The 49374-nt window shown below is 64.9% G+C and carries 52 protein-coding genes; 29 read left to right on the top strand and 23 right to left on the bottom strand.

The features are described from left to right. The first annotated feature begins 269 nt into the window (after positions 1–269). Both NLR35_RS32550 and NLR35_RS32555 read left to right on the top strand, forming a co-directional pair. Complete coding sequence (locus NLR35_RS32550; protein ID WP_257170642.1) at positions 270–680, top strand: response regulator; 411 nt, start codon at positions 270–272, stop codon at positions 678–680. Positions 681–708: 28 nt separating this feature from the next. Continuing rightward, positions 709–1167 carry a SufE family protein gene (locus NLR35_RS32555; protein WP_257170643.1) on the top strand — a complete coding sequence of 153 codons (459 nt, stop codon included), beginning with the start codon at positions 709–711 and terminating at the stop codon, positions 1165–1167. A gap of 264 nt (positions 1168–1431) precedes the next feature. Here the strand turns inward: NLR35_RS32555 and NLR35_RS32560 are convergent, their stop codons facing one another. From NLR35_RS32560 to NLR35_RS32590, 7 genes are all read right to left on the bottom strand, one after another. Then, entirely contained in the window at positions 1432–2673 is a 1242-nt protein-coding gene (locus NLR35_RS32560; protein ID WP_257170644.1) for a cysteine desulfurase, read from the bottom strand. 3 nt (positions 2674–2676) lie between these two features. Beyond that, a complete protein-coding gene (sufD, locus tag NLR35_RS32565) occupies positions 2677–4002 on the bottom strand; it encodes a Fe-S cluster assembly protein SufD (RefSeq protein ID WP_257170645.1) in 1326 nt (441 codons plus the stop codon). A gap of 14 nt (positions 4003–4016) precedes the next feature. After that, entirely contained in the window at positions 4017–4778 is a 762-nt protein-coding gene (gene sufC, locus NLR35_RS32570; protein WP_257170646.1) for a Fe-S cluster assembly ATPase SufC, read from the bottom strand. Positions 4779–4815: 37 nt separating this feature from the next. Next, positions 4816–6333 carry a Fe-S cluster assembly protein SufB gene (gene sufB / locus NLR35_RS32575; protein WP_257170647.1) on the bottom strand — a complete coding sequence of 506 codons (1518 nt, stop codon included), beginning with the start codon at positions 6331–6333 and terminating at the stop codon, positions 4816–4818. Positions 6334–6369: 36 nt separating this feature from the next. Continuing rightward, a complete protein-coding gene (locus NLR35_RS32580; protein WP_006609648.1) occupies positions 6370–6564 on the bottom strand; it encodes a 4Fe-4S dicluster domain-containing protein in 195 nt (64 codons plus the stop codon). A gap of 559 nt (positions 6565–7123) precedes the next feature. Next, the gene (gene nifA, locus NLR35_RS32585; protein WP_257170682.1) at positions 7124–8863 is read right to left on the bottom strand and encodes a nif-specific transcriptional activator NifA; all 1740 of its coding nucleotides are present in this window, start codon (positions 8861–8863) and stop codon (positions 7124–7126) included. A gap of 415 nt (positions 8864–9278) precedes the next feature. Next, a complete protein-coding gene (locus NLR35_RS32590; RefSeq protein WP_006609646.1) occupies positions 9279–10124 on the bottom strand; it encodes an SDR family NAD(P)-dependent oxidoreductase in 846 nt (281 codons plus the stop codon). Between the two features lie 340 nt (positions 10125–10464). Here NLR35_RS32590 and NLR35_RS32595 point away from each other — a divergent pair, with 340 nt between their 5' ends. Both NLR35_RS32595 and NLR35_RS32600 read left to right on the top strand, forming a co-directional pair. Then, positions 10465–11292 carry a xanthine dehydrogenase gene (locus NLR35_RS32595; protein WP_257170648.1) on the top strand — a complete coding sequence of 276 codons (828 nt, stop codon included), beginning with the start codon at positions 10465–10467 and terminating at the stop codon, positions 11290–11292. Between the two features lie 121 nt (positions 11293–11413). Next, complete coding sequence (locus NLR35_RS32600; RefSeq protein WP_257170649.1) at positions 11414–11656, top strand: bacterioferritin-associated ferredoxin; 243 nt, start codon at positions 11414–11416, stop codon at positions 11654–11656. A 372-nt stretch (positions 11657–12028) separates the two neighbouring features. Here the strand turns inward: NLR35_RS32600 and NLR35_RS32605 are convergent, their stop codons facing one another. Further along, positions 12029–12889 (bottom strand): SDR family oxidoreductase, encoded by an 861-nt coding sequence (locus NLR35_RS32605; RefSeq protein ID WP_257170650.1) that lies wholly within the window; start codon positions 12887–12889, stop codon positions 12029–12031. A gap of 152 nt (positions 12890–13041) precedes the next feature. On the opposite strand from NLR35_RS32605, the gene NLR35_RS32610 reads away from it, so the two are divergent. Continuing rightward, a complete protein-coding gene (locus tag NLR35_RS32610; RefSeq protein ID WP_257170651.1) occupies positions 13042–13212 on the top strand; it encodes a hypothetical protein in 171 nt (56 codons plus the stop codon). A gap of 391 nt (positions 13213–13603) precedes the next feature. On the opposite strand, the gene NLR35_RS32615 is transcribed toward NLR35_RS32610, so the two are convergent. From NLR35_RS32615 to NLR35_RS32630, 4 genes are all read right to left on the bottom strand, one after another. Continuing rightward, on the bottom strand, positions 13604–13759 hold the full coding sequence (locus tag NLR35_RS32615) for a hypothetical protein (protein WP_257170652.1): 156 nt from the start codon (positions 13757–13759) through the stop codon (positions 13604–13606). Between the two features lie 22 nt (positions 13760–13781). Further along, positions 13782–13970 carry a DUF2934 domain-containing protein gene (locus NLR35_RS32620; RefSeq protein ID WP_257170653.1) on the bottom strand — a complete coding sequence of 63 codons (189 nt, stop codon included), beginning with the start codon at positions 13968–13970 and terminating at the stop codon, positions 13782–13784. 127 nt (positions 13971–14097) lie between these two features. Further along, entirely contained in the window at positions 14098–14454 is a 357-nt protein-coding gene (locus tag NLR35_RS32625) for a hypothetical protein (RefSeq protein WP_257170654.1), read from the bottom strand. A 129-nt stretch (positions 14455–14583) separates the two neighbouring features. Then, positions 14584–15948, bottom strand: coding sequence for an ATP-binding protein (locus NLR35_RS32630; protein ID WP_257170683.1), 1365 nt, complete (start codon positions 15946–15948; stop codon positions 14584–14586). A gap of 180 nt (positions 15949–16128) precedes the next feature. Between NLR35_RS32630 and NLR35_RS32635 the strand changes: the two genes are divergently transcribed. Next, entirely contained in the window at positions 16129–16749 is a 621-nt protein-coding gene (locus tag NLR35_RS32635; RefSeq protein WP_257170655.1) for a response regulator transcription factor, read from the top strand. Between the two features lie 78 nt (positions 16750–16827). Next, positions 16828–17673 (top strand): S-formylglutathione hydrolase, encoded by an 846-nt coding sequence (fghA, locus tag NLR35_RS32640; protein ID WP_257170656.1) that lies wholly within the window; start codon positions 16828–16830, stop codon positions 17671–17673. A gap of 632 nt (positions 17674–18305) precedes the next feature. Here fghA and NLR35_RS32645 read toward each other — a convergent pair. Further along, positions 18306–18785 (bottom strand): DUF3280 domain-containing protein, encoded by a 480-nt coding sequence (locus NLR35_RS32645; RefSeq protein ID WP_257170684.1) that lies wholly within the window; start codon positions 18783–18785, stop codon positions 18306–18308. A gap of 141 nt (positions 18786–18926) precedes the next feature. Here NLR35_RS32645 and NLR35_RS32650 point away from each other — a divergent pair, with 141 nt between their 5' ends. From NLR35_RS32650 to NLR35_RS32670, 5 genes are all read left to right on the top strand, one after another. Further along, the gene (locus tag NLR35_RS32650) at positions 18927–20135 is read left to right on the top strand and encodes an ABC transporter substrate-binding protein (protein WP_257170657.1); all 1209 of its coding nucleotides are present in this window, start codon (positions 18927–18929) and stop codon (positions 20133–20135) included. Positions 20136–20875: 740 nt separating this feature from the next. Further along, positions 20876–21841: a YVTN family beta-propeller repeat protein gene (locus NLR35_RS32655; RefSeq protein ID WP_257170685.1), complete on the top strand. Its 966-nt coding sequence runs from the start codon at positions 20876–20878 to the stop codon at positions 21839–21841. Then, positions 21838–22653, top strand: coding sequence for an ABC transporter ATP-binding protein (locus NLR35_RS32660; protein ID WP_306577843.1), 816 nt, complete (start codon positions 21838–21840; stop codon positions 22651–22653). Before NLR35_RS32655 ends, NLR35_RS32660 begins: the two co-directional genes overlap by 4 nt. Next, the gene (locus NLR35_RS32665; protein WP_257170658.1) at positions 22650–23504 is read left to right on the top strand and encodes an ABC transporter permease; all 855 of its coding nucleotides are present in this window, start codon (positions 22650–22652) and stop codon (positions 23502–23504) included. Before NLR35_RS32660 ends, NLR35_RS32665 begins: the two co-directional genes overlap by 4 nt. Further along, positions 23501–24112, top strand: coding sequence for a hypothetical protein (locus tag NLR35_RS32670; protein ID WP_257170659.1), 612 nt, complete (start codon positions 23501–23503; stop codon positions 24110–24112). The genes NLR35_RS32665 and NLR35_RS32670 overlap by 4 nt, the downstream gene beginning before the upstream one ends. A 191-nt stretch (positions 24113–24303) precedes the next feature. On the opposite strand, the gene NLR35_RS32675 is transcribed toward NLR35_RS32670, so the two are convergent. Both NLR35_RS32675 and NLR35_RS32680 read right to left on the bottom strand, forming a co-directional pair. Further along, entirely contained in the window at positions 24304–24864 is a 561-nt protein-coding gene (locus tag NLR35_RS32675) for a PQQ-dependent catabolism-associated CXXCW motif protein (protein ID WP_257170661.1), read from the bottom strand. Then, a complete protein-coding gene (locus NLR35_RS32680; protein WP_257170662.1) occupies positions 24861–25736 on the bottom strand; it encodes a substrate-binding domain-containing protein in 876 nt (291 codons plus the stop codon). Before NLR35_RS32680 ends, NLR35_RS32675 begins: the two co-directional genes overlap by 4 nt. 161 nt (positions 25737–25897) lie before the next feature. On the opposite strand from NLR35_RS32680, the gene NLR35_RS32685 reads away from it, so the two are divergent. Then, a complete protein-coding gene (locus NLR35_RS32685; protein ID WP_257170663.1) occupies positions 25898–26824 on the top strand; it encodes a quinoprotein relay system zinc metallohydrolase 2 in 927 nt (308 codons plus the stop codon). 56 nt (positions 26825–26880) lie between these two features. Continuing rightward, on the top strand, positions 26881–27702 hold the full coding sequence (locus NLR35_RS32690; protein WP_257170664.1) for a quinoprotein dehydrogenase-associated SoxYZ-like carrier: 822 nt from the start codon (positions 26881–26883) through the stop codon (positions 27700–27702). A 23-nt stretch (positions 27703–27725) separates the two neighbouring features. Here the strand turns inward: NLR35_RS32690 and NLR35_RS32695 are convergent, their stop codons facing one another. Next, positions 27726–28085 (bottom strand): hypothetical protein, encoded by a 360-nt coding sequence (locus NLR35_RS32695; protein ID WP_257170665.1) that lies wholly within the window; start codon positions 28083–28085, stop codon positions 27726–27728. 86 nt (positions 28086–28171) lie between these two features. Between NLR35_RS32695 and NLR35_RS32700 the strand changes: the two genes are divergently transcribed. The 4 genes from NLR35_RS32700 to NLR35_RS32715 are packed head-to-tail and all read left to right on the top strand — an operon-like array spanning position 28172 to position 30972. Beyond that, complete coding sequence (locus tag NLR35_RS32700; RefSeq protein ID WP_257170666.1) at positions 28172–29152, top strand: ABC transporter substrate-binding protein; 981 nt, start codon at positions 28172–28174, stop codon at positions 29150–29152. Continuing rightward, positions 29152–29889 (top strand): ABC transporter permease, encoded by a 738-nt coding sequence (locus NLR35_RS32705; RefSeq protein WP_009031071.1) that lies wholly within the window; start codon positions 29152–29154, stop codon positions 29887–29889. The genes NLR35_RS32700 and NLR35_RS32705 overlap by 1 nt, the downstream gene beginning before the upstream one ends. After that, on the top strand, positions 29879–30589 hold the full coding sequence (locus NLR35_RS32710) for an ABC transporter ATP-binding protein (protein WP_257170667.1): 711 nt from the start codon (positions 29879–29881) through the stop codon (positions 30587–30589). Before NLR35_RS32705 ends, NLR35_RS32710 begins: the two co-directional genes overlap by 11 nt. 35 nt (positions 30590–30624) lie before the next feature. Beyond that, positions 30625–30972 carry a hypothetical protein gene (locus NLR35_RS32715; RefSeq protein ID WP_257170668.1) on the top strand — a complete coding sequence of 116 codons (348 nt, stop codon included), beginning with the start codon at positions 30625–30627 and terminating at the stop codon, positions 30970–30972. Between the two features lie 26 nt (positions 30973–30998). Here NLR35_RS32715 and NLR35_RS32720 read toward each other — a convergent pair whose 3' ends face one another. Next, positions 30999–31211, bottom strand: a complete 213-nt coding sequence (locus NLR35_RS32720; RefSeq protein WP_012029066.1) for a hypothetical protein — start codon at positions 31209–31211, stop codon at positions 30999–31001. 193 nt (positions 31212–31404) lie between these two features. Here NLR35_RS32720 and NLR35_RS32725 point away from each other — a divergent pair, with 193 nt between their 5' ends. Then, positions 31405–31713 carry an EthD family reductase gene (locus NLR35_RS32725; RefSeq protein ID WP_257170669.1) on the top strand — a complete coding sequence of 103 codons (309 nt, stop codon included), beginning with the start codon at positions 31405–31407 and terminating at the stop codon, positions 31711–31713. 108 nt (positions 31714–31821) lie between these two features. On the opposite strand, the gene pqqA is transcribed toward NLR35_RS32725, so the two are convergent. Continuing rightward, the gene (gene pqqA / locus NLR35_RS32730; protein WP_009031067.1) at positions 31822–31902 is read right to left on the bottom strand and encodes a pyrroloquinoline quinone precursor peptide PqqA; all 81 of its coding nucleotides are present in this window, start codon (positions 31900–31902) and stop codon (positions 31822–31824) included. A 202-nt stretch (positions 31903–32104) separates the two neighbouring features. After that, the gene (locus tag NLR35_RS32735; RefSeq protein ID WP_257170670.1) at positions 32105–32497 is read right to left on the bottom strand and encodes a hypothetical protein; all 393 of its coding nucleotides are present in this window, start codon (positions 32495–32497) and stop codon (positions 32105–32107) included. Positions 32498–32762: 265 nt separating this feature from the next. On the opposite strand from NLR35_RS32735, the gene NLR35_RS32740 reads away from it, so the two are divergent. Genes NLR35_RS32740 through NLR35_RS32750 form a run of 3 tightly spaced genes read left to right on the top strand, consistent with a single transcriptional unit; the run spans position 32763 to position 35726 of the window. Next, positions 32763–34427, top strand: a complete 1665-nt coding sequence (locus NLR35_RS32740) for a methanol/ethanol family PQQ-dependent dehydrogenase (RefSeq protein ID WP_257170671.1) — start codon at positions 32763–32765, stop codon at positions 34425–34427. 25 nt (positions 34428–34452) lie between these two features. Then, the gene (locus NLR35_RS32745; protein WP_257170688.1) at positions 34453–34794 is read left to right on the top strand and encodes a cytochrome c; all 342 of its coding nucleotides are present in this window, start codon (positions 34453–34455) and stop codon (positions 34792–34794) included. Next, positions 34794–35726 (top strand): ABC transporter substrate-binding protein, encoded by a 933-nt coding sequence (locus NLR35_RS32750; protein ID WP_257170689.1) that lies wholly within the window; start codon positions 34794–34796, stop codon positions 35724–35726. Before NLR35_RS32745 ends, NLR35_RS32750 begins: the two co-directional genes overlap by 1 nt. 27 nt (positions 35727–35753) lie before the next feature. Here NLR35_RS32750 and NLR35_RS32755 read toward each other — a convergent pair whose 3' ends face one another. Beyond that, on the bottom strand, positions 35754–36710 hold the full coding sequence (locus tag NLR35_RS32755; protein ID WP_257170672.1) for a helix-turn-helix domain-containing protein: 957 nt from the start codon (positions 36708–36710) through the stop codon (positions 35754–35756). A 405-nt stretch (positions 36711–37115) separates the two neighbouring features. On the opposite strand from NLR35_RS32755, the gene xoxF5 reads away from it, so the two are divergent. The 6 genes from xoxF5 to NLR35_RS32785 all read left to right on the top strand — a co-directional run bounded on the left by xoxF5 (position 37116) and on the right by NLR35_RS32785 (position 44479). Next, on the top strand, positions 37116–38921 hold the full coding sequence (gene xoxF5 / locus NLR35_RS32760) for a lanthanide-dependent methanol dehydrogenase XoxF5 (RefSeq protein ID WP_257170673.1): 1806 nt from the start codon (positions 37116–37118) through the stop codon (positions 38919–38921). Between the two features lie 132 nt (positions 38922–39053). Beyond that, positions 39054–39533, top strand: a complete 480-nt coding sequence (locus tag NLR35_RS32765) for a c-type cytochrome, methanol metabolism-related (RefSeq protein ID WP_257170690.1) — start codon at positions 39054–39056, stop codon at positions 39531–39533. Between the two features lie 75 nt (positions 39534–39608). Next, positions 39609–40718 (top strand): S-(hydroxymethyl)glutathione dehydrogenase/class III alcohol dehydrogenase, encoded by a 1110-nt coding sequence (locus tag NLR35_RS32770; RefSeq protein WP_257170674.1) that lies wholly within the window; start codon positions 39609–39611, stop codon positions 40716–40718. Between the two features lie 33 nt (positions 40719–40751). Next, positions 40752–41315, top strand: coding sequence for an S-(hydroxymethyl)glutathione synthase (gene gfa / locus NLR35_RS32775; RefSeq protein ID WP_257170675.1), 564 nt, complete (start codon positions 40752–40754; stop codon positions 41313–41315). Between the two features lie 375 nt (positions 41316–41690). Continuing rightward, positions 41691–42143, top strand: coding sequence for a (2Fe-2S)-binding protein (locus NLR35_RS32780; protein WP_257170676.1), 453 nt, complete (start codon positions 41691–41693; stop codon positions 42141–42143). Between the two features lie 2 nt (positions 42144–42145). After that, positions 42146–44479, top strand: coding sequence for a xanthine dehydrogenase family protein molybdopterin-binding subunit (locus tag NLR35_RS32785; protein ID WP_257170677.1), 2334 nt, complete (start codon positions 42146–42148; stop codon positions 44477–44479). Positions 44480–44550: 71 nt separating this feature from the next. Here the strand turns inward: NLR35_RS32785 and NLR35_RS32790 are convergent, their stop codons facing one another. Next, on the bottom strand, positions 44551–44925 hold the full coding sequence (locus NLR35_RS32790) for a transposase (RefSeq protein WP_257170678.1): 375 nt from the start codon (positions 44923–44925) through the stop codon (positions 44551–44553). 307 nt (positions 44926–45232) lie between these two features. Between NLR35_RS32790 and NLR35_RS32795 the strand changes: the two genes are divergently transcribed. Beyond that, positions 45233–46171 (top strand): acetamidase/formamidase family protein, encoded by a 939-nt coding sequence (locus NLR35_RS32795; RefSeq protein ID WP_257170679.1) that lies wholly within the window; start codon positions 45233–45235, stop codon positions 46169–46171. Between the two features lie 8 nt (positions 46172–46179). Here the strand turns inward: NLR35_RS32795 and ccoG are convergent, their stop codons facing one another. Further along, on the bottom strand, positions 46180–47673 hold the full coding sequence (gene ccoG / locus NLR35_RS32800) for a cytochrome c oxidase accessory protein CcoG (protein WP_257170680.1): 1494 nt from the start codon (positions 47671–47673) through the stop codon (positions 46180–46182). A gap of 633 nt (positions 47674–48306) precedes the next feature. Next, positions 48307–49101 carry a fumarylacetoacetate hydrolase family protein gene (locus NLR35_RS32805; protein ID WP_257170681.1) on the bottom strand — a complete coding sequence of 265 codons (795 nt, stop codon included), beginning with the start codon at positions 49099–49101 and terminating at the stop codon, positions 48307–48309. Positions 49102–49374: the final 273 nt, after the last annotated feature.

A 49374-nucleotide genomic window follows, 5' to 3' on the forward strand; every position in this document is an offset into this window, starting at 1 on the left:
AGCTTTGGAATCGTTAAAAAGGCCATGTTTTGAAAGAGATGCGGTCAAGCTCGGCGCTAGGATGTACTTGTTGCAAACCCGACATCGGGGTTTTTCACCCGACGCTGCCACGACGTGCTGTCCGAAACGACACATGTCGTCGCAGGCTCGACGCAAGCGCTCGACGAAGAGCCGTCACGGCGCATGTGCGGAGCCTACAGAGGGCGCGGTACGGAGTTTGCTTGATGTAGATCAAACCCGCTCTACGAACGGGCAGAAGGAGTATTTCGATGTCGAGCAAGACGCGCGTGTTTGTCATTGAAGCCGATCAGGTGATCCGCTCGGCGCTCGGCTATATCCTCAGCGAGCGTCATGAGACCTTCACCTTCGCGGAGACCGCGGATGCGCTGAGCAAGGCGGCCCGGGCCACGCCTGACGCCGTGCTGGTCGGCAGCAGCATCCTGGAGGACGGCGGCGCCGAGACCGTCGGCATGCTCGCCCGCAAGCTGCACCAGGCGGGCATCATCGTCGTCGCCGGCTCGACCAAGTCGCCGCTCGCACTCGCGGGTCTGCGCCAGGGCGCGGAGGCGATCATTGCCAAGCCGATCACCTTCGACGGCGTGACCCACGCGGTGGATGCCGTGCTGGCGCGGCGCGGGGCCGAGCCTGGCCTTGCGGCGCCGTCGCCCTGCAGCGGATAGAGATCAGCAGATAACCAGGAGAGGATCAATGTTGAAGATGACCCAGACCGCGACGCCGGCCAATCCGGAGATCGAGGACATCGTCGAGAACTTCGCTCTGCTCGACGACTGGGACGACCGCTACCGCTACGTTATCGAGCTCGGCCGCGGCCTCACGCCCCTACCCGACGCGGACCGCAACGACAGCAACAAGGTGCAGGGCTGCACCAGCCAGGTCTGGGTGGCCACCTCGGTGCGGCACGACGCAGCGCCGGTGCTGGATTTCGTCGGCGACAGCGACGCGCACATCGTCCGCGGGCTGGTCGCGATCCTGCTCGCGATGGTCTCCGGCCGCACCGCGCCGGAGATCCTGGCCGCCGATCCGATCGCGCTGTTCGAGAAGCTCGGTTTGCGCGAGCATCTGACGCCCCAGCGCTCCAACGGTTTCCGGTCCATGGTCAGCCGCATCAAGGCGGATGCGCAGGCGGCGATGGCCGCGGCGGCTTAGGTTTTACTAGTTGGTTTGCTTGTTTGATTGAGCCAGCATGGCGCGCCAGATACGGTGCACCCTCGCCCCTTGTGGGAGAGGGTGGCAGCCGAAGGCTGCCGGGTGAGGGGGTCTCTCGGCACACTCGGACGTCAGTGAATTGCGGAGACAACCCCTCACCCGAGTGAGTCTGGAGCCGGCAGCGGCGTAGCCCTCTCCCACAAGGGGAGAGGGCGCAGCAATTGGCACCGCTTCTTTCCGGCAAGAGCGCGTGGCGAACCCGCCTTAAGAGAAAAACTCCTGCGCCTTCCTCAGCGCGCGGACCAGCACGTCGACCTCGTCCCGCGTGTTGTACATCGCGAACGACGCCCGGCAGGTCGCGGTCACGCCGAAGCGCTCCAAGAGCGGCATGGCGCAATGGGTGCCGGCGCGCACGGCGACGCCGGAGCGGTCGATGACGGTGGCGAAGTCGTGGGCGTGGGCGCCCTGCATCTCAAACGAGACGATGGCGCCCTTGTCGGCGGCGTTGCCGATGATGCGCAGCGAATTGATCTCGCGCAGCTGCTCGGTGGCATAGGTGACGAGATCGTGCTCATGCGCGGCTATCAGCTGCTTGCCGATCGAGGAGACGTAGTCGATGGCGGCGCCGAGACCTGCGGCCTCGACGATCGGCGGCGTGCCGGCCTCGAAGCGATGCGGCGGGTCGCCATAGGTCACCCAGTCGCGCGACACCTCGCGGATCATCTCGCCGCCGCCGTTGAACGGCGGCATCGAAGCCAAGAGCTCGCGCTTGCCGTAGAGCGCGCCGATGCCCGTGGGCCCATAGATCTTGTGCCCGGTGATGCAGTAGAAATCGGCGTCGAGATCGCGGACGTCGACCTCCATGTGCACCGCCGCCTGCGAGCCGTCGATCAGCACCGGAATGCCGCGCGCATGCGCTATGCGGATGACCTCCTTCACGGGAACGATCGTCCCGAGCACGTTCGACATCTGCGTCATCGCCACCATCTTGGTACGCGGGCTCAGCAGTTTCTCGAACTCGTCGAGCAGAAAATTGCCGTCATCGTCGACGGGAGCCCATTTGATCACCGCGCCCTGGCGCTCCCTGAGGAAATGCCAAGGGATGATGTTGGCGTGGTGCTCCATGATCGAGAGCACGATCTCGTCGCCCGGCCCGATCCGCTCGCGGCCGAAAGTCTGGGCTACCAGGTTCACCGCCTCGGTGGCGCCGCGGGTGAAGATGATCTGCTCGGGGCTCTCGGCATTGAGGAACGTCGCCACCTTGGCGCGGGCGCCCTCATAGGCCTCGGTGGCGGCGTTGGCGAGATAATGCAGTCCACGATGCACGTTGGCGTATTCGGACGTGTAGACCTGGTTCATCCGGTCGAGCACCGCCTGCGGCTTCTGCGCCGAGGCGGCGTTGTCGAGATAGACCAACGGCTTGCCGTGGACCTGCATGCCGAGAATGGGAAAGTCCGCCCGGACGCGGCCGACGTCGTAGCCGCTCCCGTTCACCGCTGCATGCATCATCTACTCCCGTCGTCCGAGCCAGCCCAGCATCGCCCCGGTCAGTGCGTCGCGCACAGCCTCGTTGGCCGCGCCCTCGATGATCTCGCCGATGAAGGCTTGGATCAGCAGCGCCTTCGCTTCTGCCGGCGGAATGCCGCGCGCCATCAGATAGAACAGCAGCTCGTCGTCGATCGCACCGGTCGTCGTGCCGTGGCCGCACTGAACATCGTCAGCGAAGATCTCGAGCTCCGGCTTCGAGTCCGCCTCGGCCTCGTCCGACAGCAGCAGCGCCCGCGACATCATCTTGGCGTCGGTCTTCTGCGCACCGGGGGCAACCGTGATCTTGCCCTGGAACACGGCGCGGGCGGTATCGCCGACCACGGCCTTGAAGGTCTCGCGGCTTTGGCCGTTCTCTGCGGCATGCTCGATCGAAAGCGTGGTGTCGGCATGCTGCGTGCCCGACAGCAGCGCGCCGCCGCGGATGTCGGCGACGGTGCCCTCACCCGCCAGGCGGACGAACAGCTGGTTGCGGACCAGGCTGCCGCCGGCGACGAAGCCGAGCTGGTTGAAGGTCGCGCGGGCGCCGATATTGGCGAGCAGCGAGCCGATGTGCAGCGCGCTGCTGCCCTCGCTGACGACCTTGATGTGGTCAATGCGCGCCTCGTCGCCGACGATGAGCTGCATCGCGGTGTTGACCTGGTACTCGCTGCCGTCGGGCCCCTGATGCGACTCGACGATGGTGGCGCTGGCGCCGGCGCCGATATTGACCAGCGAGCGGGTGAACATCGAGGTCGCGACCCAGTTGGTCGTGACGAAGGCGACGTGGATCGGCCGGCTCAGCGCGGTACCTGGCGCGACCAGGATGACCACGCCATTGGCCGCCAGCGCGGTGTTGAGCGCCAGCGCCGGATCGTCGTCCGGCACGATCGCGCCGAGGCGCTGCGACAGCAGCGGCTTGTCGGCGGCGAGGGCATCGGCCATCGGCTGGATGGTCAGGCCGGGCTCGAGCCCGGCGAGATCCGACAGCTCCGGCACGAACGCGCCGTCGACAATGACGAGCTTGCGGAAGCCCGCGCCGGCGAACAGGTCACGCGCCTCGCGGGCTTTTGCCTTGGCCGCATCGTCCGGCAGCGAGGCGAGCCGCTTGGCTTCCTTCATCTGCGTGCGCAGATCGGTGTACCGCCACGCCTCGACGCGCCGATGCGGCAGGCCGACCACGTTGAAGCGGTCGAACGCGGCGGCACGCACCGCTGTGATCTCCTCGCCGCCCGGCAGATAGCGGCGGGCGCCCTGGTACAGATCGGCCAGCCCGAGCTCGGCCTTGGTCTTGCGGATCGCGACGCCCATGCTCTTGCCCGCCCTTATGCCGCTTCGCTCTGGTACTGCGCGTAGCCGGTCGCCTCGAGTTCACGCGCGAGGTCCGCGCCGCCGGTGCGGACGATGCGGCCGGCTGCGAACACATGGACGATGTCCGGCACGATGTAGTCGAGCAGCCGCTGGTAGTGGGTGATCACGATCATGCCGCGCTCGGCCGAGCGCAATGCGTTGACACCGTTGGCGACCACCTTGAGCGCGTCGATGTCGAGGCCCGAATCCGTCTCGTCGAGCACGCAGAGAGAGGGCTGCAGCAGCGCCATCTGCAGTGTCTCATTGCGCTTCTTCTCGCCGCCGGAGAAGCCGACATTGAGCGGCCGCTTCAGCATGTCGGCGTCGATGTTGAGAGTCTTGGCGATCTCGCGCACACGCTTGATCAGGTCCGGCGAGGACAGCTCCTCCTCGCCGCGCGCCTTGCGCTGGGCATTGAAGGCGGCGCGCAGGAACGTCAGGGTCGCAACGCCGGGGATCTCCAGCGGGTATTGGAAGGCGAGGAATACGCCCTTGGCGGCGCGCTCGTCGGCCGACATCGCCAGCAGGTCCTCGCCATTCAGATACACCTCGCCGGCGGTGATCTCATAGCCCGGCTTGCCGGCGAGCACGTAGGACAAGGTCGACTTGCCGGCGCCGTTCGGCCCCATGATGGCGTGGATCTCGCCCTTGTTCACGGTGAGGTCCAGGCCCTGGATGATCTTGCGACCACCGGCGATCTCGGCATGGAGCCCCTTGATTTCGAGCAAGGCCGTCATCGAACACTCCTTCATAATGTCGCCGCGCGCGACGTCCTTATCCGACTGAACCTTCGAGACTGATCGAGATCAGCTTCTGCGCCTCGACCGCGAACTCCATCGGCAGCTGCTGCAGCACGTCCTTGACGAAGCCGTTGACGACGAGGCCGACCGCCTCTTCCTGCGAGAGACCGCGCTGGATGCAGTAGAACAGCACATCCTCGGAGATCTTCGAGGTCGTGGCCTCGTGCTCGAACACCGCTGAGGAATTCTTGGCCTCGATATAGGGCACGGTGTGCGCACCACATTTGTCGCCGATCAGGAGCGAGTCGCAGGCGGTGAAGTTGCGCGCGCCCGAGGCCTTGCGATGCGCGCTGACCAGGCCGCGATAGGTGTTCTGCGACTTGCCGGCCGCGATGCCCTTGGAGATGATCCGGCTCGACGTGTTCTTGCCGAGGTGGATCATCTTGGTCCCTGAGTCGACCTGCTGGAAGCCGTTGGAGATCGCGATCGAGTAGAACTCGCCGCTGGAATTGTCGCCGCGCAGGATGCAGCTCGGATACTTCCAGGTGATCGCCGATCCCGTCTCCACCTGGGTCCAGGAGATCTTCGAATTCGCGCCACGGCAATCACCGCGCTTGGTGACGAAATTGTAGATGCCGCCGACGCCCTCGGAATTGCCCGGGTACCAGTTCTGCACGGTCGAATATTTGATCTCGGCATCGTCGAGCGCGACGAGCTCGACCACGGCGGCGTGCAGCTGGTTCTCGTCGCGCTGCGGCGCGGTGCAGCCCTCGAGATAGGAGACGTACGCGCCCTTGTCAGCGATGATCAGCGTGCGCTCGAACTGGCCGGTGTTGCGCTCGTTGATGCGGAAATAGGTCGACAGCTCCATCGGGCAGCGCACGCCCGGGGGGATGTAGACGAACGAGCCGTCGGAGAACACGGCGGAGTTCAGCGTCGCGAAATAATTGTCCGTCGTCGGCACCACCGTGCCGAGATATTTCTGCACCAGGTCGGGATGCTCGCGCAACGCCTCGGAGATCGGCATGAAGATCACGCCGGCCTTCTTCAGCTCCTCCTTGAAGGTCGTGGCGACCGAGACCGAGTCGAACACGGCATCGACCGCGATCTTGGTGCGCGGCGCCGCCGCCTCGCCGTCCTCGGTTTCCACCGCCGCGGCCGGTCGCTCGACACCTTCGAGGATCTCGACCTCGCGCAGGGGAATGCCGAGCTTCTCATAAGTTTTGAGAATTTCCGGATCGATCTCGTCGAGCGAGGCGACCTTCTTCTTCGGCTTCGGCGCCGAATAGTAGTAGAGATCCTGATAGTCGATCTTCGGATATCCGACGCGCGCCCAGGTCGGCTCTGTCATGGTCAGCCAGCGGCGATACGCCTCCAGCCGCCATTCCAGCATCCAGGCCGGCTCGTTCTTCTTGGCCGAGATGAAGCGGATCGTATCTTCCGACAGCCCTTTCGGCGCCTTCTCGGATTCGATGACGGTCTCGAACCCGTAGCGATATTGATCAACGTCGATGTCCTTGACGCGATCAATGGTCTCCTGAACAGCTGCCATCTTTCACTCCGCTTGCAATATGGCCGTCGCGCCCCGTCAGGCGGGCACGCAGGTGTCCGGAACCGGGCAGACGGCGGCGCATTGCGGCGCGTCGAAGTGGCCTTCGCACTCCGTGCACTTCTTCGGATCGATGATGTACATGTCGTTCTTCAGGCGGATGGCCGCGTTCGGACATTCGAACTCGCAGGCTCCGCAGACCGTGCATTGTGAAGCGATGATCTTGTAGGTCATGTGCTGTTCCCCGCGCTCCAGCGACATCGGGCGATGTCATTCGGGCATGATCTTTCAAGCGCCGTGCCAGAGCGCATTTGGTTGATTTCTAAGGAGGATTCTAAATGTTGCCGGGGGCGGCCAGCTGTCGCTCTCCCGACAGCATGTCGTAAGTGCGACAGGGGTGGTTGATGGACGCGCGTTCAGTTGGAGCCGAGCTATTCGCCCCACGGCCGGTGCGCTCCCCTCCCCCTCGCGGGGAGGGGTCGGGGGTGGGGGTCTCCGGGTGCTGATATTCGTGAGTCGGATGGATCGCTGCGCGATCAGTCGACATTCGATTCCAAACGAGGGGCGGTGTTTCTGACAAAGAGGTTCGTGCGCATCACACGCAGTGTGCTTGGGGACCCCCACCCCCGACCCCTCCCCGCAAGGGGGAGGGGAGCCGACCGCCGCCGGGGTGACAGTTGGGTGCTCATGACGACGGCCGAGATCTAACTGAACTTTGCTTATGACCTGAGCTCGGCCTCAAGCAAAAAGGGCGCGCCACCGCGCGCCCTTCATGACGACCGAGTGCACCCACTCAGAACCGCTTGACCTCAATGTTGTACTTCTTCAACGCGTAGCCGATCTGGCGCGGAGTCAGCCCGAGCAGCCGCGCCGCCTTGGCCTGGACCCACCCGGAGCGCTCCATGGCCTGGACGATGCGCTCGCGCTCGGGGACGGCGCCGCCGTCCATGCCCTCGATATACTCGCCGTCATCGGCCTCGGCTGCCGGCAACTCGGCCGGCGTCTCGATCGGCGCCGATGTCCGCGGCAGGATCGGCAGCGGCACCATCGGCTGACCGCGCGGCGGTGGGGGCGTGACCGTGTTGCCCTTCCAAAGGATCGCCGACATGCATTCGTTGCGGCTGCAGGCGAAGTCGTGCTGGCCGATCGCAGATCCCGCGGCCAAGGTCGCCGTCCGCTGCACGCAGTTCTCCAGCTCGCGCACATTGCCCGGGAAGCCGCAATGCATCAGCACCTCGATGGCGCTGACGTCGAAGGTGAGATCGCGCTCGTTCTCGCAATTGAAGCGGCGCAGGAACTCGCGCGCCAGCTGCGGAATGTCGCTGCGGCGCTCGCGCAGCGGCGGCAGTTTGATCGGCACGACGCTGATCCGGTAGTAGAGATCGGCGCGGAATTCGTTGCGCGCCACCGCCTCTTCCAGATTGCGGTTGGTCGCCGTGACGATGCGCACGTCGACCTTGATGGTCTGATTGCCGCCGACGCGCTCGAACTCCTGCTCCTGCAAGACGCGCAGCAGCTTGGCCTGGAAGGCCGGCGAGATCTCGCCGATCTCGTCTAGGAACAGGGTGCCCTTGTCGGCCAGCTCGAAACGGCCCTTGCGCGCATTGATCGCACCGGTAAAGGCCCCCTTCTCGTGACCGAATAGTTCGGATTCCAGCACGGTCTCGGGCAGTGCCGCGCAGTTGATCTTGATGAAGGGCCGCTTGGCGCGGTTCGACAATTCGTGGATCGCCTTCGCTACCAGCTCCTTGCCGGTGCCGGATTCACCACGCAGCAGCACCGGCGCGTTCGACTTGGCGACGACGTTGATCTTCTCGAGCAGCGCGCGCAGCGCCGGGCTGTCGCCGACGATGCCGTCCACCAGCACCTTCTTGCCCTTGGCGGGCGCAGGCTTCAGCTCGAGCAGTTCCTTCTGCAGCCGGTGGCTCTCCGCCATCAGCCGCTCGCGGTCGCGCGCGACGACGCGGTGCAGCTTGATGGTCTGGCCGATCAGGTTGGCGACCATCGTCAGGAAGCGGACGTCGGAGTCGAGCCGGAACACGGCGCGGCCGTCCCACACGCGATCGATCGTCAGCGTGCCGACGACGCGCTGGTCGATGCGGATGGGGACGCCGAGGAACGACACGCGGGTGTCGGCGCCGGCGCCGAGAGTGGCCGCATCAGCGGCGCTGAAAGCGGGATGATCGGCAACATTCTCCGCGATCAGCGGCACGGCGGTCGCGACGATCTGATCGATCGCCTTCTGCGGCAACCGCTCACGGTAACGCTGGTCGCTGCCTTCGCTCCACCCGGCACCGACGGCGAGATCCGGAATGCCGTCATCGGCCAGCAGCGACACCACGCCGTGGCGCATCTGCATGAAGGACTGCAGCAGGTTGACGACGTTGGCGAGGGTGATTTCCAGCCGCGTCGGCGCGGCCAGGATTTTCGATATCTCGAAAATTCCGGTCAGCGCGATCTCGCTGAGCGGTATCGGGGCAGCATTGGACCTGATGTCCTGAGCTTCGACCTGACGTGTTTCCGTTTGGACCATGGTCGCTTCTCTGATGGTCACGGACGCTCCTGACGAGAACACCCGTGATTGTAGGCGTTCTAACATCCTCCCTTAACTGCAGATGATTGTCGTGCCTAACTTTGCTGCATTGCCGCAGAAGTAGTGTGCAGCAAAGAGAACAGAAAAGCTGCAGAACTTCATGATCTTAACAAATTAGTTTGCACCCGGCCCGACGCGCGCATTGCACCGTCGCGGTCGCGACGAAAACAGCGCATCCGACGAATTCCTGTTGCCTTCCCGACACCTAGGATTCAGCGATCCACCATAGCTCTGCGAGCAGCTCGCAAAGGGTCAGACTGAACACCAACTTTCCACATCAGCCATGGCACTCGCCGCATGCGGCTGCCAGCCTGTGATGTCGCGGATCTCACATCGGCGTGTAGCTCCGATCAACCTAGAGGTGCTGCCCCCCATTGATCTGAATTTCCTCGCCGGTCACGTAGCTCGCGGCGTCCGAGCAGAGGAAGAACAGCACCTTTGCCACCTCCTCCGGTGCGCCGATCCGACGCATCGGGATCAGCGGCGAAAACCGCGCCTCCGTTTCCGGCGACACCATTTCGGTCTTGATCTCACCGGGCGCGATCGCGTTGACGCGGATGCCATGCGGCGCGAAGTCGTGGGCCATCTCGCGGGTCAGGCAGGCCAGCGCGGCCTTGGAGGTCGCATAGGCCGTGCCGGCAAAGGGATGCACGCGGGTGCCGACGATCGAGGTCACGTTGACGACAGCGCCCTGCCCGCGCTTCAACTCCTCGAACAGGCCGCGCGCCAGCAGGATCGGCCCGAGGAAGTTGACGTGAAAGACGGTCATCCAGGTCTCGACCGAGGTCGCCAGGGAATCGAGCCGGCCGCCATCCTCGGCCTTTGGTGAGATCGCGGCATTGTTGATCAGCGCATGCAACGGCGCGCCGTCGAGCCGCGCCTTGATGTCGGCAATTGCACGCGGGATCGCCTTGCGGTCGCTGAGGTCGACCTGGACGTGATTGTCCGGCCCGGCATCCCAAGGACAGCGGCCGCCATCGAACGGCTGGCGCGAGCAGGTGATGATGCGCCAGCCGGCATCGGAGAACAGCCTGGCCGTTGCGTGACCGATGCCGCGCGAGCCGCCGGTCAACACCAGCGTCTTCTGTTCGGTACGCTCTGGACGTCCGGCCGCAGCCATATCGCGATGGAACGGGCATGACTCGATTCCCGCTGCATCGATCGCGGGCTCGTGGACGTCCTGGTCGAGATCGAGGCTCACCGCATCCGTCCTGATCCTGCACCGCGCACAACCCTAACCGTCCGCGGTATCGTCATGCGGCGGTTGTGCAGATTCCGGGCCAGCGAAAATCACGCGCAGCCGGGCTGCTCCCTGTCGGATTCGCGACAGATTGGCGGGTTCGAGACAATTTCCGCGTCCGCTTTCCGCCGCAACGATCTCGCGACGTCCAGAACCCAAGGCGTTCAAACGACGATCGTTTTCCAGCTCGCCGGCCGTGGTCCAACTCTTGCTCAACCGAACAAATCAATTGATCCGGAAGCCGGCTTTCCACTCTCACAACGGACAGCCACGAGACGCCCAACGCCATATGGACCGGGACATGGGGACGAATGCAGCACGCTTCGCCGTGGTCCTCGGGACCAACGACGTCGCCTCGGCGATCGGCGTGCATCTGCATCGCGCGGGCTTCTGCGTGGTGCTGTCGCATGACCCCAATCCCCCGGTCATGCGGCGCAAGATGGCGTTCCACGACGCCCTGTTCGGCGACAGCGTTCGTGTCGAGAACGTGATCGGCGAGCGCATCGAGAGCACGCTGGACGTGTTCAAGGCGCTCGGCGATCCCCGGCATGTCCTGGTCACGCCGCTCGGGCTGCTCGATCTTCTGCCGGTCCGCGCTATCGACGTGCTGATCGACGCGCGCATGCAGACGCGCGAGGTGACACCCAATCTGCGCGGCATGACGCGGCTGTCGGTCGGCATCGGCCCGGGCTTCTCGCCCTCGGCCAATTGCGACGTCGCGATCGAGACCCGGCCCGATCGGCTCGGCCGGATCGTCATTGAAGGCTGGACCTCGGCGAAGGATGATGTCGGCGAGCTCGGCGGCGCCGCGTGCCTGGTGCATTCGCCTCATGAGGGCCGCTGGCACACGCCGGTCGAGATCGGCACGCGGATCTACAAGGGCTTCGTGATCGGTCACCTCTCCGGCATCCCCATCACCGCGCCTTACGACGGCAGCCTGCGCGGCATCGTTCGCGACGGCAGCGACGTGCCGGCCGGTGTTGCACTGGCCGAGATCGACCCGCGCGGGCGCCACGCGCAGTGGACCGGCATCGACGCGCACGGCCAGGCCCTGGCGCAGGCGACGCTGGCCGCGATCCGGCTGCACGCCGCTGATCGCATCCGTGCGAGCGCGGCCGGCTCTCGCTGAATCCTCTGCTGCTGATCCCCCGCTTTCGAACGATTCTGATGAGCCCGCGTCCCCGGAAGCAAGCCGTGGCATCGGGCTTGGCATCGCCGTTGCTTATCGTTGGCAGGAGCGAGCAACAGCCATGATCATTTGTTCCTGCAATGTCATCAGCGATACGGCCATTCGCAACGTGGTTACGGCGGCCGACATCACCTTCGGTTCGCCGGCACAAGTGTATGATTGCCTCGGCTGCTCCGTGCAATGCGGGCTCTGCTCGCGCTCGGTGAAGCGGATTCTCGACGAACGGACGGGAGACACCGCAAGCGCCGCCGTCTGGCCGGTGCAGGCCGAGCCAGCGCCGTGCGAGCTGATGTCGATGGCGTGAGCGGTCATCGCGCCCGACATGTCGGATCGCGCGGTGTCGGATGTCGGACAAAGCCGACAGGATCTGCTGAGGATGTGCGCCTTGAATCAAACGGCCGTAGTTGGGCCTCGCCCTTCGAGACGCCCGCCTACGGCGGGCTCCTCAGGGTGAGGGGCGAGGCCTGAGCATCGGACGCAGCTCTCTGTCGTCACTCTTTATCATTTCAACGACGAGTAATGTGCAGATCCGGCTACCGAGCTACCACTCTCCATGAACACGCCTGTCGGCGTGTTCATGGTCCGTGTGCAGGACCCCCTTGGGTGCCCCCCTCATGGTGAGGAGGCGCGCAGCGCCGTCTCGAACCATGAGGCCCGAGACGTACCGACAGGCTTATCAAATAAACGGCTTGCCGCCCGTCACCGCCACCGTCGTTCCCGACGTGTAGCTCGACAGCGGATCGACCAGCATCACATAGGCCGTCGCCAGCTCCGCCGGCTGGCCGGCGCGCTTCATCGGCACCTGCTGGCCGAAGCTCTTCACCTTCTCCTCCGGCATGGTCGAGGGGATCAGCGGCGTCCAGATCGGGCCCGGTGCAACCGCGTTGGCGCGGATGCCCTTCTCGGCCAGCATCTGGGCAAGACCACCGGTAAAATTCTGGATCGCGCCCTTGGTGGTGGCATAAGCGAGCAGGCTCGGATTGGGCATGTCGGAATTGACCGAGGCCGTGTTGACGATCGCGCTGCCCGGCTGCATGTGCGGCACCGCCGCCTTGGTGAGATAGAACATCGCGTGGATGTTGGTGCGGAAGGTCATCTCCCACTCCTCGTCCGAGATGTCCCCGATATCGCTGAAGGTCGCCTGGTGCGCGGCATTGTTGACCAGGATGTCGATGCCGCCGAGCTCGTCGACGGCGCGCTGGATGATCGCCCGGCAATGCGCAGGCTGCTGGATGTCACCGGGCATCAGGACCGCCTTGCGGCCTTCCTTCTCGATCAGCTCTCGCACCTCGCGGGCGTCATCATGCTCCTCGAGATAGGAGATCAGGACGTCGGCACCCTCGCGCGCATAGGCGATTGCGACGGCACGGCCGATGCCGCTGTCGCCACCGGTGATCACGGCCTTCTTGCCCGTGAGCCTGCCCGAGCCCTTGTAGCTGGTCTCGCCGTGATCGGGTCTGGGCTGCATCTTTGCCGTCGTGCCCGGCATGGCCTGTTGCTGCGGCGGAAACGGCGGCTTGGGATGATGGTCGGACATGAGCGCACTCCTCGCGTTTGATGCTGCATCAATTGCAGGGCCGGCGTCGTGTTCCTGTACGCCGAGGGAGCGACAACCGGCCGTTCGTCGCACGGAACGTCATCACCTTCACCCGCATTGCTCTGATGATGACGACAGGGAAGGAGCGAGCCATGACCAAGGATCTCCCCATCAACGGACGCGAACCCGACCGCTCCGAAGACGACATCCAGCGCGATCAGCTCGGTCCGCGCGGCGTGCCCGGCAGCGAGGATCCAGCGAAGATGACGTCGCAACGGGAGAAGAAGACCCCCGATGATGTCGATCCCGGACATACGGCGTGATGGGATCTTCTAATGGTGACGATAGGAGTGAGGAGATCGAAGTCCACGACGCTCACCACCCGTTCCGCTGCCCCTCACCCCAACCCTCTCCCCGTGAAGAACGGGGAGAGGGAGCGTAGCGCCGCTGGCGCCAATACAAGAACTCACAAGAAACACGCATTTTCATTGCAGCCGTCCCCTGCATCTACGCTACAGATATGATTACACAGCGAATATCTGACGGCTGATAGTTCGCGCCTTCTCAAAGATGCAAAGCCAGCACTCGCCACACGGGCGGTGCGCTCCCTCTCCCCGTTCTTACGGGGAGAGGGTTGGGGTGAGGGGCAGCAACACGGGAGGTCGCAATGATTCCACAAGTCCGCTTCTCGCCGCCCGCGACCTAAGCTTCACCTCAATGCGTGTTGCTCTCACCCCACTGCTCAAGATCCTTCGCCGCCTCAGACCGCTGCTCCTTCTCCGGCTTCTCGGCCCAGGGCTTGTCGGTCTGCTTCATCGATCCCCAGTCGCTTTCCTGGCGCGGATCGTCCTTCGGTGTTTCCTTGCTCATGGCTGATCCTTTCGTGTCGCGTTCATCCCGGCAGAATGGTCGGCGGCGCTGCCGTCGCTTCGTCATGCAGCTCGTCGCTTTCACGGACCTCGCGCTCGGCCTGATACCAGAACTCATCTTCGCGACCGTCCGGACGCCCGGACTGCTCCCACAATTGATGGGCGCGTTCGCGAATCCTGTCTTGCAGACCCGTGTCGCTGCTCTGTTCCATGATGCTCCTCGCAGGCCGTGGTGGCATGACCTGCGTGGCAATCATCCGGGCAACGCGATGTTCCAAGACGAGGCGACGCCCGGGCGATCGGCCGCAGCCCGCGCACCGCTCAGGACGGCTGCCCGCGTCAGCTCAGATTGCCCGGCATGAAGCAGCGGATCGAGGTGCCCAGCGAACCCTTGATCGGCCACACCATCGTGCGCCCGGCGCGGTTCGGCTCGGTGATCACGGCATCGTCGGGGACCACGATCCACTCGCCATCGAGCCGCACGCGATAATGCGTGCCTTGCAGATCCCAGTCAGGATCGGAGACGGCGAGGCCGTCCGCATCCGAGCAGCACGGACCGCGTCCGCTCTTGAGGCTGTCGAACCAACCCTTGAGTGGCGAGTTGGCATAGCGACCGTCGTCACGCGCAACGGCACGGTTGAAGGACAGCGCAGCCGCCAAGGCTGCGCTGCTCAGCACGAGCAAGGTTCTGGTCATCTGATCACCGCAAGCTACCGGCGCGTGCTCCGGACTGCGGCTCACGCGGATCCAAAGTCGCTCGTTGAAATGCAGCGTCGGATTGTTTGTTCCTAGGCAGAGTTGCCGCCTCATGGCGGCGCAACCTCTTCAGGCCGCATCCGCCGGCGCCATGGCGTCCGCCGGCACCAGCGCCTCGATCGTGACCCCCGCGCCCGTGGACGCCACTGTGAGTGTGCCGCCGAGCGCCAGCAACCGTTCGCGCATGCCGGTCAGGCCGAAGCCGAGCTTGTGCTCGGGCGTGAGCCCGCGACCGTCGTCACGCACGCGCACCCGCGTGTAGCTGCGGCGATGCCCCGCCACGATCTGCTGCAGCGGCTCGATGCTGACATCGACCGAGCTGGCCTCGGCATGGCGGAACACGTTGGTCAGCGCCTCCTGCACCACGCGGTAGATCGTCAGTTCCGCGGTCTCGTTGCTGCGCACGAGGGTGTCGGCGAGGGTGGTCTCGATCGCGACCTCGGGCCGCGACTCCCGCCACAGCCGCACCAGCGCGCCGAGCGCTTCGCGCAGGCCGAGTTCGGCGAGCCCCACCGGGCGCAGCCGCTCCAGGATGCGGCGGTTGAACTGCTGCACTGCGTTGACCTGGTCGAGGATCGCCTGGCCGTGCCGGCGCATCGCGCCGACGTCCAGCGTCGCTGCGTCCGGCAAGCGCATCAGCGCGCTGGCATGGGCGCGCAGCGCGAACAGATGCGGCCCGAACTCGTCATGCAGCTCGCGCGCGATCTCCTTGCGCTCGAGGTCCTGCAGCGACACGGTGCGCTCGGCGAGACGGCGCTTCTCCTCCACCGCCTCGCCGAGCGCGCCGGCAAGATGGTTGAGCTTGGCGCACAGCGCGGCGAGCTCGGGTGCGCCGCCCGGCTTGACGCGGGCGTCATAGGCTCCCGCCTCGATCCGGCTCATCGCCTCGGAGAGATCGCCGAGTGGCGCCAGCGCGCGGCCGACGACGAGCGTCGTGATGCCGAACAGCGCCAGGCCGACCAGCGAACCGACCACCAGCTGCGTGACGATGCCGTCCCAGATCTCGGCGATCTCGTCGTCGGGGTGCGAGGTGATCACCAGCGTGTCGGCCCGTCCGGCGACGATCACGGGCATGCTGACCGAGGTCTTGTCGGGATGCACCAGCGCGATGAACCAGGCCGGCGCCGCACGGCCCACGCCCGAGGATGACGGCGCCTGCACCGGCATCCCCTGCCGGGTGACGCTGACATGGCGCAGCGGGCCGAGATCGCTGACGATGCGGTTCAGCCGCGCGTCCGGATCCGGTGCGTCATTCACCTCGTCCATGATGGTCTCGACGAAGGCGCGGGTCAGGCGGATGACGCTCTGGTCCTCGGCGAGCACGCGCGGCGCCGCCTCCAGCGCCAAACGGCCGATGTTGATCGCGAGCCCGAGCATCAGCACCAGCGCGAGCAGCACGTTGATGCGCCTGCGCAACGACCAATCCTGCCACATTCTTTCCGCCTCAAAGCCCAAGTTTCTGACACCAAGTTTTTCACTCGGTGTTTCACACGCACTCACATTGACAGACAAATCCGCCAGCGATCTAATTGCAATATCATGCAATGCCGCGCAGCATGCATCCATGATGCATCGCAACAATGACGCGAGTTGAGAGTCCGGGACCCCAAGGCCATGCGCGTACTGATCGTCGATGATCATCCCATCGTGGCCTCCGGCTGTCGGGCCCTGCTGTCGGCCGATCCCGACGTGGTGCTGATCGAGGCGGCGGACGCGGAAAGCGGCGAGACCAGCTTCATCGCCGAGCGTCCCGACGTCTGTGTCATCGACATCAACCTGCCGACCGTCTCCGGCTTCGAGCTGGCCCGCCGCATCCTCGCCCGCGACGCCCAGGCCCGGCTGATCATGTTCAGCATGAACGACGATCCGGTGTTCGCCGCGCGCGCCATCGATATCGGCGCCAAGGGCTATGTGTCGAAGAGCGGCGATCCCAACGATCTGGCGGAAGCGATCCGCGAGGTCTCCGGCGGCGGCAGCTATCTGCCGCCGGCGATCGCGCGCAGCATCGCGTTTGCGGGCGCGGCCGTGGCGCAGAGCCCATTGGCCAAGCTGACCTCGCGCGAGCTCGAGATCCTGCGCCTGCTCAGCGCCGGCAAGAGCCTGTCGGAGATCGCCTGGCTGATCCACTCGTCCTACAAGACGGTGGCGAACACCTCCTCGATCATCCGCCAGAAGCTCGGGGTGCGAACGTCCGGCGAGCTGGTGCGTTTGGCGATCGAGAACGGCGTCGCTTGACATCCACGTCGCTTGACATCCACGTCAGCGGCGCGCTCCGTTCCGCCGCCCTCAATCTCGATTCCGACAGGTGATCCCATGACGCTCACGACCGTCTCGCAGAACAAGTCCCATGGCGGCGTCCAGGGCGTCTATCGCCATGCCAGCCAGGAGACCAAGACCGAGATGACGTTCTCGGTGTTCGTGCCGGCCCATGCGCCAGACGCAAAACTCCCGGTCGTCTGGTATCTGTCCGGCCTCACCTGCACCCACGCCAATGTCACCGAGAAGGGCGAGTTCCGCGCCGCCTGCGCCGAGCTCGGCTTGATCTTCGTCGCGCCGGACACCTCGCCGCGCGGCGACGGCGTTCCCGGCGATGCCAACAACGCCTATGATTTCGGCCTCGGCGCCGGCTTCTATGTCGATGCAACGCAAGAGCCGTTTGCGAAGAACTATCGGATGTGGAGCTACGTCACCGAGGAGCTGCCGCACGTGGTCGCGGCGAACTTCCCGGTCGATCCGCGACGGCAGTCGGTGATGGGCCATTCGATGGGCGGCCATGGCGCGCTGACGGTGGCGCTGCGCAACCCCGACCGCTATCGCGCGGCAAGCGCGTTCTCGCCGATCGTCGCGCCCTCGCAGGTGCCGTGGGGCGAGAAGGCGCTCACAGGCTATCTCGGCAGCGACAAGGCGGCGTGGCGCAAGCACGATGCGGTGGCGTTGATCGAGGACGGCGCGCGCGTCTCCGACCTGCTGGTCGATGTCGGCACCGCCGACCAGTTCCTCGAGCAACAGCTGCGGCCGGAGCTGCTCAAGGCGGCCTGCGAGAAGGCCAACATTCCCCTCCTGCTGCGCAAGCAGGACGGCTACGACCACAGCTACTACTTCATCTCGACCTACATGGCCGATCATCTGCGCTGGCACGCGGCGCGGCTCGGGCGCTGATATCAGCTTCGGCTTGATTTGCCCGTCGGGCGCGATGACGCGCGACGGAGGCGTACTGATCGCGTCCAGCACCTGACCCTTGCGTGCGCGCAGACGGCCATTTCCGTCGCGCGCTCAAGGTGATCACCGCTGTCCAGTCCGCAGGCGAAAAATAATCCGCTTTCGCTTTTCCGGAATTCATGGTTGTCTGGCGCATCCCGCCTCATCGAGAGGGCGTATCGCGGTCGTCACGAACGTGGAGTGCGGGATGCGGTGGACGCCGGCGGCGCGCAGCAGGCTCGTGAGAGCATGCGGACGAACGTGCCACGGCGTACGGCCAAGTCGCGTGGTCCTGGCATCCCGAAGCCGATGCCCCCGCGGCGGCGCGCCCGAGGCGTGTCGTCGCGCACGGTGACCAGAAAGCCCGGCGCACCGGGGAGAACGCGAAGCAACCGTTAAGACCATCCGCGCAGGGAGGGCCGGGATGTCCCAGCCGAACCTGTGGTACCTGCCGCCTGCATTTCTTTCTGCAGGCGGGCCATGGGGGCGGCAGGCTCCCGGCCTTCCCTGCGCCTCTCTTGTTGTGAGAGAGGCGATCGAGATGCACAGCTCGGGCGTCAGAAGCCGCGAGGATGCAGCGTCACGTCTGTTGGTTACTGCGCCTGCGGCGCGCCGTAGTTCGGGGCGAGCAGGCGGTTGCGGACGAGCCAGGCCATGGTGCGGGTCCAGGACTCCTCGGTGTTGCCGCGCATATCGGCAGTCATCGCCGCGACGGGCTTCCCGGTGTGCGCGTCACGCAGATAGATGTTCATGTTGAGGATGAGATTAGACACCTTCTGCACCGTGCCGGTAATGGCGAGATCGGCGCCGATGTCGGCGGCGAGCTTGACGTCGCAACCGCCGCAGGCCTGCAGATTGCTGTGGTGCGCCGCATCGTTAACGGGAGCGATGTCGAGCACGCGAAATCGGCCGGAGTCCTGCAGCGCCGACCGCAGCTGCTCGGCCGCATGCGTCAGCCTGATCTGCTCGTCCTGGCGCGGCCCCTCCACCTCCCCCTGCAGGCTGGTGTCGATCAGCTCGAAATCGAACACCGCCACCTTGGGCGGCTCGGCCTGCACCGATGTTGCGGATATCAGGATCAGCGATGCGAGGAGAACAGCCAGTTTCAAGGTCGTGATCCGAATGATGCCACAGCGGCCAAAAGTGGGGTTGAAAGCTAGGCCAAATCGTTCATCTTGCAAGATGAAACCTCGCCGCCAAAGGACGAGGGAACCATGGGAGGACATGTGGTCCTGGGAGTTCTGGCCCGATCTCTGATTGGAGCGATCGGCCTCATTGCCGCCGCAACCGCTGCTGGTGCTGCTGACACGGTCGACATTGCGATCGGCTATCTCGGCCGCGCCGGCGTGCCGCAGACCTTGTCGCCGCTCGACCAGCCGGCGGCCGATGACGGCGTGGCCGGCGCGAAGCTCGCGATCGAGGACAACAACACCACCGGCAAGTTCCTCAACCAGCGCTTCACGCTGATCGACCGCAAGGTCAAGGATGATGAGGACGCGGCGCAAGCCGCGAATGAACTCGCGGGGCAGACCGGCTTCATCCTCGCCGACCTGCCGGCGGATACGCTGCTGAAGGTCGCAGATGCCTTGCGCGGACGCGGCATCACCCTGCTCAATGTCGGCGCCACCGACGACCGGCTGCGCGAGCAGGACTGTCGCGCCAATGTCATCCATGTCGCGCCGACACGTTCGATGCTGGCCGATGGCCTCGCGCAATATCTGGTGTGGAAGCAGTGGAAGCGCTGGCTGCTGATCACCGGCTCGCATGACAACGACAAGCTGTTCGCTGATGCCTTGCGCCGCGCCGCCACCCGCTTCGGCGCCAAGATCGTCGAGGAACGCACCTTCGAGGACACCGGCGGCGCGCGCCGCACCGACAGCGGCGTCACCCTGATCCAGCGCCAGATGCCGGTGTTCACGCAGAAGGCGCCGGCCTATGACGTGCTGGTCGCGGCCGACGAGAGCGAGGTGTTCGCCAACTATCTGCCCTACCGCACCTGGGACCCGCGCCCCGTCGCCGGCTCCGCAGGACTCAGGCCGACAAGTTGGGATCCGGCGCAGGACCAATGGGGCGCGACGCAACTGCAGAACCGCTTCATGAAGCTGGCCTTGCGCCGGATGGATGCATTGGACATGCAGGCCTGGATGGCCGTGCGCATGGTCGGCGAGGCGGCCTCGCGCACCAACTCCGGCGACGCCAAGGCGATGACCGACTATCTCAAGGGTCCGAACTTCACCATCGCCGCCTTCAAGGGCACCCGCCTCTCCTTACGCGACTGGAACCTGCAGCTGCGCCAGCCGATCCTCTTGGCCGACGGCCGCATGATCGTTTCGGTCTCCCCGCAGGAAGGCTTCCTGCATCAGGTCTCTGAACTGGACACGCTCGGCGTCGACCGCCCCGAAACCAAGTGCAAGCTGCAATGATGTCGGATGTGATGATGTTGATGAAGATGCTCGCCGACGCGGTATCTCCCCTCACCCTGAGGAGCCCGCTGAAAGCGGGCGTCTCGAAGGGCGAGGCCCGGCAGGGGCCTCATGGTTCGAGACGCGCCTGCGGCGCTCCTCACCATGAGGGTCAAAATTCGAGGGCGGCACTGCACGCCGAGGGGCGTGTTCATGGAGAGGGTCAAGCGGCAGAGCCGCCGCTGCACGCTGACCATGAACACGTTGGCCGCGTGCTTGTAGAGACCAACCTTGTGGAGAAGCGGGAAACCAATCGACCTCGCCGCGGGCACGACGTCCGTGACTGCGCCCTCGCTCCTTGTGGGAGAGGGCATGCACGACAGCGCAACGATCTCGGTCGGGTGAGGGGTCTGTCTCAACGAGTTGCGCTCGCGGAGAGAACCCCTCACCCAACCGAGCCTGCGGATCGGCCGGCGCTGCCCTCTCCCACAAGGGGCGAGGGCACTGCATTGCACAGCGTAGCGGAGGTTGCAGGCTGGTTCGAAGAGATCATCAAAGAAATCGGGAAGCGGGAAGAGAGTCTTGCGCCTAAACTGGAGCTGCACGTGAACCATGAGCAGCGTGTTCATGAAGACGGTCTTGAGCGCGCGCGCGGTAACGGCGACGAGATCGAGTCTTCCCGCAGACTCCGTCCTCGTCCTGAGGAGCCCGCCAAAGGCGGGCGTCTCGAAGGACGGTTAAGGCTTCGCAGGTACGTCGGCATCGCGGCCTACCTGCTCACCGCCGCATTGTCGCTAGCCGCCATCACCCCCGCCTCCGCCTACGTCGCCTTCGTCTCCAACGAAAAAGGCAACACCGTCTCCGTCATCGACACCGATACCTGGACCGTCACCAAGACCATCAAGGTCGGCCAGCGGCCGCGCGGCATTGCGTTCACCCGCGACGGCAAGTTCGTGATGGTGGCGGTCGGCGACGACGACACCATCCAGGTGATCGACGCCAAGAAGATGGAGATCGTCGACACCCTGCCCTCCGGCCCCGATCCCGAGCTGTTCGCGCAGGATGCCCAGGGCAAGACGCTCTATGTCGCCAACGAGAACGACAACACGGTCACGGTGCTCGACCTCGAGAAGCGCGTCCGCATCGGCGACGTCCAGGTCGGCGTCGAGCCCGAGGGCATGATGTTGAGCCCGGACGGCAAGATCCTGATCTGCACCTCCGAGACCACCAACATGGCGCATTTCATCGACACGGCGACCCGCAAGATCGTCGCCAACGTGCTGGTCGATGCCCGGCCGCGCTATGCCGAGTTCAAGACCGACGGCTCGGAGCTGTGGGTGTCCGCCGAGATCGGCGGCACGGTCTCGATCATCGATCCGGCCAAGCGCGAGGTCACGTCCAAGATCAAGTTCGCCGTACCCGGCCTGCGCAGCGAGGCGATCCAGCCGGTCGGCATCAGCCTGACCAAGGACGGCAAGACCGGCTTCGTCGCGCTCGGCCCGGCCAACCGCGTCGCGGTCGTCGACGGCACCACGCATGAAGTGAAGAAGTATCTGCTGGTCGGCCAGCGCGTCTGGCACATGGAGTTCACGCCGGATGAAAAATATCTGCTCGTGACGAACGGCGTCTCCAACGACGTGTCGGTGATCGACGTCGCCGCGCAGAAGGTGATCAAGACCATCCAGGTCGGCGAGTTGCCCTGGGGCATCACGATTGCACAGCCATGAGCACGCAGAACGCACCCGCTCTCGATCCCACGAGCCCCGCGCCGCAGCCGACGCCGCATCAGGTGCCGGCGCTGTCGGTCGCGGGCGTCAGCCATTCCTACGGCGCCCGCAAGGCGCTCAACGACGTCAGCTTCGCCGTCCGGCCGGCGAGCTTCACCGCCCTGCTCGGCCTCAACGGCGCCGGCAAGAGCACGCTGTTCTCGCTGATCACGCGGCTGTTCGCGGTGCAGACCGGGAAGATCGATATTTTCGGCCATGACATCGGCCGAACGCCGGGCGAGGCGCTGCGGCTGCTCGGCGTCGTATTCCAGCCGCGCACCGTCGATCTCGATCTGTCGCTGCGGCAGAACCTGCTCTACCACGCCGCGCTCCACGGCATCTCCCGACGCGAGGCCCGCGCGCGCAGCGAGGAGCTGCTGGCGCGCATCGGCCTGGCCGATCGCGCCGGCAACAAGGTGCGCGACCTCTCCGGCGGCCAGATGCGCCGGCTGGAGATCGCCCGCGCGCTGCTGCACCGGCCGCGCCTGCTGCTGCTCGACGAGGCCACGGTGGGACTCGACGTCAAAGCCCGCGCCGACATCGTCGGCCATGTCCGCCAGCTCGTCACCGAGCAGGGCATCGGCGTGCTCTGGGCAACGCATCTGTTCGACGAGATCGCCCCGACCGATGACCTCGTGGTGCTGCATCAGGGCCGCGTGCTCGCGCGCGGGCCCGTGCCGCAGGTGATCGCCGAGGCCGGCGCGTCAGATGTCAATGCCGCGTTTGCACGGCTGACGACCCAGGCCAGTTCGGCGCGGAGCACAGAGCCATGAGCGTCACCACCGTTCACAATCCTGCTCCCACCCGCAGCGGCTTCTCCGCCGGCGAATACATCACCTGCCTCATCGGCATCGTCTGGCGCGAGGGCCTGCGCTTCCTGCATCAGCGCGAGCGCTTCATCTCGGCCCTGGTGCGGCCGCTGGTCTGGCTATTCATCTTCGCGGCCGGCTTCCGCCAGGTGCTCGGCATCTCGATCATCCCGCCCTACGAGACCTACATCCTCTACGAGGTCTATATCGCGCCGGGCCTGATGGCGATGATCCAGCTGTTCAACGGCATGCAGTCGTCGCTGTCGATGGTCTACGACCGCGAGATGGGCAACATGCGCACTTTGCTGGTGAGCCCGCTGCCGCGCGGCTACCTGCTGTTCTGCAAGCTGCTCGCCGGCACCGCCGTCTCCGTGCTGCAAGTCTACGCCTTCCTGATCATCGCCTGGTTCTGGGACATCACGCCACCGCCGATGGGCTACCTCACCGTGCTGCCGGCGCTGATCCTCTCCGGCCTGATGCTGGGTGCGCTGGGCATGCTGATCTCCTCCGGCATCAAGCAGCTCGAGAACTTTGCCGGCGTGATGAACTTCGTGATCTTTCCGATGTTCTTCGCCTCGTCGGCGCTCTACCCCTTGTGGCGCGTCGAGGAAGGCAGCCCGTGGCTGGCCTATCTCTGCGAGGCCAATCCCTTCACCCACGCAGTCGAGCTCATTCGTTTTGCGCTGTACGGCAAGCTGAACTGGGTTTCGCTCGCGGTGGTCGGCGGCTGCACCGCCGTGTTCATGATTGGCGCGATCCTGGCCTATGATCCGTCGCGCGGGTTTGTCAGGCGTGGTCCCGGAGGCGAGGCATGACGGTGAGATCGATACTACTGGCCGCCGCTCTGTTCGCAGCGGCCAGCGCCGCACAGGCCGCCGATCCGCGCTATCCCGACTGGCCCTGCCCGCAGGCCAAGGTGCCGGAGATTTCGATCGCGGCGGTCTGGTCGGGTCCGCCGGTCGATGACGTCGGCACGAGCTGGAAGGACGACGCGAAGATTTCGGAGCTCGTTGCCAAGCTCGCGGCGCGCCGCTTTCCGCTCGAACAGGCGCAGAAGGACGTCGCTGATTTTCTTACTGGCACGGCCGAGGAGAAGACCCGCAAGGGCAAGCTGCTGTTCGCAGGTCTGTTCGACACGCTGAACGCACAGCGCACGTCTGTCATGAACGGGCTGGAGCGCGTCATGCGCAAGCAGCGCGAGGCGGTCGACAAGGTGCGCGGCGATACCATCGCGCTGCAGGAGATGCAGAGCAGCACCACGCGCGACGAGGCCAAGGTCGAGGAGTTGAGCAATCAGCTCAACTGGGAGACCCGCATCTTCGAAGACCGCCGCCGCGTCATGAAATTCGTCTGCGAGGTCCCGACCGCCATAGACCAGCGCCTGTTCGCTCTCGCTCGCGAGATCCAGCAGGACATGGAGTAGATCCGCGGATGCCGCTCGCTCATCATCACCAGAACGAAGAGAGGGCGTACCGACGCTTCAACAACGTCATGGCCGGGCTTGTCCCGGCCATCCACGTCTTTCAACGCGGCACCACGTGGATGCCCGGGACAAGCCCGGGCATGACGAGTCAAACAACTAGCCGCGGAGTCTGTCGCCACCGTGCCGTCCGCTCACTCCTCCGGCCGCGGCTCGGGCTGGGTCTGCTGCAGCGGCAGGTCGGCGCGGGCCCAGCCGTCGGTGCCGTCGGGGTACCAGGCGACGTTGCGGTAGCCGTAGGTAAGCGCGCGCCGCGCGGCATTCCAAGACATCCAGCAATCCTCGAGACAGTAGAAGACAAGCGCACGACCGAGATCGCCGTCCGACGCACGCGCAAGGCCGCGCTTCAAATAATCCTCCGTCGCCGCCGCGAGCACGCCATAACCGGTGTCGGGCAGCCAGATGCTGCCGGGAATGTCGAGCCGCGGCTGCTCCCGCCACACGGTGCCGGCCGGCAAGTTCTTCGGCTTCGGCGGACGCGGCAGCACATCGATGAAAGCAGCGGCCTTGTCGCGCCAGATCGCCTCGATGTCCCGCGTCGACAGCACCCGAGCGCCCTTGAGTGTCGTCGGCACCGGCGCGCGATAGTTCTCGGTGCGGTAGCTGTCCGGCTCCGGCACGAGGTCGTCGGCCCGAACCGCGGCGGCGATCAGCAGCAGGCCTGCCAATGCCGCAGCGGTGAACCGGCCGATCATGGCTTCGCCGCAGCCTCGGCGGTGATCAGATGATTGCTCTCATCCAGCAGCGGCACGCCGAAGTCGAGCAGGATCTTGTTGATCTCGCCTTGGTTCTCCTGGATCAGCTTGTTGAGCTGCCGCCGCCAGTTCTGGTCCGCCCCGCGCACGCCCATGGCGATGCGATAGATCAGCTTCGGCCCGGACGTCTCCTTGACCAGCGGCGTCACATGCAGCTGCGGGCTCGCCTGCTTGGCATAGTAGCCGGCCATCGGCCCCCACAGCACGCCGGCATCGATCTCGCCGGACTTCAGATCGTTGATCATCGCTTCGGCCGACGAGTCCACGCGCGTGTCGATCATCAGCGGATACGGCTTGGCCGTCGTCATCAGTCCGGCCAGCGCCATGTTGGTCGCCGGCGGCGTGCCGGCCACGATGCCGATATGCTTGCCCTTGAGCTTGGCGTCCTCAAGTGTGGTGACGTCGGCAAGGTCGGAGCCCGGCTTGGTCACGATGGCGTAAGCCGTCCGGTAATAGGGACTGGTGCTCTGCACCAGATCGTCACCTTGCGGAAAGCCCATGATGACGTCGCAGCGATGCGAGCCCAGCGTCATGCGCACGAAGCCGGTGGCCTGCGGGAAGAACGTGTAGTCGACCTTCTTCTGCAGCTTGGCAGCGAGGAAATCCGCGAGCTTGTTCTCAAAACCCTCGCCCTTCTCGTTCGAGAACGGCAGGTTGCGCGGGTCGGCGCAGACGCGCAGCACCTTCGGATCGACCAGCTCGATCGACAGGTCCAGGCCGTCATTGCTTTGCGCGTAGGAGGCAGCAGGTCCGAGCAGAGTGAGGCCCGCGGCAACGGCCAGCGAGCCGACAACAGTCCAACGCTTCGTCATTCTTATTTCCATCCCTATCGAGCGCATCGAGGTATTTTTGAAAATGCTAGGCCGCCGGCCTCGCCCGCGCAACAGCTGCTGTCATCCCGAAGAATTGACCCGATGCTGCGCCGCAACGCGGGCGGCAGGATGCACAGGTCGCACGCGAGCGAGGCGAACCCATGATCAGCCGGGTGATCATCGCGATCATGGCCTGGGGCATGCTCGCGCTCGGCGGCGTCGTGCATGCCGAGCAGCGGGAACTACAGGTCGACGAGATTGCGCCCGGTGTGTTCGTCCATGTCGGGCAGACAGCCTTGATGACCGCCGACAACGACGGCGCCATCGCCAATGTCGGCTTCGTCGTCGGCAATGACGCAGTCGCCGTGATCGATACCGGTGGCAGCGTCCGCGAAGCCCGCGCATTGCTCGCGGCGATCCGCGCCCGCACCCCAAAGCCGATCCGCTACGTGATCAATACCCATGCCCATCCCGACCATGTCTTCGGCAACGCCGCGTTCCAGGCCGATGGCACCAGCTTCGTCGGCGCCAAGAACCTGCCCCGCGCACTGGCCCTGCGCGGACCGCATTACATCGAGGCGTTTCGCCGCCTGATGGGCGGGGAGCTGATCGACGAGGTCCGCCTGGTGCCGCCCTCGATCGCCGTCGAGGATCTGATGTCGCTCGATCTCGGTGGCCGCACACTCTCCCTGAAGGCCTGGAGCACGGCGCATAGTGACTGCGACCTGACGGTCCTTGATGAGCAGAGCCGGACCCTGTTTGCGGGCGATCTTGTTTTCCTGCGTCACATCCCCGTGATGGACGGTAGCCTGCGTGGCTGGATTGCCGACATCGCGGTGCTCGGTGCGATGACAGCCGATCGCGTCGTGCCCGGCCATGGGCCGGTCAGTCCGTGGCCGCTGGCGCTCGCAGACGAGCGCCGTTATCTCGATACTCTCGCTTTCGATGTTCGCGGGCTGATCAAGGCGGGCAAGCCGATCGCGGATGCGGCGGGAGCCGCCGGATCGGAGCGCGGCAAATGGGAGCTGTTCGACGACTACAATGCGCGGAACGCCACCGCGGCGTTCTCGGAAATGGAATGGGAATGACCGTGGGGACGCGCTATGATCGCCGACAAACCAGAATGCTTCCGGAGGACTGCGCCATGACCCGGCTCCGCCTGCCGTCCACATTGCTTCTCGGCATCTGCCTCGCGCTTGCTTTCGCACCTGCGAAGGCCGCCGATGGCTACGATCCCTGGCCGGGACTGGTGCAGGACATCTTCGCCAACAAGCCGATGCAGGACGGCGGCAACGTGCTGTCCATCGAGATGCCGACGCGGGCCGAGGATGCCTCCGTCGTCCCGGTCACCCTGCGCAGCAAGCTCTCGCCCGCCGATGACCGCAGAATCAAGACCATCACGCTGGTGATCGACCAGAACCCGGCGCCGATGGCTGCCAAGTTCACGCTCGGCTCGGATGCCAACGTCACCGCGATCTCCACGCGCGTTCGCGTCAACAACTACACGGACGTGCATGCGGTGGCCGAGCTCACCGACGGCCAGCTCTATGTCGTCAAGACGTTCGTGAAGGCATCCGGCGGCTGCTCGGCCCCGGCCGCGAAGAATCCGGACGAGGCCAAGGCCCGCATCGGCCAGATGCGCTACCGGCAGTTCACGCAAAGCGGCGACGGCGCCAGCAGCGGCATCCGCGAGGCGCAGGTGATGGTCGGGCATCCCAACAATTCGGGACTGCAGATGGACCAGCTGACGCAGCTCTACATCCCCGCCTTCTTCGTCGACCAGCTGACGCTGTCGCAGGACGGCAAACTGGTGCTGTCGGTAGAAGGCGGCATCTCGATCTCGGAGGATCCGAACATCCGCTTCACCTACGTCTCGAACGGCGCCAAGCATTTCCGCGCCGAGGCGCGGGATACGCAGGGCCATGTGTTCGAGCACGAATGGCCCGCGGAGGGATCAGGCACCTGATGGCGAGGCCGGGGCGCGCGGCGTCAGAAACATCTCACTTCGGCTTCGGCCTGGGCGCGGCGGAGATCGTTGAGCGCGTTGGCGGCCTGCTCGGAGGTGCGGAACTGGGTGCCGAGGTTGCTCTTCACCTGGGACATGCTGAGCACGGTTTCCGCGGTGACATAGCGCTCATAGGGGATGATCGAGGCGATCACGTCGATCGAGCAGGAGCATTGCGAGATCGCCTGGCGCGTTTCGCCATTGGCCTTCATGCAGCCGAACACATATTCGGCCCGCGCCGAGGTCGGATAGTCGTTGAGCTCCTCGGCACGCACCGGCCCGGCCAGCGCCGTCACGGCAAACAAGGTGGCGACAATCGGTCCTACCGGAACAGCGCAACGCATGACAGTCCTCCACGGCATCGCAGTCCAGGCTATGCTAAGGGAATGAGGCTGAAAAGAACACATCTCGAGGAAACGCAGACGCGCCCATGACGAAGCTCGGTCGCTTGTTCATTGCCCTCATTGCTTGCGCGCTGCTGCCGCTCCCGGTCGTGCGCGCCGCCGAGACTGTCAAGGTTGCGGTGCAGAAGACCGGCACCTTCGCCTGGGAATTGGCGGTCATCCGCGCCCATCAGCTCGACAAGCAGGCGGATATCGCGATCGACGCGGTCGAGCTCGCAAGCCCCGAGGCCGGCAAGATCGCGCTGCGGGCGGGCAATGCCGACATCATGGTGTCGGATTGGCTGTGGGTGTCGCGCGAGCGCGCGCTCGGCGCCAAGCTGACCTTCCATCCCTACTCCAGCGCGCTCGGCGCGGTGATGGTGCCGGCCGCTTCCTCGATCAAGTCGCTGGCCGATCTCAAGGGACGCAAGCTCGCCGTCGCCGGCGGCCCGCTCGACAAGAGCTGGCTGCTGCTGCAGGCCGCGGTCAAGCGCGACGGCGTCGAGCTGAAGTCGCAGGCGACCATTACCTATGGCGCGCCGCCGCTACTCGCCGCCAAGCTCGCCGACGGCGAGATGGATGCCGGCCTGAACTACTGGAATTTCTGCGCGGCGCTCGAAGCCAAGGGCTTTCGCCGCCTCGCCGGCATCGAGGACATCCTGCCCGGCTTCGGCGCCAAGGGCCGCACCGCGATGATCGGCTACGTGTTCGACGAGGAGTGGGCTGCCAAGAACCGCGATCTCGTCAGCCGCTTCCTGTCGGTCACGTCCAAGGCCAAGGAGATCCTGGCGGCATCGGATGCCGAGTGGCAGACGATCGCGCCGCTGACCGGCGCGCAGGACGAAGCCACCTTGCGCGCCTATCGCGACCGCTATCGCGAGGGCATTCCGAGCCGCTCGGTGGCCGAGGAAGAGGCGGACGCACGCATTCTCTATGGCGTGCTCGCCTCGATCGGCGGACGTGATCTGGTCGGCCCCGCCGCTGAGCTCAGCCCCGGCACCTATTACAGGGCGGATGCGAGGGACTAGTGCTGCGGCTTCTGTCCTTTGCGCTTCTCCTGGCCACCTGGTGGGTGGCCGCGACCATCGCCGGCAGCGCCAAGCTGCCGCCGCCCTCGGCCGTTCTGGCGGTCGCCGTCGCGGAAGCAAAGTCCGGCGCGCTCTTCCTGCATCTCGGCGCCACGCTGGCCCGCGTGGCGCTGGCCTTCACGCTGTCGATGGCGATCGGGTCCGCGCTCGGTTATTGGATGGGCCGCAGCCGGCTCGCCAACCGCCTCGGCGATCCCTGGCTGATCCTGCTGCTCAACCTTCCTGCGCTGGTGGTGATCGTGCTGGCCTATATCTGGGCGGGGCTCACCGAAGTCGCCGCCATCGCGGCGATTGCGATCAACAAGCTGCCGACGGCGGTCGTCACCTTGCGCGAGGGCGCCCGCGCACTCGATCCGTCGCTCGATGAAATGGCCAAGGTGTTCGCCTTCCCTCGCGGCCGCATCCTGCGCCACGTGCTGCTGCCGCAGCTTGCGCCCTACATCGCAGCCGCCGCCCGTTCCGGCCTGTCGCTGGTGTGGAAGATCGTGCTGGTCGCCGAGCTGCTCGGACGCCCCAACGGCATCGGCTTCGAGATCGGCGTCGCCTTCCAGCTGTTCGACATCCCGCTGCTGCTCGCCTACTCGCTCAGCTTTGCCGCCGTCGTGCTGGTGATTGAAGCCGTTCTCGTGCAGCCGTTCGAGCAGCGCGCATCCAGGTGGCGGCTCCGTGCGGCTTGAGGTTGACATCCGCTCCAAGAGCTACACCAGCGCCAATGGCAAGCGCCAGGAGGTGATATCAGGGATTTCGTTCACGCTGGAGCGCGGCGAGCTCGGCGTCGTGGTGGGCCCTTCCGGCTGCGGCAAGAGCACGATGATGCGGATCCTCGCCGGCCTGGACAGCAACTATGAAGGACGCGTGTCACAACCTGCCGGCGCGCGGCTCGCGATGGTTTTCCAGGAGCCGCGGCTACTGCCCTGGCGCTCGGTGGAGGACAATGTCCGGCTGGCCGCCCCCGACGTCGCTGAAGACCGGCTGGCCGCGATCTTCGGGGTGCTCGAGCTGGAAGCCCATCGCAGCCATTTCCCCGGCGAGCTGTCGCTTGGGCTCGCCCGCCGCGTCGCGCTGGCGCGGGCGTTTGCCGTCGAGCCGGATTTCCTGATCCTCGACGAGCCGCTGGCTTCGCTGGATGACGTCCTCGCCGCAAGGCTACGCGACGAGATCGCGACACTGGTCGCGTCACGGCCGATGATCACGCTGCTGGTCACGCACAGCATGGATGATGCCGCGCGGCTCGGCGACCGCATCTTCCTGCTCTCCTCGCGCCCCGCCCGCCTGCTCCGCGCCATGCCGATCACCGTGCCCCGTGCAGAGCGTGGCGAGGAGACTGTGGCCGCCATCAGGGCCGATCTGGCGCGGCGGGATTTTTCCATGTCATAGTCATGGCAAAGGTCATCAAGACCGAGGGAAACGCCATGAGATCCGCATTTGCCGTGACCGCGATCATTCTGTCAGCCTTGCCGATCGCGGTCGCCGCGCAGAGCAAGGGCATCCGGCTGTGGAATCTGACCACCGCGACGATGACCGGTTTCCAGCTGTCGCCCGCGGGCCAGAACAGCTGGGGTCCGAATCAGACGCTGAACGACAAGGACAAGGAGCTCGATCACGACGAGCGGCTGAAGCTGACGGGGGTCGAACCGGGACGTTACGACGCCAAGGTGAGCTATGCCGGCGACCGGCAATGCATCGTCCGCGACCTCAACATCAAGGCCGATGCCGTGGTCTCGGTGGCCGACAAGGACCTCAAGGACTGCACGAAGTAGGCCGCAAGCAGATCAGGCCGACCGCCTCAGGCCTTGTCGTTGCTGTGCGGATATTCGCAGCGCCACCGCACCGCTGTCCACTTCGGGTGCTCGCCGATCCACTGGGCGATGTAGGGCGGCGCCTTCATCGCGCATTGCTGCAGCGACGCGCCGCCGTCGGCGAACACGAGGTGCTGCTCCTCGCACGTGGCGGGAGACAGGACGGCGCAGACTGTGATGACGAGATCGATGGGGCTCATGGCTCGGTATCCCCTGGGCAAGGCCGCAAGCAGACTACATGAAACTACGACGTCCGGCTGCATCGGTTTCTGTTTGCGCCATATTTTCTGCAGCGGAACCCAAGTGCCAGTCCCGGCGCTTGATCCGAGCCGGCAGATCGGCTGCAATGGCAGCGGTCGATCGACCTCAAAAAGACGAATGCGGAGGAAGCAGATGCCCAAGGTTCTCGTACTCTACAAGACCCCCAAGAGCGCCGAGGCGTTCGACAAGCACTACATGAACGTCCACGTGCCGTTGGCGAAGAAGATCCCGGGCTTGAAGTCCTATGACATCAGCCGTGGGCCGGTAAACGGACCGGCGGGCCCCACCAACCTCCACCTCGTGGCCACTCTAGTGTTTGATTCGATGCAGGCCTTGCAGGCCGGCATGGGCTCTGCAGAGGGCAAGGCGGCAGCCGGTGACCTGCCCAACTTCGCCGACGGCGGCGTCGACCTGTATATCTTCGACAACCAAGATGTCTGACCGGCGCAGCGCGATCTAGACCCCGGCTGGACGGAACCGATCTGCCAAGTCACCGGCGAACTGATCGCTCGCAGCGGCTTGGCAGATCTCTTGGCCGATCGCTACGGCTTACTTGCGCGCCGCACAAGCGTACATGTTGATTTCCATGCCGACCGGCACTTCGACGATCTTCGGTGTCTTCCAGGCCATTTCAAGCTCCCAAGTTCAGACTGTCATTGACTGGCGCTTTGCTTGCGCCGCCCTCGAAGCTAGGGCCGCGCCTGGGTGAACGCAAGGCTCGGCGATTGGAGAGCGTGTCTCGCAGTGATGGATCAGTTGCGCCGAACGACATCGCTCGTGTCGACCGACAACCTTCCGCCTCAATCATCATCTGCTGAGCAATAGCTGCTACTCACGCCCCGCCCGGCTGCACATAGCAGAACACATATCTGTTGCGGCTCAGGAAGATGACGCCGTGGCCGGTCGGATTTCCCTTGTCCCACTTCAGCTTGTGCTCGGGAACTTCGATCTCCGTACCGACATCGATATGCGGCCGCCCACGCGGCTCGTCCGGACGATCATCGGTGATGATGACGTAGGTCTTGCCATCCCTGACGTGGATATCGTCGGCGAAGTAGGCGTCAGCCTCGCCGCAGCATGACGCCGTCGGCACGTCCGGCTGCATCAATGCCTCGTACCATTGACGCAGCGCAGGATCGACCGCGCCCCATTGACCGAGATCACGCGCACTCGCACTCACCCAAAGGCAACACAGCATGCCGAGCCAAAGGATGGTTCGCCTCATCCGTCTACTCCTCCATTTGATCCCGGCATGCTGCAGTGAAGCAATGTTCATGCCGCAAAGCAGCACGAAAAAGGTGCGATCATGCCAGCCGCAAACGGTCTGCAATGACAAGGACTTGGCCTGACGCTTGCCGTCGCACGGGAAAATAGTCCCGCTGCTGCGAGGATGCTTGCCCAGCTTTTCGTATTGACGGTTCCCGAATTCGAGCGGAGTGTTGTTCCCGCAGCGTCAGGATAGGCGCGCATAAAAATCCTGGAGGAAATGAATGAAGCGGATCGCGCTGGCCGCGGGCCTCGCTATTCTTGCATCACATGGTGCGAGCGCGCAGAGTGCCGATCAGTTGGTCAAGGGTGCAACTGATACGGCAAACGTCCTCAACTACGGCATGGGCTACAATCTGCAGCGGTTCAGCTCGCTCACGCAGATCAACAAGGACACCGCCAAGAACCTCGTTCCGGTCTGGAGCTACAGCTTCGCCGACGACCGCAGCGAGGAGTCGCAGCCACTGATCTACCAGGGCGTCCTCTATGTCACGACGCACAATGCGACGATGGCAGTCGACGCCAAGACCGGCAAGCAGATCTGGAAGAGCAAGATCGACTATCCCGCGGAGACCCCGCGCGTGGTCTGCTGCGGCATCATCAATCGCGGCGCAGCGCTCTACGACGGCAAGGTCTTCCGTACGACGCTCGATGCCAACGTGATCGCGCTCGACGCCAAGACCGGCAAGGAGCTGTGGCGCCAGAAGGCTGCCGACATCAAGGAAGGTTATTCGATGACTGTCGCGCCGCTGGTGGCGGACGGCGTCGTGCTGACCGGCATCTCCGGCGCGGAGTTCGGCACCCGCGGCTTCATCGATGGCTGGGATCCGGCAACCGGCAAGCATCTCTGGCGCACGCACACTGTCCCTACCCCGGATGAACCGGGCGGCGACACCTGGAAGGGCGACACCTGGAAGCTCGGCGGCGGCTCCACCTGGATCACCGGCTCCTACGATCCCGAGCAGAACACCGTGTTCTGGGGCGTCGGCAATCCCGGCCCGTTCAACGCGGCAGTGCGGCCCGGCGACAACCTCTACACCTGCTCAGTGCTCGCGCTCGATCCGAAGACCGGCAAGATGAAGTGGCACTTCCAGTTCTCGCCGAACAACCCGTTCGACTATGACGCGGTCGCCGAGATGGTGCTCGCCGACATGAACGTCGAGGGCAAGCCGACCAAGGTGTTGATGAACGCCAACCGCAACGGCTTCTTCTACGTGCTCGATCGCACCAACGGCAAGCTGCTGGCAGCCAATCCCTATGTGAAGGTCAACTGGGCTTCCAGCATCGACATGAAGACCGGCAAGCCGGTCGAGACCGATGTCACGCGTGATGCGCGTGAGGGCAAGAAGGTCACGGTCTATCCGTCGATCCTCGGCGGCAAGAACTGGCAGCCGATGTCGTTCAATCCGCAGACCGGCCTCGCTTACGCAAACACGCTCGTGTTCGGCGGCCACTACAAGACCGAGCCCGCCACCTTCAAGGCCGGCGAGTGGTACCTCGGCATGGACCTGACGGATCTCTGGGATTGGCCGGAAGGTCCGCGTGGTCAGCTTAAGGCGATCGATCCGATGACCGGCAAGACCAAGTGGGAGCAGCCGAGCGACATTCCGCGCTTCTCCGGCGTGCTGTCGACCGCTGGCGGCGTCGTGTTCTCGGGCAAGCTGACCGGCGAGTTCGAGGCCTTCGACGCCGACAGCGGCAAGAAGCTCTGGCAGTTCCAGACCGGCTCCGGCATCGAGGGACAGCCTGTCACCTGGCAACAGGATGGCGTGCAGTACGTCGCCGTCACCTCCGGCTATGGCGGTGTCTACTCGCTGTTCTCCGGCGATGAGCGTCTCGCCAACGTTCCGGCGGGCGGCTCGCTCTGGGTCTTCGCGGTCAAGAACTGAGTTCGGATTGCCTGTGAAAGACATGATGTTCATGAGAACGGCGGCGAGCTTCGCCGCCGTCGTCGCGATCTCGGCCGTGCTTTCGGCGGCTGCCTTCGCTCAACAGCAAGACGGCACCGCCGCGCACAGTCCGATCGACCTCGGGAAGACGACGTTTGCTCAGAAGTGCTCGCATTGCCATGGCCCGAACATGGTGAACTCAGGGACGATCACACCCGACCTGCGTCGGTTCCCCGACGACCAGCCGCGTTTCGTCACCACGGTGAAGCAAGGCAAGAACGGCCGGATGCCGCCCTGGGGTGACATTCTCAGCGATGATGAGATCACAGCACTCTGGGCTTACGTCTCGAGCCGGAGAGCGCAATGATGCGCCGCGTCACATTGTGGGCGGCCGCCTTGTTGATGTCGTCAGTGTCAGCGGTCCAGGCAGCTGACGACGTTCTCCGCATTTGCATGGACGAAAATCTTCCACCACTGTCGGTCCACCATCGTGGCAAGCCCGGCAGCGGATTCGATGTCATGCTTGGCCAGGCGATCGCTGATCGCCTTGGCAAGAAGCTCGAGATCCAGTGGTTCGAAAGCAAGCTCGATGAAGATTCGAGCCCGGCGCTCGAGGCGAACGCCTTGCTGTCGGATGGCCGCTGCTCGCTCGTGGCAAGCTACGCCTTTACGCAGGACGGATTGGTCGCGCCCGGGGTCAAGACGGCCAAGCTGCCGGACTTCGATGGCGCGACCCGTGACGATCGCCGGCGGCGTATTCCCCTCGGCACACTGGCGCCGAGCAAGCCGTATATGTTCTCGACGCTGACAGTCGTTCTCGCACCGGGCGCCAAACAGCGCCGGATCAGCGATATCGGCGATCTCGCCGGCCTCCGGCTCGGAATCGAGAGCGGCACGCTGGCGGACGCGATCCTGATGACCTTCGACAAGGGCCGCCTGATCGATGACATCACCCATCTGATTCCGACGCGGGATGACCTGCTCGGCGCCCTCGAACAGGGCAAGTTCGACGCGACGCTGCTCGATATCAGACGCTTCGATGCCTATCGGGCAGCTCATCCGGAAAGCAAGCTCATGGCCTCGGGCTACAATTATCCGATCGGCGCCAACAGAGGCTATGTCGCCCTGTCCAGCTCGGCCGAGTTGCTGGCATCGGTCGACAAGATCCTGGCGGAGATCGCCGCGTCGGGCGATCTGGCCAAATTTGCCGCGACCGCAGGCCTGACCTATTTGCCGCCGCGTGAGCCGGTGATCCTCGGCGATGCCTTCCAGAAGATCATCCGGAGCGGCGCGCGCTAACGGCGCCCTTGGCGCGACTTTGGCGCTTCAGTCGGCGCGCGCGGCCGCTGTTTTGTGCACCGATGACGGCACGACACCGAAATACTTCCGGAACACGCGGCTGAAGTGCGAGGAGCTCGAAAAGCCCCACGAGAATGCGACGTCGGTGATGGTCTTGCCGCCTTGCGTCTCCAGCTCCTGCCGACAGTGCTGCAGCCGGGCACGCCAGATGTAATCACTGACCGTCATTCCGCGGTCGCTGAACACCATGTGAAGGTAGCGCTTGGTACAACCCAAGGCTGCCGAAATCTGATCGATGCAGAGATCGGGATCGCGCAGGTGCTCGCGAATGAAAGCCTGCGCGCGAATGTAGACCGCTTCGGGTCCGGCACGGTCGAGCATGCGGTCCGCTTCCCGCAACGGCAGCAGCAACAGATCGATCAGCGACTCGGCCACGCTTGCCGCCGAGTTCGGTGACAACCTCGTCGCCTCGTCGAACGCAGAATGCGTGACATCGTGCGCAATCCGCCCAGTCCCGCTTCGCGCGGACAGCTTGTAAGCCGGCATCTTCTCGGACCGGAAGCCGCGCTCCTGCAGCAGTTCCTTGGGCACGATCACGACATCATGACGCGTCAGCGCCGGGCTGACGATCGTGTGCGGTGTCGACACATCATAGGCAAGACAGTCCCCCGGACCGATCTCGATCTGGCGGCCATCCTGCTCGAAATAGGACGTTCCATAGGTCTGGAACAGGATCTTGATGTAGGGATGCGCCACCTTCTGTGCACGCGCATAGGTGTGTGCAATCCGGTGCTGGCTTGCCTCGATCTGACACAATTTCAGGCGAGAGACCGTGGTGAAGTTGATGCGCCCCTCGAAGGAGGCGCCCTCCAGCGGGTCGACATCGAAACGTCCGCAGAGATCGGTCAGTGCATCTGACCAACGCTGGATCTGACTCTTGGGCGTGAACCCCGAGGTAGTAAGCGAGCGGATCGTATCGGACATCTTCATCCACCGATTCAAGATCGAGACGCAACGGGTCCGCCGCAGGACGGCGGATGAGAGTGCTGGCAGATTACTCCGATTTTAAGGCCGCGATATCCCTCGCGACGTATCTGTTCCATAAAGCGCCCTCGACGATCCTCCGCCTTCGTCCTTGTAAGGTCAAGAAGAACATCAACCTTCGGTGGAACCGGACGCTTCAAATTGGTGCTGCGCAGCAAGAACGCATCTTATGTTGCGGACCAGCAAAGCAAATCTTCTCCAAAAACTTCTATTCGCTTCACTCTTGAGCAAGTGCTTTTCTCTTTTGGGCAAGTTTCCCGTTTGGGAAGTGGATAATCAATGATGCCGAAAACGAATACTGGGCCGCGCGATGCGGAACCTCAGTTGAACCCGGGAGGAAAGACGATGCGAAGAGTACTGCTCGCAACATGTCTGACGTCAGTCGCGGCGCTCGCCGCGGGTGGCGCATTTGCCAGCGAAGAGCTGGTCAAGATGTCGGCCAACCCGAAGGACTGGGTGATGCCGGCGGGAGATTACGCCAACACGCGTTACTCCAAGCTCAACCAGATCAACGCCCAGAACGTCGGCAAGCTGCAGGTCGCGTGGACCTTCTCCACCGGCGTGCTGCGCGGCCATGAAGGCGGCCCGCTCATCGTCGGCAACATGATGTATGTGCACACGCCGTTCCCGAACAAGGTGTACGCGATCGATCTCGCCAACGACAACAAGATCGTCTGGAAGTACGAGCCCAAGCAGGATCCGAACGTCATTCCGGTGATGTGCTGCGACACGGTGAACCGCGGCGTGGCCTATGGTGACGGCAAGATCTTCCTGCACCAGGCCGACGACAAGCTGGTGGCGATCGACGCCAAGAGCGGCCAACAGGTCTGGACCGCCATCAACGGCGATCCGAGCAAGGGACAGACCGGCACGTCGGCTCCGCTGGTCGTCAAGGACAAGGTCCTGGTCGGCACGTCGGGCGGCGAGTTCGGCGTCCAGTGCAGCATGACCGCCTACGACATCAAGACCGGCAAGCAGGCCTGGAAGGCCTACTCCGAAGGTCCGGATGACCAGATCCTGTTCGACGCCAACACCACCGCGCTCGGCAAGCCCGTCGGCAAGGACTCCAGCCTGAAGACCTGGCAGGGCGATCAGTGGAAGACCGGCGGCGGCTGCACCTGGGGCTGGATCTCCTACGATCCGCAGCTCGACATGGTCTACTACGGCTCGGGCAACCCCTCGACCTGGAATCCGAAGCAGCGCCCCGGCGACAACAAATGGTCGATGACGATCTTCGCACGTCATGCCGACACCGGCGTCGCGAAGTGGGTCTACCAGATGACGCCCCACGACGAGTGGGACTATGACGGCGTCAACGAGATGATCCTGTCGGACCAGGCGATCAACGGCCAGCCGCGCAAGCTGCTGACCCATTTCGATCGTAACGGTCTCGCCTACACGCTCGACCGCGCCAACGGCGAACTGCTCGTCGCCGAGAAGTACGATCCGAAGGTGAACTGGACCACCGGCGTCGACATGGACAAGAACTCGGCGACCTATGGTCGTCCGAAGGTCGTCGATCAGTACTCGACCGACAAGCAGGGCGAGGACGTCAACACCAAGGGCATCTGCCCGGCGGCGCTCGGCACCAAGGACGAACAGCCCGCGGCCTACTCGCCGGACACGCAGCTGTTCTACGTCCCCACCAACCATGTCTGCATGGATTACGAGCCCTTCAAGGTGAGCTACACCGCAGGTCAGCCCTATGTCGGCGCGACCCTGTCGATGTATCCGCCTCAGGGTGAGACCCATATGGGCAACTTCATCGCCTGGGACGGCAAGACCGGCAAGATCGCCTGGTCGAACAAGGAGCCGTTCTCGGTGTGGTCGGGTGCGCTCGCAACGGCCGGCGGCGTGGTGTTCTACGGAACGCTCGAAGGCTACCTCAAGGCGGTCGACGCCAAGACGGGTAAGGAGCTCTACAAGTTCAAGACCCCGTCCGGCATCATCGGCAACGTCACGACCTACGAAGCTGGCGGCAAGCAGTACGTCGCCGTGCTCTCGGGTGTCGGCGGCTGGGCCGGCATCGGTCTCGCGGCGGGTCTGACGGATCCGACCGCCGGTCTCGGTGCCGTCGGCGGCTACGCGGCGCTGAGCAACTACACCGCACTCGGTGGCGCGCTCACCGTGTTCTCGCTGCCGCAGCAGTGAGCTAGAGCCTCTGCTTCCGGCGCATGGATCGCTCCATGCGCCGGTTCGCCTACCCAAAAAAATTAAGGGAAGACGCCCTTGCGTAGAATCTGGTTTGCGGTCGCCACGGCTCTGATCCTGGCAACCGGCGGGATGACTGTCGCCGAAAATGCCTGGGCCGAGGGCCCCGGAGATCCTGCGGCCGTCAAGTCCGAGGATGGGAAGTACTTCGATAAAGACGGCATTCCGACCTACAAGGTGGGCGCCGACGGAACGGTCGACTGGTACACCTACTCCGGATACCGCCGTTATCATTCCGAATGCCATGTGTGTCACGGACCCGACGGCATGGGGTCGACTTACGCTCCGGCGCTGAAGGACTCGGTCAAGACCATGAGCTACGGCGATTTCATCGGGACCATCGCCAGCGGCCGCAAGAATGTCAGCACGTCTCAAGAGAACGTCATGCCGGCTTTCGGCGACAATCCGAACGTCGCCTGCTACATGGACGACCTCTACATCTACCTGCGCGCCCGCGGCAATGACGCAGTGGGACGCGTCCGCCCGGCCAAGCACGAGGACAAGCCGCCAGCCTATACGGAAGCGGAAAACTCCTGCATGGGCAAGAAATGACCGACGAAGGCCGCGCCTGGACAGTTTCCCTGGGCAGGGTCGCGGCCTCGAGAGAATGAAACAGGAGTTTGAGACATGAAGACGCGCGCCGCGGTCGCTTTCGAAGCCAAGAAACCGCTGGAGATCGTCGAGGTCGACCTCGAAGGGCCGAAGGCCGGCGAGGTCCTGGTCGAGATCAAGGCGACCGGCATCTGCCACACGGATGCTTATACGCTCGATGGTTTCGACAGCGAAGGCATCTTCCCTTCGATCCTCGGCCATGAGGGTGCCGGCATCGTGCGCGAGGTCGGCCCCGGCGTGACATCCGTCAAGCCCGGCGACCACGTCATTCCGCTCTACACACCGGAATGCCGCCAGTGCAAGAGCTGCCTCAGCCGCAAGACCAACCTCTGCACCGCGATCCGCGCGACGCAGGGCAAGGGCCTGATGCCCGACGGCACCTCGCGGTTCAGCTACAAGGGTCAGACCATCTATCACTACATGGGCTGCTCGACCTTCTCCAACTTCACGGTGCTGCCGGAGATCGCGGTTGCCAAGATCCGCGAGGACGCGCCGTTCGACAAGAGCTGCTACATCGGCTGCGGCGTCACCACCGGCGTCGGTGCTGTCGTCAACACGGCGAAGGTCGAGCCCGGCGCGAACGTCATCATCTTCGGCCTCGGCGGCATCGGCCTCAACGTCATCCAGGGTGCCAAGATGGCGGGCGCCGACAAGATCATCGGCGTAGACCTCAATGACGGCAAGGAGGAATGGGGCCGCCGCTTCGGCATGACCCATTTCGTCAACCCGAAGAAGGTCACCGGCGACATCGTCCAGCACCTGGTCGCGCTGACCGACGGCGGCGCCGACTACACCTTCGACTGCACCGGCAACACCACCGTGATGCGCCAGGCGCTCGAAGCCTGCCACCGCGGCTGGGGCGAATCGATCATCATCGGCGTCGCCGAGGCCGGCAAGGAGATCGCAACCCGTCCGTTCCAGCTCGTCACGGGACGCGTCTGGAAGGGCACTGCGTTCGGCGGCGCGCGCGGGCGCACCGACGTCCCCAAGATCGTCGACTGGTACATGAACGGGAAGATCGAAATCGACCCGATGATCACCCACACGCTCTCGCTCGAAGACATCAACAAGGGCTTCGACCTGATGCATGAGGGCAAATCGATCCGTTCCGTCGTCGTGTTCTGACCCGAGCCACGCAAAACTGAGGAGGATTGCGCAATGACTGTCCACATTCACCCGTCCGTTGATAACGGCGTCAAACAGGGAAGCGGCCACTTCGCCGGCGGCACCCTGGTCTGCAAGTGCCACGACCGGCCGGTGAAGGTCGGCATCACCGGCGACGTCGCGCATAATCACGCATGCGGCTGCACCAAGTGCTGGAAGCCGTCGGGCGCGACCTTCTCGGTCGTCGCCGTGGTGCCGCGGCAGAACGTCACGGTCCTGGAAAACGGCGACAAGCTGAAGATCGTCGACGCCTCCGCCGTCATCCAGCGCTATGCCTGCACGGGCTGCGGCACGCACATGTACGGCCGGATCGAGAACACGGGTCATCCGTTCTACGGCCTCGACTTCATCCATCCCGAGCTGTTCCAGGAACAGGGCTCGGCGGCACCGGGCTTTGCAGCCTTCGTTTCCTCGGTGATCGAGTCGGGCGTGAAGCCGGAACAGATGGGCGAAATCCGCGCGCGGCTGAAGGAGCTGGGGCTCGAGCCCTATGACTGCCTTTCGCCGGCGCTGATGGATGCGATTGCCACCCACGTGGCGAAAGCAAAGGCGGCCTGAGGGCCGCAGAGTACCAAGCGTAACAACTGAAGCGTTCCTTCCTGAAGACTTGGTGCCTCGCCTGCCCCACGCTGGCGAGGCATTCTTTTTTTGCCGTCGTCCTGATTGAACGGCCACCGCTGCCCTCGCGGCAGCGCGCCAGGTTCCCTGTTTGCATTGCAACGGGCTGCACGCGCACTGCTCGCGTGCTCCGGGAACACACGCGCCTGTGTAGACCGATGCCTGTGCCGGTCTGCTATCATGGGCAGCTTTCCGACAATTCCCAATTGATCCGGCGCGTGCACATTGGACGCGTGCGAATGGGACATGTGGTCCTGCGCGCGTCCACCAACGATCAGAACCAACGACCATTGGTCCGACAAAACGAGGGCGAACATGATCAAGGTGAAAATCAACGGACAGGAGCAGAGCTGGGATGGAGATCCGAGCCTGCCGCTGTTGTGGTATCTGCGCGACGAGCTTGGCCTGACCGGCTCGAAATATGGCTGCGGCCAGGCGCTGTGCGGCGCTTGCACCGTGATGGTCGACAAGGAGGCCGCGCGTTCCTGCATCACCGCGATCTCCGATGTCGCGGGGCGCGAGGTCACGACCATCGAGGGCCTGCACCCGACCGGCGACCATCCGGTGCAGAAGGCGTGGCGGCAGGTCAACGTGCCGCAATGCGGCTTCTGCCAGGCGGGGCAGATCATGCAGGCGGCGGCGCTGCTCAACCAGAATCCGAAGCCGTCGCATGACCAGATCCGGGACGCGATGTCCGGCAACATCTGCCGCTGCGGCTGCTATCAGCGCATCGAGAATGCGGTTCATCTGGCCTCGACGGGGGTGTGATCATGACCATCATCGCAAATCCGGACACCGCGAAGTCCACCTCGCGCCGCGGCTTCGAGCGGCATCTGAAGATCGAGAACGTTTCGCGCCGCGCCATCCTGCAGACGCTGGGTCTCGCGGGCGGCTTCGTGCTCACAGCGCCCCTGCTCTCGCGGCCGGCCTTCGCGGCCTATGAAACCGGCGCCGGCAAAATGCCGCATGGCACCGTGGTCGACCCCAAGGTCTTCGTGTCGATCGCGCCCGACGGCATCGTCTCCATCCTCGCGCATCGCTCCGAGATGGGCACCGGCGTGCGCACCAGCCTGCCGCTGATCGTCGCCGAGGAAATGGAAGCCGACTGGTCGAAGGTCCGCGTCGTGCAGGCGCCCGGGGACGAGGTGAAGTTCGGCAACCAGGACACCGACGGCTCGCGCAGCACGCGGCATTATCTGTTGCCGATGCGCCAGATCGGCGCGATGGCGCGCGCGATGCTGGAGGCGGCTGCAGCCAAGAAGCTCGGCGTTCCCACCAGCGAGGTGAAAGCGGTCAACCACGAGGTCGTGCACAGCGCCAGCGGCAAGCGCCTCGGCTTCGGTGAGCTCGCGGCCGACGCGGCCAATCAGCCAGTGCCCGCCGTCGACGCCATCACGCTGAAGTCGCCGAAGGACTTCCGCTATCTCGGCAAGGGCCAGGTCAGCATCGTCGATCTGCACGACATCACCGTCGGCAAGGCGCATTACGGCGCCGATATCCGCCTGCCGGACATGAAGTACGCGGTCATTGCCCGGCCGCCGGTCACGGGCGGCAAGGTGAAGTCGTTCGATCCGGCGGAGGCGCTCAAGGTGTCCGGCGTCGAGAAGGTGCTCGAGGTCAAGGGCTGGCCCTGGCCCTCGAAGTTCCAGCCGCTCGGCGGTGTGGCGGTGATCGCGCGCAATACGGGTGCCGCGATCAAGGGCCGCGATGCGCTGAAGGTCGAATGGGACGACGGTCCAAATGCGGCCTACGATTCCGTCGCCTATCGCGCCGAGCTCGAATCCGCCGCACGCCAGCCGGGTCTCGTCGTGCGCCAGGAAGGCGATGCCGACGCCGCGCTGAAGTCGGCCGACAAGGTGATCACCGGCGAGTACTATTTGCCCCACTTCGCCCATGCCAGCATGGAGCCGCCGGTCGCGGTCGCCGACGTCAAGGGTGACAAGGCCGAGATCTGGGCGCCCGTGCAGAGCCCCGGCGGGACCCGCGAGGATGTCGCCAAGACGCTGCAGATCCCGATCGAGAACGTGACCGTCAACGTCACCCTGCTCGGCGGCGGTTTCGGCCGCAAGTCGAAGTGCGACTTCGCGCTCGAAGCCGCCCTGCTCTCCAAGGAGCTGGGCGCGCCGGTGAAGGTGCAGTGGACCCGTGACGACGACATCCAGCACGACTTCCTGCACACGGTCTCGGTCGAGCGGATCGAAGCGGGCCTCGACAAGAGCGGCAAGGTCGTCGCCTGGCGTCACCGCAGCGTCGCGCCGACGATCCTGTCGACCTTCGCGGCCGGCGCCGATCATGCCGCGCCGTTCGAGCTCGGCATGGGCCTCGTCGACATGCCGTTCGAGATCGCCAACATCCAGTGCGAGAACCCCGCCGCCAAGGCGATGACCCGCATCGGCTGGTTCCGCTCGGTCTCGAACATCCCACGTGCCTTCGCCGTGCAGTCGATGGTCGGCGAGATCGCCGCCGCCACCGGCCGCGACCAGAAGGACATGCTGCTCGAACTGATCGGCAGCCCGCGAATCGTCAAGCTCGCTTCGGTGAAGGATCTCTGGAACTACGGCGAGCCCTATGAGAGCTACCCGATCGACACCGGGCGGCTGCGCCGCGTCGTCGAATTCGTCGCCGAGAAGGGCAATTGGGGCCGCAGCGTTCCCAAGGGCCGCGGCCTCGGCATCGCCGCGCATCGCAGTTTCGTCAGCTACATCGCCACCATCGTGGAGGTCGAGGTCGACGACAAGGGCAAGCTGACCGTGCATCAGGTCGACAGCGCGATCGACTGTGGTGTGTTCGTCAACCCCGAGCGCATCCAGTCGCAGCTCGAAGGTGCTGCGATCATGGGGCTGAGCCTCGCCAAATACGGCGAGGTCAGCTTCAAGAATGGCCGCGTGCAGCAGCGCAACTTCGACGACCATCCGGTGGTCCGGATCGACGAGGCTCCGCTGGTCACGAACGTGCACATCGTGCCGGCGGATCCCGACACGCCGCCGAGCGGCGTCGGCGAACCCGGCGTGCCGCCGTTCGCACCGGCGCTCGCCAATGCGATCTTCGCCGCCACCGGCAAACGCCTGCGCGCGCTGCCGATCGGCAAGCAGCTCGCGATCTGAGAGCAGCGATATGACGACATCATCGGCCGGAGCGATCCGGCCGATGATCGTTTCAGCAGAACAGTGATGAGTTACCGGCCGTAGCGCACCGAGGCATAGCGGCCGATGACGGCACCGCGCGCCTGCCCCGGCGCACCGGCGACGCCATGGGGCGTGCTGCCGCAGTCCTGGCGCAGCGGCGCAGGCGCCGGTTTGGTCGCGGCGTTCGCCGACGGCTGGGCTTCGACGAGCTTGGTCACCAGCGAACGTAGCCGCTGGTTCTCGATCTCCAGCTCCTTCAGATGACGCAGAGCAGGACTCGTAAGGCCGCCATAGCGCTGCCGCCAGCGATAGAAGGTGCGCAGCGACACGCCGGCGGTGCTGCAAATTTCGGCAATCGGAACGCCCGACTCCGCCTCGCACAGCAGAACCAGGATCTCGTGCTCGGTGTGCAGGGAACGTCGCATGATCACAGACCCCTACGCGGCCAACACAACTATTCTCGCATGAATTCCATAAGCTTGGTAGTGGCGCAGCGCATGGCCCTCGCGACCGCGCGCAGCATCTGCGCGCCGCGGCGCCGGTCAAGCGCGACGGCGTGAGATCGTCGGGACCGGCCGGGGCGTCGTCACCGATTGGCAAAATTGACATCAGCGGCGGACGTCGCGCCGATCTGCCGGGACCCTGAGCAAGGCTGACCAGTTTTTGGCATTGCGGGCCGTCACATCCTGCCTTGTTATCAGCACCGAGAACCGAGCCTGACGGAGCCAGCCCATGTCCAAACGCCACGAGATTCCCGCGACACATGAGAGCATGGTGTGGGGCTATCTCGACAGCACGACACCGCCGGTGCTCGAGGTCGCCTCGGGTGACACGGTGACGCTGCATTCGTTCCCGGCCGGCGGCAAGGAGACCCTGCCGGCGGACCGGAGCATCGTTCCCCCCGCCTATCTCACCGCGCTTGACACCATGATCCAGGGGCCGGGCCCGCACTTCATCACCGGGCCTGTTTATGTGAAGGGTGCGCAGCCCGGCGATACGCTCCAGGTCGACATCCTCAACGTCAAGGTCAGCCAGGACTGGGGCTTCGTCTCGATCCTGCCGCTGCTCGGCACCCTCCCCGACGAGTTCACCGACTACGAGACGATCCACCCCAAGGTCGACCACGACCGCCAGGTCTGCATCATGCCCTGGGGCACCGAGATCGCGCTCGATCCGTTCTTCGGCATCATCGCGACCGCGCCGCCGCCGGCGTGGGGGCGGTGCGGCTCGCCGGTGCCGCGCAGCTTCGGCGGTAACATGGACAACAAGGAGCTGCGGCCGGGCACGACGCTGTATCTGCCCGTCTTCAACGAGGGCGCGCTCTTCTTCGCCGGCGACGGCCACGGCGTGCAGGGCGACGGCGAGGTCTGCATCACCGCGCTGGAGACCGGCGTCACCGGCACCTTCCGTCTCACCGTGCGCAAGGACATGGATATCACTTGGCCGTTCGCCGAGAACGCCACGCACCTGATGTCGATCGGGCTCGACGAGGATCTCGACGATGCCGCCAAGCAGGCGACGCGCGAGATGGTCAAGCATGTCTGCGCCCGCACCAATCTGTCGCGCAATCAGGCCTACATGCTGTGCTCGCTGGCCGGCAATCTGCGCGTCACCCAGATGGTGGATGGCAACAAGGGCATCCACATGTTGTTGCCGAAGGCGTATCTGTAAGTCCTCCTCTAGCGGTTGACGAAGCGGTCCTGCGCGGTCAGCACGACCTGCCCGGCGGCGTCGACCGCCTGGAACGTGACGTCGGCCTCCACAGGCTCGGGCATGGTCAGCGTGACGCGCAACGTCTCCGAACCATCCGGCTCGACCTCGATCGCATCCGCCTTGGCATAACCGACGATCGCGAGCGCCGCGTCGACGCCGCGGATGCCGAGCTTGAAGGTCTGCGAAGCGGAGGACTTGTTGAGCAGCTTGACGGTGTAGGCGTTGCGCACTGATCCATCCGACAGCCGCACCGACATCGGATCGCGGTCGTGCTGCACCGACAACACGGCGGTGGTCTTGGTGACGAACGACACCGCGATCACGCCGGCCAGCGCCACGCAGGCGAGCGCGAGACCGACCGTCTTCGGGCGCACCAGCCGCGACACCCGCAGCTCGCCAGCGCGGCCACGCTCGATGTTGCGCCAGCTCTCGTAGTCGATCAGCCCGCGCGGACGGTCGAGCTTGGCCATCACGCCGTCGCAGGCGTCGACGCAGAGGCCGCAATTGATGCAGGCGAAGCTCGGCCCCTGGCGGATGTCGATGCCGATCGGGCAGACCGCGACGCAGGCGCCGCAATCGACGCAGTCGCCGGCCGGCTCGCCCTTCGCCCGCGCCTCGACCGCTTTCTTCACCGACATCCGGGTCTCGCCGCGATAGTCGCGGTAGTTCACGGTGAAGGCCTCCGGATCCCAGATCGCGCCCTGAAGACGCGGCCACGGACACATGAAGGTGCAGACCTGCTCGCGCGCGAAGCCGGCGAGGCCGTAGGTGGTGCCGGCAAACACCAGAGTCCACGTCAATGCGGTCGCCGACATCTCGCCATGGGCGAGATCGCGCAGCAGCTCCGGCGCGTCGGTGAAGTAGAAGATCAGGGTGCCGCCTGTGAGAAGCGCGATCATCATCCACAGCACGTGCTTGGTGGCGATCTGCGCCGCGCGCTTTGCGGTCAGCGGCGCACCGATGTTCTTCAGCCGTTGCCGGCGGTCGCCCTCGACGAGACGCTCGACCAGCAGGAACAGGTCCGTCCACACCGTCTGCGGACAGGCGAAGCCGCACCACAGCCGGCCGGCCAGCGCATTGACCAGAACGAGGATGAAGGTCGCCAGCAGCATCGCCGCGGTGATGAGATAGAGGTCCTGCGGCCAGATCTCGGCCGGCCCGAGATAGAGCCTGCCATGGGCGAAATCGAGCAGCACCGCCTGGTCCGGCGCGTTCGGGCCGCGGTTCCAGCGGATGAAGGGCGTGACGTAGTAGACGCCGAGGGTCAGGACGAGGATCAGCCATTTGAGGCGGCGGATCGGCCCCTTGACGCCTTGTGGAACCACAGGACCGCCGGCTTGGCGAGGCGACCGCGCGTGTCCGCGCTGCTGCGGCTTGGCTTGGACCGGGGCTTGACCTTGCCCCTGCCCCGGCGCCATGCGGCGCGTCCTGGCGTGATCGATCTCGATGGTGATGGCCACGGCTGCCCTCGTTCGCTTGCCTGTTGCGGGCGACGATAGGTGGCGGTGGGAGAGCGCTCTTTGTCGGCCCACAAACTTGCGAACGGCTGGCAGCGTCTGTTTGCGCGGGAACAACGATGGCGGGTGCAGGACGGGTGATGAGAGGCGCGGCGCCGCGAGCGCCACGGCGGCAGGCGCAGCATCCGGCGGGATGGCTGCGGCTGCCGCCCTTTGTAGAGATCGCGTATTGCAGAGCGTCAGCGGTTGACGACCTGAATTCTACGCTCAAGTCTCTCCAAATCGTCATGGCCGGGCTTGTCCCGGCCATCTACGTCGTTCGGCATGCTGAGCACGACGTGGATGCCCGGGACGAGCCCGGGCATGACGGAGGTACTAATTTGCAGGGGTGCTGGTGTTGGTAGCCTCTTGTTCTCATAGGCGAGCGCCTCACGCGCGGCGAGACCCCGGATTGCACCGCCAGATGTGATCCGGGTGAGGAGGACTCATCGCTCGGTTGGTGCGTGGAGCTGCCCCTCACCCCAACCCTCTCCCCGTGAAGAACGGGGAGAGGGAGCACACTGCCGTCGTGGCAATGACCTCCCTCCCGACCGGCGGTGTCCATTTGTCAGCGACGATGTGCGACGGATATCCCGCTCACACGATCTTAATCGACATGTCCGGCAGGCCCTCCAGCTTGCACAGTAGCACGTCGCCCTTGACCACCGGGCCGACATTCTCCGGCGTGCCGGAATAGATGATGTCGCCGGCCTTGAGCTCGAACGCCTCGGAGAGTTTCGCGATCTGCTCGGCGACGCTCCAGATCATCTTGGTGAGATCGGAGTTCTGCCGGACCGTGCCGTTGACCGCGAGCGAGATCGCGCCCTTGGTGAAGTGGCCGACCTTCGCCACCGGATGGATCGGGCCGATGAGGGCGGCATGATCAAAGCTCTTGCCGATCTCCCAGGGCTTCTTCTCGGCGGCCATGCCGTTCTGCAGGTCGCGCCGGGTCATGTCGAGGCCGAGGGCGTAGCCATAGACGTGATCGAGTGCGGACTCGACGGGAATGTTGGTGCCGCCGGATTTCAGCGCGGCGACCAGTTCGACCTCGTGGTGATAGTTCTTGGTCAGCGACGGATATGGATGATCGGCGACCTCGCCGACCGCGACGTTCTGGATCGCATCGGTCGGCTTCTGAAAGAAGAACGGCGGCTCGCGGTTCGGATCGGAGCCGCGCTCGATCGCATGCGCCGCGTAGTTGCGGCCGATGCAGTAGATGCGGCGGACCGGGAACACGCCCCCGTCACCCGCGATCGGGATGGTCGTGGCCGGCACGGCGAAGATCGGCTTCGGCCCGGCCTGCGCGGCGGCAGGTTGCGTGTCCGTCATGATCACGGCCGCCGCGGCGGCGCTGCCGGCGACGAGAAGTTCGCGGCGTGAAGTGTCTGCCATGGGTTCCTCCTGGAGCAGCCGTTACGACCGGCTGAGTTGTTGCTTCTGACGCGCCGTCGCGGCGCCGTCCAACTGATAAGCATATCCATTATGCCAGCGCCACCATCCGCGCACGCGCCGTCGCTCTCGCGGCGCAACACGCGCCCGAAGCGATGATCGAGACCCCCGCTCGACAATGCGAGGGCGCAAGGAGGACCGGACCTCGACTGAGGCCCGTGGCCCGCCTGCTCAAAAAAATGCAGGCGGCAGGTACCACAGGTTCAGCCGGACAGA

This window comes from Bradyrhizobium sp. SRS-191 (assembly GCF_024586915.1).
Taxonomy (GTDB): domain Bacteria; phylum Pseudomonadota; class Alphaproteobacteria; order Rhizobiales; family Xanthobacteraceae; genus Bradyrhizobium.

Excerpts from the sequence above, each read along its gene's own strand:
- NLR35_RS32780 (WP_257170676.1), top strand. The coding sequence starts at position 41,691 with ATGATCAAGGTGAAAATCAACGGACAGGAGCAGAGCTGGGATGGAGAT.
- sufC (WP_257170646.1), bottom strand. The coding sequence starts at position 4,778 with ATGACGGCCTTGCTCGAAATCAAGGGGCTCCATGCCGAGATCGCCGGT.
- NLR35_RS32555 (WP_257170643.1), top strand. The coding sequence starts at position 709 with ATGTTGAAGATGACCCAGACCGCGACGCCGGCCAATCCGGAGATCGAG.
- NLR35_RS32715 (WP_257170668.1), top strand. The coding sequence starts at position 30,625 with ATGAGATCCGCATTTGCCGTGACCGCGATCATTCTGTCAGCCTTGCCG.
- NLR35_RS32630 (WP_257170683.1), bottom strand. The coding sequence starts at position 15,948 with ATGTGGCAGGATTGGTCGTTGCGCAGGCGCATCAACGTGCTGCTCGCG.
- xoxF5 (WP_257170673.1), top strand. The coding sequence starts at position 37,116 with ATGCGAAGAGTACTGCTCGCAACATGTCTGACGTCAGTCGCGGCGCTC.
- NLR35_RS32650 (WP_257170657.1), top strand. The coding sequence starts at position 18,927 with ATGGGAGGACATGTGGTCCTGGGAGTTCTGGCCCGATCTCTGATTGGA.
- NLR35_RS32740 (WP_257170671.1), top strand. The coding sequence starts at position 32,763 with ATGAAGCGGATCGCGCTGGCCGCGGGCCTCGCTATTCTTGCATCACAT.
- NLR35_RS32605 (WP_257170650.1), bottom strand. The coding sequence starts at position 12,889 with ATGTCCGACCATCATCCCAAGCCGCCGTTTCCGCCGCAGCAACAGGCC.
- fghA (WP_257170656.1), top strand. The coding sequence starts at position 16,828 with ATGACGCTCACGACCGTCTCGCAGAACAAGTCCCATGGCGGCGTCCAG.
- NLR35_RS32625 (WP_257170654.1), bottom strand. The coding sequence starts at position 14,454 with ATGACCAGAACCTTGCTCGTGCTGAGCAGCGCAGCCTTGGCGGCTGCG.
- NLR35_RS32750 (WP_257170689.1), top strand. The coding sequence starts at position 34,794 with ATGCGCCGCGTCACATTGTGGGCGGCCGCCTTGTTGATGTCGTCAGTG.
- NLR35_RS32765 (WP_257170690.1), top strand. The coding sequence starts at position 39,054 with ATGACTGTCGCCGAAAATGCCTGGGCCGAGGGCCCCGGAGATCCTGCG.
- sufD (WP_257170645.1), bottom strand. The coding sequence starts at position 4,002 with ATGGGCGTCGCGATCCGCAAGACCAAGGCCGAGCTCGGGCTGGCCGAT.
- NLR35_RS32685 (WP_257170663.1), top strand. The coding sequence starts at position 25,898 with ATGATCAGCCGGGTGATCATCGCGATCATGGCCTGGGGCATGCTCGCG.
- NLR35_RS32620 (WP_257170653.1), bottom strand. The coding sequence starts at position 13,970 with ATGGAACAGAGCAGCGACACGGGTCTGCAAGACAGGATTCGCGAACGC.
- nifA (WP_257170682.1), bottom strand. The coding sequence starts at position 8,863 with ATGGTCCAAACGGAAACACGTCAGGTCGAAGCTCAGGACATCAGGTCC.
- NLR35_RS32690 (WP_257170664.1), top strand. The coding sequence starts at position 26,881 with ATGACCCGGCTCCGCCTGCCGTCCACATTGCTTCTCGGCATCTGCCTC.
- NLR35_RS32660 (WP_306577843.1), top strand. The coding sequence starts at position 21,838 with ATGAGCACGCAGAACGCACCCGCTCTCGATCCCACGAGCCCCGCGCCG.
- NLR35_RS32600 (WP_257170649.1), top strand. The coding sequence starts at position 11,414 with ATGATCATTTGTTCCTGCAATGTCATCAGCGATACGGCCATTCGCAAC.
- NLR35_RS32720 (WP_012029066.1), bottom strand. The coding sequence starts at position 31,211 with ATGAGCCCCATCGATCTCGTCATCACAGTCTGCGCCGTCCTGTCTCCC.
- pqqA (WP_009031067.1), bottom strand. The coding sequence starts at position 31,902 with ATGGCCTGGAAGACACCGAAGATCGTCGAAGTGCCGGTCGGCATGGAA.
- NLR35_RS32790 (WP_257170678.1), bottom strand. The coding sequence starts at position 44,925 with ATGCGACGTTCCCTGCACACCGAGCACGAGATCCTGGTTCTGCTGTGC.
- NLR35_RS32725 (WP_257170669.1), top strand. The coding sequence starts at position 31,405 with ATGCCCAAGGTTCTCGTACTCTACAAGACCCCCAAGAGCGCCGAGGCG.
- NLR35_RS32595 (WP_257170648.1), top strand. The coding sequence starts at position 10,465 with ATGGGGACGAATGCAGCACGCTTCGCCGTGGTCCTCGGGACCAACGAC.
- NLR35_RS32805 (WP_257170681.1), bottom strand. The coding sequence starts at position 49,101 with ATGGCAGACACTTCACGCCGCGAACTTCTCGTCGCCGGCAGCGCCGCC.
- NLR35_RS32735 (WP_257170670.1), bottom strand. The coding sequence starts at position 32,497 with ATGAGGCGAACCATCCTTTGGCTCGGCATGCTGTGTTGCCTTTGGGTG.
- NLR35_RS32670 (WP_257170659.1), top strand. The coding sequence starts at position 23,501 with ATGACGGTGAGATCGATACTACTGGCCGCCGCTCTGTTCGCAGCGGCC.
- NLR35_RS32755 (WP_257170672.1), bottom strand. The coding sequence starts at position 36,710 with ATGTCCGATACGATCCGCTCGCTTACTACCTCGGGGTTCACGCCCAAG.
- NLR35_RS32580 (WP_006609648.1), bottom strand. The coding sequence starts at position 6,564 with ATGACCTACAAGATCATCGCTTCACAATGCACGGTCTGCGGAGCCTGC.
- NLR35_RS32635 (WP_257170655.1), top strand. The coding sequence starts at position 16,129 with ATGCGCGTACTGATCGTCGATGATCATCCCATCGTGGCCTCCGGCTGT.
- NLR35_RS32610 (WP_257170651.1), top strand. The coding sequence starts at position 13,042 with ATGACCAAGGATCTCCCCATCAACGGACGCGAACCCGACCGCTCCGAA.
- NLR35_RS32785 (WP_257170677.1), top strand. The coding sequence starts at position 42,146 with ATGACCATCATCGCAAATCCGGACACCGCGAAGTCCACCTCGCGCCGC.
- NLR35_RS32675 (WP_257170661.1), bottom strand. The coding sequence starts at position 24,864 with ATGATCGGCCGGTTCACCGCTGCGGCATTGGCAGGCCTGCTGCTGATC.
- NLR35_RS32700 (WP_257170666.1), top strand. The coding sequence starts at position 28,172 with ATGACGAAGCTCGGTCGCTTGTTCATTGCCCTCATTGCTTGCGCGCTG.
- NLR35_RS32665 (WP_257170658.1), top strand. The coding sequence starts at position 22,650 with ATGAGCGTCACCACCGTTCACAATCCTGCTCCCACCCGCAGCGGCTTC.
- gfa (WP_257170675.1), top strand. The coding sequence starts at position 40,752 with ATGACTGTCCACATTCACCCGTCCGTTGATAACGGCGTCAAACAGGGA.
- NLR35_RS32615 (WP_257170652.1), bottom strand. The coding sequence starts at position 13,759 with ATGAGCAAGGAAACACCGAAGGACGATCCGCGCCAGGAAAGCGACTGG.
- NLR35_RS32550 (WP_257170642.1), top strand. The coding sequence starts at position 270 with ATGTCGAGCAAGACGCGCGTGTTTGTCATTGAAGCCGATCAGGTGATC.
- NLR35_RS32795 (WP_257170679.1), top strand. The coding sequence starts at position 45,233 with ATGTCCAAACGCCACGAGATTCCCGCGACACATGAGAGCATGGTGTGG.
- NLR35_RS32695 (WP_257170665.1), bottom strand. The coding sequence starts at position 28,085 with ATGCGTTGCGCTGTTCCGGTAGGACCGATTGTCGCCACCTTGTTTGCC.
- NLR35_RS32680 (WP_257170662.1), bottom strand. The coding sequence starts at position 25,736 with ATGACGAAGCGTTGGACTGTTGTCGGCTCGCTGGCCGTTGCCGCGGGC.
- NLR35_RS32560 (WP_257170644.1), bottom strand. The coding sequence starts at position 2,673 with ATGCATGCAGCGGTGAACGGGAGCGGCTACGACGTCGGCCGCGTCCGG.
- NLR35_RS32770 (WP_257170674.1), top strand. The coding sequence starts at position 39,609 with ATGAAGACGCGCGCCGCGGTCGCTTTCGAAGCCAAGAAACCGCTGGAG.
- NLR35_RS32745 (WP_257170688.1), top strand. The coding sequence starts at position 34,453 with ATGTTCATGAGAACGGCGGCGAGCTTCGCCGCCGTCGTCGCGATCTCG.
- sufB (WP_257170647.1), bottom strand. The coding sequence starts at position 6,333 with ATGGCAGCTGTTCAGGAGACCATTGATCGCGTCAAGGACATCGACGTT.